Origin of the sequence: Mycobacterium sp. IS-1264 (assembly GCF_001954195.1) — a bacterium.
GTDB lineage: Bacteria > Actinomycetota > Actinomycetes > Mycobacteriales > Mycobacteriaceae > Mycobacterium.
Genome location: NZ_MBES01000020.1, coordinates 1 through 42,256, shown reverse-complemented (window position 1 = coordinate 42,256; position 42,256 = coordinate 1). Strand labels below are relative to the sequence as shown.

The window sequence follows — 42,256 nt, the reverse complement described above, 5'->3', positions numbered from 1 at the left end:
AAGTTCACCCCCACCGCGGCCACCGCCACCCGCACCTGCCCGGCGGCCAGCTCCACCCGTGCGCTCGGCTGCACCACTAGGTCCTCCAGCGTGCCGCCGCCACCGGCGGTCATCCGCCATGCGCCCTCCGGCAGCTGCAGCCCGGCGCCTGCGGCGGTCAGCCGGGGAGCATAGGCGACACCGGAGCGCACCACGAGTTGCGGTTCATCACAACCGATGACATCGCGCACGTCGATCGATCCGTCCGAATCCACCAACACGAACCGACCCGGATGCTCGGCCTGCGCGGAGCGCACCAGCCCCCACACCGCCGCGCCGGCGAGATCCGTGGTCGCCTCACCGGGCAGCCCCACGGCGCCCTGAGTGACGACCGCGAGAATCTTGGAACCATCCCCGGCCAGAGACGACTGCAGTACACGCAGCGCCTCATGGGTGGCCGCATACACCGAACCGACCACACCGTCGGCCGCCGGGCCCGGGCGCCACACCGTGACACCGTCGTCGCCAATCCCGTTGGACCCCAATGACACCGGTGGCCATGTCACCTCGAACAGTGCCCCGCCCGCCCGTCGGCCTTGCGCAGGCATCGCCAACTGCGCCACCGAGACCGGGCGAACTACCAGCTCGCGCACCGACAACACGGGCAGACCCGCGCCATCGGCCAGGTCCACCGACACCGCGGCCACGCCGACCGGTGCGATCCGCACCCGCGCGCGTGCCGCTCCCGCCGCGTACAAACACACTCCCTGCCAGGAAAACGGCAGCATCGTCTCGGCCTGTTCGCCGGCCACTCCCATCGCGTGCAGCGCCGCGTCCACCAACACCGGGTGGATCCCGAAGCCGCCGACGTCCACTCCGGTGGCCTCGGGGACTGCGACCTCGGCGAAGACTTCGCTGCCCCGCTGCCACATGGCCCGCAGACCCCGAAACGCCGGCCCGTACTCATAGCCCCGGTCCGCCAGTCGCTCGTACGCATCGACCACGTCAAGCGGCGTCGCCCCCACCGGCGGCCAGACCGACAGATCGGCCGCCGGCTGCACGGCTCCCGCGCTCAGCGTGCCCTCGGCGTGCAACACCCACTCCGAACCGGGCTGCGCCGCAAGCGAATACACCGACACGGTCCGACTGCCCGAGCTCGTCGCGGCGCCCACCACCACCTGGACGTGCACCCCTTCTGCCGGTTGCAACAGCAGCGGCGCCGACAGCGTCAGCTCCTCCACCACGGTGCAACCGACCTCATCGCCGGCGCGCAACGCTAACTCGATGAACCCGGCGCCCGGGAACAACGCCACCCCGGCCACCGCGTGATCGGCCAGCCACGGTTGGGCGGCCATCGAGAGCCGGCCGGTGAGCACCACGCCGCCCGAGTCCGGCCGGTGGACCACCGCGCCCAGCAAGCCGTGCTCGGCCCCCGCCAAACCCAGAGCGCCCATGTCGCCGGTGCCGGCGCCCATCTCCGGCAACCAAAACCGTTGCCGCTGAAAGGCGTACGTCGGCAACGGCACCTGACATCCGCCCGCAAAAGCCGCCCGCCAGTTCACGTCCACGCCCGCGACGTGAGCCTGACCGGCCGACAGCAAGAACCTGTCGAGCCCACCGTCCTCGCGGCCCAGCGAGGGAATGACGACGGCTTCGGGGGCATTCCGATCGGCCAGGGTTTCCTCGATGCCGGCGAGCAACACCGGATGGGGACTGGATTCGATGAAAGCCTGATGCCCGCTATCGCGCGCGGCGCGCACCGCACGTTCGAACTGCACCGTCTGCCGGATGCTGCGGTACCAGTACTCGGCGTTCAGGCCGGCGGTGTCCATTAGCTCGCCGGTGACCGTGGAGAAGAAGGCCACCGAGGACGAACGCGGCGCGATGCCGGTCAGCGCCTCGGCGAGCGGCTCACGGATCGCGTCCACCTGCGCGGAGTGCGAGGCATAGTCGACATCGATCCTGCGCGCTCGGACGCCGTTCGCCTCGCAGCGTGGCATCAGTTCCTCGAGTGCCGTCACCTCGCCGGAGACGACGACGGCCGAAACACCGTTGACGGCAGCAATATTGAGCCGGTCGCCCCATGGTTCCAGCAACTCGCGCGCTCGCGGCAGGGCACACGCCAGTGAGACCATGCCCCCGGAACCCGACAGCCGCACCAGCAGCCTGCTGCGCAGCGCCACGACCCGGGCGGCGTCCTCCAGTGACAACGCACCCGCGACATACGCCGCCGCGATCTCGCCCTGCGAGTGGCCGATCACCGCGTCCGGGCGGACGCCCACCGAGCGCCACAGTTCGGCCAGCGACACCATCACCGCCCACAGCACCGGCTGCACCACGTCGACCCGGTCCAGCCCGGGGGCGCCCGCCGCGCCCCGGATGACATCGATCAGGGACCATTCCACGTGTTCGCCGAGCGCCTTGTCGCATCGGTTCATGTGATCGGCGAAAACCTTTGACGTGTCGAGCAATTGGGCCCCCATGCCGACCCATTGCGAGCCTTGCCCCGGGAAAACGAAGACCGTCCTGTCCACCGCGCGGGCACGCCCCACCACGACATTCGCGCCGGGCTCGCCGGCCGCCAGCCCGGCCAATCCGGCCAGCAGCTGCTCGCGGTCACCGCCGACCATCACCGCGCGATGCTCGAACACCGAACGCGTCGAGACCAACGACCAGCCCACGTCGGCCGCGTCGAGATCGGCGCCGACGTGCGTCAACAGCCGCTGCGCCTGGGCGGTCAGCGCCTCGGCCGACCGCGCGGACAACACCCACGGCACCGCCGGCATGTCGTTATCACCCGAAGCGCCAACGCTTTCCAGCGCCGGCTGGTCCGACGGGGCCTGTTCCAAGATCACATGCGCATTGGTCCCGCTGATCCCGAACGACGACACCCCGGCCCGGCGCGGACCGTCCCCCGCCGGCCATGCCCGGGGTTCGGTCAACAGCGAGACGGCCCCCGCCGACCAATCCACATGCGGCGTGGGCACATCCACATGCAGCGTCCGCGGCATCAGCCCGTGGCGGATCGCCTGCACCATCTTGATCACCCCGGCCACGCCCGCGGCGGCCGAGGTGTGACCCATGTTCGATTTGATGGACCCCAGCCACAGCGGCCGATCCGCCGGCCGATTCTGTCCATAGGTAGCGAGCAGCGCCTGGGCCTCGATCGGGTCGCCCAGCGTGGTGCCGGTGCCGTGGCCCTCCATCAGATCCACGTCGGCCGTCGTCAACCGCGCGCTGGCGAGTGCGGCCCGCACCACCCGCTGCTGAGCCGGGCCATTCGGGGTCGCCAGGCCGTTGGACGCGCCGTCCTGGTTGACGGCCGAGCCCCGGACCACCGCGAGCACCGGGTGGCCCATCCGCCGCGCATCGGCCAACCGCTCCAACACCAGCGCCCCGACGCCCTCGGAGAAGGCGGTCCCGTCGGCCGCACCGGCATACGCCTTGCACCGTCCGTCGGCGGCCAGCGCGCGCTGTCGACTGAATTCGATGAACATCGCGGGAGTGGCCATGACCGTCACGCCGCCGACCAACGCCAGATCGCATTCGCCCGATCTCAGTGAGCGGGCCGCCAGGTGCAGGGCCACCAACGACGACGAACACGCGGTGTCCACCGACACCGCCGGGCCCTCCAAGCCCAGCGCGTAGGCGACCCGGCCCGAGGCGACGCTCAGCGTCGAGCCGCGCAGCCCGTATCGCTCGAGCTCTCCGGGGACCCGTCCCTGGCCGCCGTACGACCCGTGGAATATCCCGGCGAACACGCCCGTCGCCGACCCACGCAGCGCCAACGGGTCAATTCCGGCTCGCTCCAACGCTTCCCACGACACTTCCATCAACAAGCGTTGCTGCGGATCCATGGCGAGCGCCTCGCTGGGCGCGATACCGAAGAACGCGGCGTCGAAATCGGCGGCGTCCGCCAGGAATCCGCCGCACCGGGTGTACGACTTCCCGATCGCGTCGGGGTCGGGATCGAACAGGCCGCCCAGATCCCAGCCGCGATCGGACGGGAAGTCGGACACCACATCGCGGCCCTCGACGACCATCTGCCACAAGGCCTCCGGCGAATCCACGCCGCCCGGATACCGGCACGCCATCCCCACCACCGCGATCGGGTCGGTCGCCATGGCCAGGTACTCGCGGTTCTCCCGCTTCAGCCGCTCGTTTTCCTTGAGAGACTTGCGGAGGGCCTTGACGAGTTCGTCTTGACTGCTATTCATACGATCAGGCGATCGCGCATCAGTGCCAGCGCAACAACACAAGTTCAGAGCAGAATCCGGGACCCATCGCGAGCATCAGGCCCGGGCTGCCGCTGGGCGGCCGCTTGCCGATGGTGTCGCGCAGCACGTGCAGCACCGACGCCGAGCTCAGGTTGCCGATCTCACCGAGTGAGCGCCACGTCAGCTCCAGGGCTTCCGGCGGCAGCGACAGGGCGGCAGTGATCGCTTCGATGACCTTCGGGCCACCGGGGTGGCTGACGAAGGCGCCGATGTCGTCGGTGCTCAGGCCGTGGGCGGCTAGGAACTCCGTGACGTCCTTTTCGATGTATTGCTCGACGACCGCCGCGACATCCTTGGACAGCACCAGCTCGAATCCCGTCGTGCCGATGTCGTAGCCCATCGTGCGCAGCGAGTCGGGATAGAGGTGGCTGCGGGAATCGACCACTGTGGGCCCGGCGGCGCCGATCTGTTCGGCGCGACGCTCGCCGACCGCGACCACGGCTCCAGAACCGTCAGCAAACAACGCGCTGCCGACCATGCCGGCCAGCGACGGCTTGTATCCCGGGTAGGTCAGCGAGCAAAGCTCGACCGACACGAGCGCCGCGACCCCGTCCGGCGCGCCGCGCAGGTAGTCGTGCAGCCGGGCCACCCCCGCGGCCCCGGCGACGCAGCCCAGCCCGAACAGCGGCACCCGGCGCACGTCGTCGCGCAGCCCGAGCCGCCCGGCGATCCGGGCATCCAGCGACGGCACCGCCAGCCCGGTGACCGTCGTCGTGACGAGCACGTCGAGGTCTTGGGGTCGCAGCCCCGCCTCGTCCAGCGCCCCCACCAGCGCCTCACAGCCGAGGTCCACGGCGTTTTCGATGAAGATCCGGTTCGCCGTGCCGAAGTCTTTGAGCGTCGGGTACTTCTCCAGCGGCAGGACCAGGTGGCGGCTGTTGACCTTGGCACTGGTGTGCAGCTGCCGAACGATGTCCTCGTAACCCTCGAACTCCGGAATGCTGACGAAAAAGTCGGTGAGCTCGCGCTGGGAGTAGCGATATGGCGGCAACGCTCCGAACACGCCCGCGATGACGCTCATTGGACCCACCCCCTGGTCACGTACACCCGGGCACGACGGTTCACCCGGACTGCTTAGCTGATGGAAGCTTAGTCCGCTCGCAAATTAACGGCAAAGAAACGGGCAGTCTCGTTTCACCCCGTCAGCTGCTGTTGCAGCCGCTCTTTCAGCCGCTCGGAGCTGGCCAGGACCCCGTCGAGTTGGTCGGCGACCCGGGTCGGCGCGGTGCCTCCGCGGGCGTCGCGCGCCGAGACCGAGCCCTCGATCGTCAGCACCTCCCTGACCTGCGGTGTCAGGTCGGAGCTGATGGCGGCCAGCTCGTCGTCGGTCAGCTGCTCGAGCCCGACGCCGCGCTCCTCGGCCGCGCGCACGGCGGCGCCGGCGGCCTCGTGCGCGGACCGGAACGGAACTCCCTGGCGGACAAGCCATTCGGCGATATCGGTGGCCAGGGTGTAGCCCGCCGGGGCCAGCGCAGCCATCCGCTCGACGTTGAACGTCAGGCTGGCCACCAGGCCCGCCATCGCCGGCAGCAGCAGCTCCAGCTGGGCCACCGAGTCGAAGACCGGTTCCTTGTCTTCCTGCAGGTCACGGTTGTAGGCCAGCGGCTGGGCCTTCAGCGTCGCCAGCAGGCCGGCCACGTTGCCGATCAGCCGGCCCGACTTGCCGCGGGCCAGCTCGGCGATGTCCGGATTCTTCTTCTGCGGCATGATCGAGCTGCCGGTGGACCACGAATCGTGCAGGGTGACGTAGCCGAACTCCGTCGAGCTCCAGATGATGATGTCCTCGGCGAGCCGGGACAGGTCCACGCCGATCATCGCGAACACGAACGCGGCTTCCGCGGCGAAATCCCGGGCCGCGGTCGCGTCGACGGAGTTGTCCGCCGACGCGGCGAAGCCCAGGTCCGCGGCGATCGCGTCGGGGTCCAGCCCCAGCGACGTGCCAGCCAGCGCGCCGGCGCCGTACGGGGACACCGCGGCGCGCTTGTCGAAATCGACGATCCGGTCGACGTCGCGCAGCAAGGGATGCGCGTGTGCCAGGAGATGATGGGCCAGCAGGATCGGCTGGGCCGACTGCAGATGGGTCTTGCCGGGCATGATCGCCTTCGGGTGGGCGGCGGCCTGCGCGGCCAGCGCCGCGACGACGTCGAGCGCCCCGGCGGCGACCCGCCGCACCGCGTCGCGCAGCCACATCCGGAACAGCGTCGCCACCTGATCGTTGCGCGACCGGCCGGCGCGGAGCCGGCCGCCCAGGTCGGGCCCGACCCGGTCGATCAGGCCGCGCTCCAGGGCGGCGTGCACGTCCTCGTCGCTGACAAGCGGCGAGAAGCTGCCGTCGGCCACGTCCTCGGCCAGGCTGTCCAGCCCGGCCAGCAGCCCGTCGCGCTGCTCCTCGCTGAGCAGCCCGGCCCGGAACAGGACTATGGTGTGCGCGCGCGACGCCGTGATGTCGTAGGGCGCCAGCACCCAGTCGAAGTGGGTGGACTTGCTGAGAGCGGCCAGCGCCTCGGACGGACCGTCGGCGAACCGCCCACCCCACAGTGATCCCTCGCGAGTGCTCACCCGCCTCTCACCCCATCCGCGAGTGTGAATCTCACGACGCTTCGACGGCGTGTCCCGTCGCAGATTTCACACTCGCGGCCGAGAAAACTCACTGCAGGTCCCGGCGGGAGGCGATCTTCGACGACAACCCGTGCACGTAGACGAAGCCCTTCGCCGCCGACTGGTCGAAGCTGTCGCCCTCGTCGTAGGTGGCCAGGTTGAAGTCGTAGAGCGATTCGGCGCTGCGGCGGCCGTTGACCGCAATGTGCCCGCCGTGCAACACCATTCGCACCTCGCCGGACACGTGTTCCTGCGTCTTGGCGACGAAGCTCTCCAGCGCGACCTTGAGCGGTGAGTACCACAGCCCGTCGTACACCAGCTCGGCCCAGCGCTGGTCGGTATGCCGTTTGAAGCGACCGAGTTCGCGCTCGAGGGTGACGTGTTCGAGTTCGGTGTGCGCGGTGATGAGCACCATCGCGCCGGGTGCTTCGTAGATCTCGCGGCTCTTGATGCCGACCAGCCGGTCCTCGACGACGTCGAGGCGCCCCACGCCCTGCGCCCCGGCGCGGGTGTTGAGTTCCTCGATGGCCTGCAGCATCGAGACCGGCCTGCCGTCGATGGACACCGGCACGCCCCGCTCGAATCCGATGATCACCTCGTCGGGCGTGCTCCAGTTCAGGGTGGGGTCTTCGGTGTAGGCGTAGATGTCCTTGGTGGGTGCGTTCCACAGGTGCTCGAGAAACCCGGTCTCCACAGCGCGGCCCCACACGTTCTGGTCGATGGAGAACGGCGAGCGTTTGGTGACGCCGATCGGGATGGCGTTCTCCTCGGCGAACGCGATCGCCTTCTCCCGCGTCCACGCGTAGTCGCGCACCGGCGCCAGCACCTCCAAATCCGGTGCCAGCGAAGCGAATCCGACCTCGAACCGGACCTGGTCATTGCCCTTGCCGGTGCAGCCATGCGCGACGATGCCGCCGCCGTGCTCGCGCGCGGCCGCCACGAGGTGCTTGACGATCAACGGCCGGCTGATCGCGGACACCAGCGGGTAGCGGTCCATGTACAGCGCGTTGTTCAGCACCGTGGGCAGGCAATAGCCCTCGGCGAATTCGTCGCGGGCGTCGACGACGACCGCCTCGACGGCGCCGCAGTCCAGGGCCCGTTGGCGCACGACCTCCATGTCCTCGCCGCCCTGGCCCAGATCGATCGCCACCGCCACGACCTCACGGCCGGTCTCCTTGCCTATCCAGCTGATCGCCACCGAGGTGTCCAGACCGCCGGAATACGCCAGGATGACGCGTTCTGACATCAGTCAATCTCCTTTATTTGAGGCTCTCGAGGGTGGCGGCCAGCTCGGCGCCGGTCATCGGCTCTCGGGCGGCCACGAAGAGGGTGTCATCGCCGGCGATCGTGCCGACCACGTACGGTAGCGCCGCCCGGTCGATTGCGCTGGCCAAATAGTCGGCCGCACCGGGCGGGGTGCGCAGCACCGCCAGGTTCGCGCTGGAGTCGACGGACACCAGCAGCTCGCCCAGCAGCCGCGACAGCCGCGCGGTGCCGCCGGACACCCCGCGCACCGGGCTGCCGTCCTCGGGGACGACGTAGACCCCGACGCCGCCGTCCGCGCCGCGCAGCTTCACTGCGCCGAGCTCCTCGAGATCGCGCGACAGCGTGGCCTGGGTGACGTCGATGCCCTCGTCGGCCAGCCGCACCGCCAGTTCGCTCTGGCTGCTGATCGACGATGACGACAGGATCGCCACGATGCGGGCCTGCCGGCCGGCGCGGGTGGTTTCGGGGGTGGGCTTGCTGCGAGTCATTGCGACCGCTCCAGCAACCACACCAGCAGCGCCTTCTGGGCGTGCAGGCGGTTCTCGGCCTCGTCCCACACCGCGCTGCGCGGCCCGTCCATCACCTCGTCGGTGATCTCGTCGCCACGGTGGGCCGGAAGGCAGTGCAGCACAATGGCTTCCGAATCCGCCAGGCCGACGAGTTGCGGGTTGACCTGATAGGGCCAGAACGGGGTGCGGCGGTCCAGTCCGTCGTCCTCCTGACCCATCGACGTCCAGGTGTCGGTCACCAGGACGTCGGCTCCCGCCGCGGCGGCCTCGGCATCGGAGGTGACCAGCACCGACGCGCCGGTGGCCCGCGCGCGCTGCTCGGCGGCGGCCACGACGCTCGGGTCGGGCGCGAACCCGTCGGGCGCGGCGACCGTGACGTGGATGCCGGCGGTGACGGCGCCGAGCATCAGCGAATGGGCCATGTTGTTGGCGCCGTCTCCGAAGTAGGACAGCCGCAGCCCGTGCAGCGTCCCCTTGCGTTCGGCGATGGTCTGCAGGTCGGCGAGCACCTGGCAGGGATGGAACTCGTCCGACAGCGCGTTCACCACCGGCACGGTCGCGGTAGAGGCCATGGCGTCGAGCCGGTCCTGCCCGAACGTCCGCCACACGACGGCGTCGACATAGCGGGACAGGACGCGCGCGGTGTCCTCGAGCGTCTCGTCGCGGCCCAGCTGGGTGCTGCTTGTGTCGACGACGACCGCATGCCCGCCGAGCTGGGCGATGCCCACCTCGAACGAGAACCGGGTGCGGGTGGAGTTCTTGTCGAAGAGCACCGCGACGCCGCGCGGACCCTCCAGGGGGCGACGGGCGAACGGGTCCTTCTTCAGATCCGCGGCCAGCTGCAGCACCTCGGCCTGCTCGGCCGGTGCGAGGTCATCGTCGCGCAGGAAATGCCGAATCACGTTGCAGCCCCTGCGGTCTCGAGGATCCCCGGCAGGGCGGCGATAAATCCCTCGATCTGGGACTCGGTGATGATCAGCGGCGGCGCCAGCCGGATGACGTCGGGCGCGGCCGCATTGACCAGGAAGCCCGCACCGCGGGCTGCCGCCTCCGCGTCCTTGGCGCGCGGCGCGGACAGCACCACGCCCCACAGCAGGCCGCGGCCGCGCACGTGGTCGATCAGCGGATGGCCGAGCCTTTCGATGCCGTGACGGATCGTCTTGCCCAGCACCTCGGCGCGCCGGACGAGGTCGTCGGCGGCCAGGACGCGCAACACGGCCAGCGCCGCCGCGGTGCAGATCGGGTTGCCGCCGAACGTGCTGCCGTGCAGGCCCGGCGTCAGCAGCTCCGCCGCCGGCCCGACGGCCAGGCACGCGCCGATCGGCAGACCGCCGCCCAGCCCCTTGGCCAGCGTCACCACGTCGGGGGTGATGCCGTCATGCTGATGCGCGAAAAACGCGCCGGTGCGGCCCATTCCGGTCTGCACCTCGTCGAGGACCAGCAGGGCCCCGTGCCGCGCGGTGATGTCGCGGGCGGCGACGAGGTAGCCCTCCGGTGGGACGACGACGCCGCTCTCCCCCATGATCGGTTCGAGGAATACCGCGGCGGTGTCGTCGTCGACGGCCGCCGCCAGCGCGTCCACCGAGCCGTACGGGACGTGGGTGACCTCACCGGGCAGCGGCGCGAACGGAGCCTGCTTGCTGGGCTGACCGGTCAACGCCAGCGAACCCATCGTCCGGCCGTGGAAAGCCTCTTGTGCGGCAACGAGTTTCGTGCGTCCGGTGAGCCGGGACAGCTTGAACGCCATCTCGTTCGCCTCGGTCCCGGAGTTGCAGAAGAAAACCCGGGTCTGCGCGTCCGCGCCCAGCAGCCCGACCAGTTCTTCGGCCAGCGCGACGGCGGGTTCGGTGGCATACAGGTTGGACGTGTGGCCCAGCGTCGCGAGCTGATGCGTGACGGCCTCGATGATGGCGGGGTGGCGATGGCCGAGCACGTTGACTGCGATGCCGCCGAGCAGATCCAGGTAGGTCTTGCCGTCGACGTCGGTGACGACGGCGCCCTCCCCGCTGGCCAACGCGACCGGCGGGGTGCCGTAGTTGTGCATCATCACGGCTTCCCACCGCTGCCGTAGCTCGTCGGTGTGCGTCACGCGTTCCACCTGCGCCGCTCCTCCTCATCGCTGCGCTCTGCATCGTCGCCGGCGCGCACCACCTTGGTGCCGGTGCCCGCGTCGGTGAAAAGCTCCACCAGCACGCAGTGTTCGACCCGCCCGTCGATGACGTGTGCGCTGGGCACACCGGCGGTGACCGCGCGCAGGCACGCCTCGACCTTGGGGATCATGCCGGCCTCCAGCGTGGGTAGCAGTTGCGCCAGTGTGGCGGTGTCGATTTCGCTGACCAGCGAATCGCGGTCGGGCCAGCTGGTGTACAGGCCTTCGACATCGGTCAGCATCAACAGCTTTTCGGCTCCCAGGGCTTCGGCCAGCGCCGCCGCGGCGGTGTCGGCGTTGATGTTGTGCACCACGCCGTCGGCGTCGGGCGCGAGCGTCGACACCACCGGAATGCGGCGCGCCGCAATCAGATCCAGCACCGCCGCCGTGTTCACCTGATCGACGTCGCCCACCAGGCCGATGTCGGTGGCCACCCCATCGACGGTGACGCTGCGCCGCACGGCGGTGAACAGCTGCGCATCCTCGCCGGTGATGCCGACGGCGTAGGGCCCGTGTGCGTTGATCAGGTTGACCAGTTCGCGGCCGACCTGTCCGAACAGCACCATCCGCGCCACGTCGAGCACTTCCGGTGTGGTGACGCGGAATCCACCCTTGAAGTCGCCCTCGATGCCGAGGCGGCGCAGCATGGCGGTGATCTGTGGTCCACCGCCGTGCACGACCACGGGGTGGACGCCGCAGTTGCGCAGGAACGCCATGTCGGCGGCGAAGGCGTGCCGCAGCGTGTCATCGGTCATGGCGTTGCCGCCGTACTTGATCACGACGATCTTGCCGTGCAGCTGCTTGAGCCACGGCAGCGCCTCCGCGAGCACCTGCGCCTTGACCACGGTGGTCAACTCTTCGATCTTCATGGTCATGAGCTGTAGGCCGAATTCTCTTCGACGTAACCGTGCGAGAGGTCGGTGGTGCGGATGGCGGCCGAGGCGTCGCCGACGCGCAGGTCGACGGTGACGTCGATGTCGGCGCCCGACAGATCGACCTCACGCGCGCCGGGCGCGCCGACCCCGTCGACGCACACCGCGGAACCGTTGAACGACACGTTGATTCGATCCGGTTCGAGGGTGATCGGCGTCATGCCGACGGCCGCGAGCACCCGGCCCCAGTTGGGGTCCGAGCCGAACAGCGCAGTCTTGACCAGGCTGTCGCGGGCGACCGCCCGGGCGGCGGTCAGCGCGTCGTCGTCGGATGCCGCTCCGGTCACGGTCACGGTGATGCGCTTGGTGACGCCCTCGGCGTCGGCCTGCAGCTGTGCGCACAGGTCGTCGCAGACCCGCAGCACCGCCTCGTCGAGATCGGCCTGCGGCGGCGCGATCCCGCTGGCGCCCGACGCCAGCAGCAGCACGGTGTCGTTGGTGGAACAGCAGCCGTCGATGTCGAGTCGGTCGAACGTGCGGGCGGCGGCGCCGCGCAGCGCCGCGTCGAGCGCTGCCGCGTCGGCGACCGCGTCGGTGCTCAGCACGCACAGCATGGTGGCCAGCGACGGCGCGAGCATGCCCGCGCCTTTGGCCATCCCGCCCACCGTCCAGTTGTTCCGATGATGCAGCGCAACCTGTTTGGCCACGGTGTCGGTGGTCATGATGGCGTGCGCGGCGTCGTCCCCGCCGGTCAGCCCGCCCGCCATCTCGTGCACGATCTCGCGAACCCCGGCCAGCACCTTGTCCATTGGCAGCCGGTCGCCGATCAATCCGGTGGAGCAGACGCCGACCTCGATGGCCCCGGTCTCGGTTCCCCAGTCCGACAGCGCGGCGGCCACCGCCTCCGCGGTGGCGTGGGCGTCCTGGAAGCCGCCCGGCCCGGTGCAGGCGTTCGCCCCGCCGGAGTTGAGGATCACCGCGCGCAGCGCGCCGGTGGTCAGCACCTGCTGGGTCCAGAGCACCGGCGCGGCCTTGACCTGGTTGCGGGTGAACACCCCGGCGGCGGCGTAGTCGGGTCCTTCGTTGAACACCAGGGCGAGGTCACGAGCCCCCGACGCCTTGATCCCGGCGGCAATGCCGGCGGCCCGGAACCCGGCCGGGGCGGTCACGCCCTGCTCACGCAGCAGCCGCGTCTCAGCGGTCGTCGATGTCACGGCGCCACTCCGACCACCGAAAGGCCCTCGGCCTCGGGCCAACCCAGCGCCAGGTTCATCGACTGCACGGCGGCGCCGGCCGTGCCCTTGACCAGGTTGTCGATCGCGGCGATCGCGACGAACGTCTCGGCGGCCTCGTCCACCGCGACGGCGATGTGGGCGGCGTTGCTGCCGATGACCGACCCGGTGCGGGGCAACTGGCCGTCGGGCAGCAGATAGACGAAAGGCTCTGCGTCATAAGCCTTTTCGTAGGCAGCGCGCAGTTGTGACAGCGGGGCGCGGGTGCGTGCGGTGCAGGTGGCCAGGATGCCGCGTGACGTCGGGATGAGCACCGGTGTGAACGACACCGTGACGTCGCGCTCGGTGACGGCCCGCAGCCCCTGCGCGATCTCGGGCGTGTGCCGGTGGGCGCCGGCGATGTTGTAGGCCCGCGCCGACCCGATGACCTCGGAGCCGAGCAGGTCGGTCTTGGCCGCGCGACCGGCCCCCGAGGTGCCGCTGACGGCGACCACGGTGACGGCGGGTTCGACGAGGTCCTCGGCCACCGCGGGCAACAGCGCCAGTAGCGCCGCGGTCGGATAGCACCCCGGCACCGCGATGCGGCGGGCGCCGCGCAGCCGCTCCCGCGCCCCGGGCAGCTCGGGCAGCCCGTAGGGCCAGCTGCCGGCGTGCGGGGACCCATAGAACCGCTCCCAGGCGACGGCGTCACCGAGCCGGAAGTCCGCGCCGCAGTCGACGATCAGGGTGTCGGGGCCGAGCTGTTCGGCCAGCGCCGCCGAATGCCCGTGCGGAAGCGCCAGGAACACCACGTCATGACCGCTCAGGACGGCGAGCTCGGTGGGCTCGACCACCCGCTGCGCCAGCGGCGTCAGGTGCGGATGGTGCTCACCCAGCGCGCTGCCGGCGCTGGCGGCGGCGGTCACCGAACCGATCGCGAGCCGGCCGTCGGCGTAGGCGGGATGCCCGAGCAGCAGGCGGAGGATCTCGCCCCCCGCGTAGCCGCTGGCACCGGCAACCGCCACCTTGAGAACGTCGGCCATTTCGACCATTCTGCATGGTTATGCAGTAGTTTGCAAATCAATGCTACATGCGCAGTTCGGCACCGACGGCCTCAGCGGCACGCCGCACGGCGGCGCCACGGGCGGCGCTGGCGTCGTCCTCGGTCAGCGTGCGATCGGGCGCGCGGAAGCGCAGCGCGAACGTCAGCGACTTGCGATGCTCGCCGATCTGCGGGCCGGTGAACACGTCGAACAGCCGAATGTCCTCTAGCAGCTCGCCCGCCCCCTCGCGGACGGCATCCGCCACCGCCTGGGCCGGCACGTCGGCCGACACCACCAGGCTGACGTCCTGGAACACGGCCGGGAATGGCGACACCCTGGGCGCCGGCAACGCCTCGACGATCGGAATCGCATCGAGGTTCAGCTCGAGCGCGCAGGTACCCTTCGGCAGCCCCGAGCGCTCGATCACGGCGGGATGCAATTGGCCCGCATGACCGACGCGGGTCCCCCCGACCAGCACCTCGGCGCAGCGGCCCGGATGCCACGGCAGGCATTGGGCGGCCCGCAGGGTCACGTCAACTCCGCTGGCGCGCGCGATGATTCGCACCGCCTCCAACGCATCGGTGGCATCCGCGGCGCGCCCGGGGCCCCACGGGCCGCGTGGTTCACGCAGGCCGGCCAGCACGACTGCGACGTGCTGCGGTTGTCGGGGCAACGACGCGTCCAGCATCGCGATTTCGGCTTCGGTCGGGCGGCGGTCCACGGGGATGAGCTCGACACCGCGAGTCTGCTCGGTCGGCTGCACCACCTGGGCGATGGCGAACAGCGCGGCGTCGACGAGACCGCGGGACACGTTGCGCCCCAACGCTTCCAGTAGGCCGGGCAGTAGTGTGGTGGCCAGCTCCGGCCGATCCGCTTCCAGCGGGTTGAGCACACGGGTGGTGCTGCGCCGCGGGTCGTCGGCGGGCAGGCCCCAGAGGTCGAACACGCCGGCGGGCAGAAACGGTGTCGGCAGGACCTCGACGTAGCCGGACTGCGCCAGCGACCTACCGATGGCGCGGCGGCGCTTCTGCACCGCGGTGAGTCCCCGCCCCGCGGGGGCCGACGGCAGCACCGACGGGATGTCCTCGAGGCCCTCCAGCCGCAGCACCTCTTCCACCAGGTCGGCGGGCTGCACGAGATCGGGGCGCCAACTCGGCGGGGTCACCGTCAATATGCCGCCATCTTCGGCGACTTCTTCCACTACCAAGGCGCCGATCTGGGCCAGCCGCCGCGCGGTCGTGCCCGGGGCGTAGGCCAGGCCCGCGACGCGGTCCGGCAGGTCGACGGCGATCCGGATCGGCGGCAGGGACCAGTCGTCACGCGGCGGGTCACCACGCCAATCGGTCAGGGTCGGGGACACCGCTCCTCCGGTGATGTCGGCGAGCAGCGCGGCACAGCGGTCCAGCGCGGCCACCGAAATCGCCGGGTCCACCCCGCGCTCATAGCGACGGGCGGCCTCGCTGGGCAGGTGCAGCCGCCGCTGGGTGCGCGACACCGCGGCCGGGTCCCACACCGCGGCCTCCAGCAGCACGTCGGTGGAATCGGCGCGCACCTCGGTGCTGGCCGCACCCATGACTCCGCCGATCGCGGCCGTGGCGGAGTCGTCGACGATAAGGACGTCGGCCGGATCGAGTTTGCGCTCAACGTCATCGAGGGTGACGACGATCTCGCCGGGCCGGGCGAACCGCACGCCGAGGCCGCCGCTGATGCGGTTGCGGTCGTGGGCGTGCATGGGGTGGCCCAGTTCCAGCATCACGTAGTTGGTCACGTCGACGGCCGGGGAGGTCGCGCGGATGCCGGAGAGCAGCAGCCGGCGCTGCAGCCACCATGGCGACACCGCGGCGGGGTCGATGCCGGTGACCGGCCGCAGCGCGAAGCGGCGAACGCCGGTTTCGGCCTGCACCGTCAGCGGCCACGCCTCGCCCTCGACGGGCAGCGGCTTGACCTCCGCGGGGTCGACGAAGTCCAGGTCGTAGGCGCAGGCGATCTCACGGGCCAGGCCGCGCACCGACATGGCGTAGCCGCGGTCGGGGGTGATGGCCAGGTGGAAGACCACGTCGTCCAATCCGAGCACGCCGGTGGCGTCGGCCCCGGGTTCGGCCGTGCCGGGCGGGAGCACCAGGATTCCGGAATGGTCGGCGCCCAAACCGAGTTCGGCCGTCGAGCAGATCATTCCGTCGGAGTTGCGACCGTAGGTCTTGCGCGCGGTGATGGCGAACCCGCCGGGCAGCGTGGTACCGGGCAGCGCCACCACAACCAGGTCGCCGACCACGAAATTGGTTGCCCCACAAACGATATCGCGGGGTGCTCCCTCGCCGACGTCGACGAGACACGCCCGGATCGGTTTCTTGAACTCGGTGAGCTCCTCGATGCCGGTGACCCGTCCCACGGTCAGCGGCCCGTCGACCGGGCCGAGCGTGACGACTTCCTCGACCTCGTGGCCGATGCGCACCAGGGTCTGTTCGAGGTCGCTAGGGGCGACATCCCAGCCCGGGGCGCCCACGGCGACGACCTCGCGCAGCCAGCTGTACGGAAGGCGCATCAGGCACCGACCCCGAAGGGCAGCGAGAACCGGACGTCGCCCTCGACCATGTCGCGCATGTCGGGAATGCCGTTGCGGAACTGCAGCGTGCGTTCCAGGCCCATCCCGAACGCGAAGCCGGAGTAGACGTCGGGGTCAATCCCAGCAGCCCGCAACACGTTTGGATGCACCATGCCGCAGCCGCCCCACTCCACCCAGTCGGCGCCGCCCTTCCTGTCGGCGAACCAGACGTCGAACTCGGCGGACGGTTCGGTGAACGGGAAGAAGTGTGGCCGGAACCGGGTGCGCACCGAGGGGCCGAACTCCGCGCGCGCGAACGCGTCCAGCGTTCCCCGCAGGTGCGCCATCGTCAGGCCGCGGTCCACCGCCAACCCTTCGACCTGATGGAAGACGGGCGTATGGGTGGCGTCGAGTTCGTCGGTACGGAACGTGCGGCCGATCGAGACGATGTAGATCGGCAGGTCGCGCTCGAGCAGGATGCGGACCTGCACCGGCGAGGTATGCGTGCGCAGCAGCTGTCGCGAACCTTCCGGCGCGATATAGAAGGTGTCCTGTTCGCTGCGCGCGGGATGGTCGGGAGGAAAGTTGAGGGCGTCGAAGTTGAACTGCTCGGTCTCGACCTCCGGCCCCTCGACCAGCTCCCATCCCATCGCGATGAAGGTGTCGGCGACATGCTCGGCCAATATCGTGATCGGGTGCCGGGCGCCGGTCGGCTGTCGCGTCGACGGCAACGTGACGTCGATGCCCTCGGCGACCAGCACGGCCGCGTCGCGCTCGGCACGCAGGGTCGCCAGCCGTTCGTCGTAGCTGCGCTGGGCGTCGCCGCGGGCGGTGTTGACGCGCTTGCCGGCGTCCGCGCGCTGGTCCTTGGGCAAGGCGGCCAGCGCCTGTCGCGCCAGTGCCAGCGGCGAGCGGTCACCGAGGTGCTCGGTCTTGACGAGCGCCAGCGCCTCCAGGTCACCCGCCGCTGCGAAGGCCTGCCGGGCGGCATCGACCGCATCGGTCAACGCTTCCGGCGACAGATCGACGGGTTGATCGCCCACGCGGCGGCACTCTCCTTGCTGACGAGGCTGTTGCAGGGCTGGATGCGTCCAGCGCAAATGCCGATCATAGGGGATTCGATGCACGGCGCTCGGCGCGTGCTGGGAGATGCCGAGGGGCGCTTAGCCCGCCATGACCGGCTGCAGACCGGCCGGCGCATCGGCGGCCAGCGCGAGCGCGCCGCGCCGCGCGAAGAACTGCGCGACCGCGTAGGCCGCTGCGGCGGCCAGGACGCCGAACGACGACGCGGCGGCCATCGTCCCCCAGTGGTGCGCCAGCATGAGGAAGCCAAACCCTGAGGACGCCGCGAGCATCAGGACGCGTACCGGGGTCCACCGGATCGGTTGGCGGAACCGCGCGGACACCAGGACGCCCAGCACGACGGCGACGGTGTGCCCGGCGTCGGTGAAGTCACCACCCATGATCGCCGACGCCACGCCGGCCGCCACCCACCAGCCGACCCACGCCGCACGCCACCGCGACGGAATAACCGCGGTCATCGCGCCCAGCACCGCGAGGGCGCCGTAGCTCATGCCGACGTCGCTGGCGTGGGCGATGGAAATCGGCAGCCAGCCAAACTCGACCGACGCCGCGAGGGCGGCGGCCACCACCAACGTCGCGCCGATGTGGCCGACGAGGAACGCCATGAACAGACGGATGGTGCGCAAATGCAGTTCGGCCAGGGCGAGCAGGCACGTCAGGAACGGCAGCCAGAAGTAGAGCGGGCCGGCGTCGACGACCAGCGCGCTGCCCAGCAGCGTGCCCACATGGCCGTGCGCCAGGTTGTGCAGGTTGGTGCTAGCGCGCTGAACGAGCACGTCGTGCGCGTGCGGGCCGAGCGCCAGGATCGCGCAACTGATGGCGAGCAGAATCGCCACGTACCCAATGGTGAACCGGACCCGGGCCAGCCGGGAGAGGATGCCCCCAATCATCGGTGTCTATTATGCGGGCTAATTTGTTTCCGAAGTGTGATCGGAGGCTGTCAACTCCCTAAGAGTCCGCAGGCGATAGATCGCCAGGTCCGCGGGAACGCCGGCGGTTTTGGGCGCGAATACCGGTTTACGTGCACGTTTGGCGACGACGCCCATCGCGTCCAGCGCGGTTTGGGGTATCTGGTCGAGTGACGAACTCGACACCATGATTCCGCCCTTGGTGGCCCGTTCCATCACGCGGGCGGCGATGTTGACGTCGACGCCGAGCCAGTCGGCGGCCATCCGCTGCGGGCGTCCGGTGTGGATCCCGACCCGCATCCGCGGCGTGTAGCCGTCCACGTCGACGGTTCTCAGTTGCTCCTTGGCGGCGAGTACGGCCCGCACGGCGACGGTCGGATCGCCGAACACCGCCATCAGCCCGTCGCCCATCCGCTTGACGATGTGGCCTCCCGCGTCCAGCAGCGGCGGTTCGACCGCCCGCGCCACCTGCCGCAGCAGGGCCAGCGCCGCGTCGTCACCGGCGTGCAGCGACCACGTCGAAAAGCCGACCAGATCGGTGAACACCAGCGTCACTTCCGGGTTGGCCGGCCGTCGGGACACCGCCTCGGTCAGCGCCTGCCACACCTGCAGCACGCCGAGGCTGAGCTCACGCGACGCGGCGTCACGATCCCCCAGCAGCCGGTCGGCGGCGCGTGCCGCAGCCCGCGGCGCGCCCTCACCCGCGGTGGACAGCGGGTCGCCGAACTCGTGGTCGCCGGGCAACAGCCGTCGCGCTCGCCGGACGAACGCCACCACGCCGGGGCTGTGGTTGGTCGTGCGCAACCACTGCGCCGGAGAGCGAAGTTTCGAGTCGGGGGGCGCCGCCGTGGTCACCGATTCAGAGTCCGTTTCCAGGGGCTCACCCGGGACCGGATCGCCAGGTGCGCGCTCCACTTGGCCAGGGTAAGTAGTTCCGGCTGACGCAGGCAATGACACTCGCTGGCGTTGTGTCACATCTCGCATCGAAGCCCCTGCTTGACACTGGATTACCGGCCGGCCACGCCGGCATCGAAAGTCGGTAACACCCGGCCGCGCCGCGGGCCGAAATCATAGACAACGCGCGTTGTCAAAGTTATCGTGAGCGCAGGTAGTACTAGGAGGCCGTGATGACTGCCGCGTCGACTGCATCCGCTGATCCGCTCGGACCAGATTCCCTTACCTGGAAGTACTTTGGCGATTTGCGCACCGGGATGATGGGCATCTGGATCGGGGCGATTCAGAACATGTATCCGGAACTCGGCGCGGGGGTCGAGGAGCATTCGATCCTGCTGCGCGAGCCGCTGCAGCGCGTGACCCGGTCGGTGTACCCCATCATGGGCGTCGTCTACGACGGCGAGCGGGCCGCGCAGACCGGTGAGCAGATCAAGCGCTACCACGACACCATCAAGGGGACCGACACCGCGGGGCGCCGCTACCACGCCCTGAACCCCGAGACCTTCTACTGGGCGCACGCCACGTTCTTCATGCTCGTCATCAAGGTGGCCGAGTATTTCTGCGGGGGCTTGACCGAGGCGGAGAAACGGCAGCTGTTCGACGAGCATGTGCGGTGGTACCGGATGTACGGGATGAGCATGCGGCCGGTGCCGAAATCCTGGGAGGAATTCCAGGAGTACTGGGACCGGGTGTGCCGCGAGGAGCTGGAAATCAACCAGGCGACGCTGGACATCTTCCAGATTCGGATCCCCAAGCCCAAGTTCATCCTGATGCCGACGCCGATCTGGGACCAACTTTTCAGGCCGTTGGTGGCCGGTCAGCGCTGGATCGCGGCGGGTCTGTTCGAGCCCGCGGTGCGCGAGAAGGCGGGAATGCGCTGGACGCCGGGCGACGAGGTGTTGTTGCGCGTCTTCGGCAAGATGGTCGAGCTGGCCTTCCTGGCCGTCCCCGACGAGATCCGCCTGCACCCGCGCGCGCTGGCCGCATACCGGCGCGCCCAGGGGCGGATTCCGGGCGACGCTCCGTTGGTCGAGGCACCGAAATTCGTGGCGCCGCCGCGTGATCGCCGCGGGCTGCCGATGCACTACTTTCCGCCGCGCAAGTCGCTGATGGAGCGCGCCGGGTCGCTGGTGCACACCACGCTGTCGCTGGCCGGCATGCGCCCGGCTAGGGGCCGCGGAAAGGCAGCGTAGGGGCGACACCGCCCGGAGCCTCCCACATCGCCGAACGTGAACTGAGGGCGAGATTTTGGCCGATTTCTCGCCGTGGGTCCACGCTCGGCGTGCGGGCTGGACCTACGCCAGGGCCCGCGCGCTCTGGTAGAGACAGATCGCCGCGGCCGCGGCCACATTCAGGCTCTCCGCGCCACCGGACATCGGGATGCGCACGCGGCGATCCGCCCGGCCGGCGATTTCGGTTGGCAAGCCGTGTGATTCGGGCCCGAACAGCCAGGCCGTCGGACTGCTGAGCAGTTCCCCGGCCTCGTCGAGGCGGGTCTCGCCGTCGACCGTGGCGGCCAGCAGCTGCAGCCCCGCCGCGCGCAGCGCGGTGAGGACGGCATGGACGTCGGGCTCGGCGACGACCGGAATCGAGAAAATGCTGCCGGCGGACGCGCGCAAGCACTTGCCGTTGTAGGGGTCGACGCTGTGCCCGCCCAGGATCACGGCCGCGACGCCCATGGCGTCGGCGATGCGGATGACCGTGCCCGCATTGCCCGGCTCGCCGATCTCGACGGCGACGGCGACCAGCCGGGGCGCGTCGGCCAGCACGTCCTCGAGCCCGATGGCCGGGACGTCGCACACCGCCACCACCCCCGCGGGAGTAACGGTGTCGGACAAGGCTTTTGCGGCACGTTCGGTCACCAGGTGGACGGGCGCCTGTTGCTTGGCGAGCAGCGCCTCATGGCGCCGCGCCGCCGACTCGGTGACAAAGACGTCCCGGACCAGGCCGCGCGCCGACGCGGCCTCGACCAGGTTGGGGCCCTCGGCGAGGAACCGTCCCGAGCGCCGGCGCGTGACGTGCCGATGCAGTTTGACCGCCGCCGCCACCCTGGCCGAGCGTTCGGTCAACACCGAAGTTAGGCAGCCTCTCCCGAGGGGGCGTTGACGTCCTCGGGCAATGCCGCCCGGGCGACGTCGACGAGCGCGGTGAACGCCGCCGGGTCGGCGATCGCGATATCGGCGAGGTTCTTGCGGTCCACTTCGACACCCGCGGCCTTGAGACCCTGGATCAGCCGGTTGTAGGTGATGTCGTTGGCGCGCGCGGCGGCGTTGATCCGCGAGATCCACAATTTGCGGAATTCGCCCTTGCGCGCGCGACGGTCGCGGTAGGCGTAGTTCAGCGAATGCAGCTGCTGCTCTTTGGCCTTGCGGTAGAGCCGGGATCGCTGGCCGCGATAGCCCTTCGAGGCCTTCAGAACGCTGCGCCTCTTCTTGTGGGCATTGACCGCCCGCTTCACGCGTGCCATGGATATTCCTACTCTCGTTCAGACGTAAATGGTCAGGGTCAGCCGTTCAACAAGGCGTTGATGCGCTTAGTGTCGTTGGCTGAAACCGTGGTGCGGCCGTCCAGCCGCCGGGTCCGCTTGGTGGGCTTGTGCTCGAGCAGATGCCGGCGATTGGCTTTCTGCCGGACGATCTTTCCGGTCCCGGTGCGCCGGAACCGCTTCGAAGCCCCGCTGTGGGTCTTGGCCTTGGGCATATTTCCTCTGGTCTTAGTTGGTTCTAGTTCTGCTGTTCTGCGGTATTCGGATCGGCCGCTGGCGCGGCCTCATGTCCTTCGGGGTGACGCGCCCTGGCGCGAGTCTTCGCGCCGCGGTGCGGTGCCAGCACCATCGTCATGTTGCGGCCGTCCTGCTTGGCCGACGTCTCGACGAAGCCGTAGTCGGCGACGTCCGCGCCCAGCCGCTGCAGCAATCGGTAGCCCAGCTCGGGCCGCGACTGCTCGCGTCCGCGGAACATGATGGTGACCTTTACCTTCGATCCCGCTTCCAGGAAGCGGACTACGTGGCCCTTTTTGGTCTCGTAGTCGTGATCGTCGATCTTGGGTCGAAGCTTTTGTTCTTTGACGACGGTCTGCTGCTGGTTCCGGCGGGATTCGCGCGCCTTCTGCGCCGCCTCGTACTTGTACTTGCCGTAGTCCATGATCTTGCAGACCGGAGGTCTGGCGTTCGGGGCGACTTCGACAAGGTCGAGATCGGCGTCTGCGGCGACGCGCAGTGCGTCTTCGATACGCACGATGCCTACCTGCTCCCCCCCTGGGCCAATCAATCGGACTTCAGGTACGCGAATGCGCTCGTTGACGCGGGTCTCAGTGCTGATGGGGCCTCCCTTGTTGGGCTTCTGGTCTTCCAATCACGACCAGTGCCTGGGCCCGTCCGAAGTCAGCGGTGGAAACACCACACCACCAGCAAAAAGGCCCTGCACAAGCAGGGCCCAATGCCGACCGATCGCGGCTTGAACCTTGGGTCAAGCCGCCCGCGCCACGCGCGGAGCAGGCATTATGCAATGCCCGTGACCGGACCGTGTCGCCGTGACCGAGACGCAAAGCTTCTCGTGGCTAGCGGTGGGAGTGGGACTCCACTTAACTGTCCTGGCTTTCGCCGGGATGGTCGCGACGGACAGTCTAGCAGCCAAGCGCCGCCTGCCAGCACTCGCGAGTCCGGCAACGCGGCCGACAAACTCTTTCGCATCCTCTTTCGCATCGCGCGGCATTTCACGGGTTAAGGGCATATCCTCGCGGTCTGTGACACTCGCTTCTGCTGGCTCGGGGCCTCGGTCGGGCAGCCGGTCGCGCTCCCGGTATCACTGGGTACCGGCGGCGGCTGGCTGGACCGTTGGCGTCATCGCCACCCTGTCATTGGTGGGCAGCGTGTCGCCACTGTTCCGCTGGCTGATCAAGGTCCCGCGCGAATTCATCAACGACTACCTGTTCAACTTCCCGGACACCAGCCTCGCGTGGTCGTTCGTGCTGGCGTTGCTGGCGGCGGCCCTGACCGCGCGCAAACGCATCGCCTGGCTGCTGCTGCTCGGCCAGATGATCCTCGCCGCGTTCTGGAATGCCGCCGACATCGCCGCGGGCGACAACACCGCCGCCGAAACCTTCGGCGAGAACCTCGGGTTCGCCGTGCACGTCGTCGCGGTCGTCCTGCTGGTTTTGGGCTATCGGGAGTTCTGGGCCAAGGTCCGCAAGGCCGCGCTGTTCAAGGCGGCCGCGGTATTGGTCGTAGGCGACGTCATCGGCATCCTGCTGTCCTGGGGTCTCGTCGAGCTGTTCCCCGGATCGCTTGCGCGGCAAGACCGCCTGCCCTACGTGGCCAACCGGGTGGTCGGCTTCGCGCTCGCGGACCCCACCCTGTTCACCGGCAGGCCGCACGTGCTGATGAACGCGATCTTCGGGTTGTTCGGCGCGCTCGCGTTGATCGCCGCGACGATCGTGCTATTCCAGTCCCAGCGCGCCGACAACGCGCTGACCGGTGAGGACGAGTCGGCCATCCGCGGCCTGCTGGAGCTGTGGGGCAAGAACGACTCCCTGGGTTACTTCGCGACCCGTCGGGACAAGTCGGTGGTGTTCGCGCACAGCGGCCGCGCTGCCATCACCTATCGCGTCGAAATCGGCGTCTGCCTTGCCAGCGGCGACCCGGTGGGGGATCCGCGCGCCTGGCGGCAGGCCGTGGATGCGTGGCTGGGTCTGTGCCAGACCTACGGCTGGGCTCCCGGCGTCATGGGCGCCAGTTCGCAAGGCGCGCAGGTGTATCGGGAGGCCGGCCTCAACGCGCTCGAGCTCGGCGACGAGGCGATTCTGCGGACCGCCGAATTCAAACTGTCCGGCCCGGAGATGCGCGGCGTCCGGCAGGCCGTGACGCGCGCACGCAGGGCCGGGCTGACGCTGCGCATCCGGCGGCATCGCGACATCTCCCCCGAGGAGATGGCCGAGACCATCTCGCGCGCGGACTCCTGGCGCGACACCCAAACCGAGCGAGGCTTTTCCATGGCGCTGGGCCGGCTGGGTGATCCGGCCGACGGGGACTGCCTTCTGGTCGAGGCTCTCGACCCCCATGGCCACGTGGTCGCCATGCTGTCGCTGGTCCCCTGGGGAACCACGGGCGCCTCCCTCGATTTGATGCGCCGTTCCCCGCAGTCCCCCAACGGCACCATCGAGCTGATGGTCAGCGATCTGGCCCTCAACGCTGAAACCCTTGGTATCTCCCGCATTTCGCTGAACTTTGCGATGTTCCGGTCGGCGTTCGAGCAAGGTGCCCAACTCGGTGCCGGTCCGATTGCCCGGTTGTGGCGCGGGCTGTTGATCTTCTTCTCGCGCTGGTGGCAACTGGAGACCCTGTACCGCTCGAACATGAAGTACCAACCCGAATGGGTGCCCCGCTATGCCTGTTACGAAGACGCCCGGTTGATCCCACGGGTGGGCGTCGCGTCGGTGATCGCCGAGGGTTTCCTGGTGCTGCCGTTCCGGCGGCGCGACAAGCTGCACACCGGACACCACCCCGCGGTACCCGCCCGGCTGGCGGAATCGGGGCTCCTGCACCACGACGGGTCGGCTCCGGATGTCAGCGGGCTCAGGAGCGACGAGGGCATCGACGAAGACGAGGACGAGTTCAGGTCCCGCCTGCCCGAGCAGGTGCGGGTGCGCCTGACCAAGCTGAAGACGCTGCGCCGCACCGGCATTGACGCCTACCCTGTCGGCTCCCCACCAACTCACACCGTCGCGCAGGCGCTGGACGCCAACGACCAGGACGCCGTCTCGGTGTCCGGCCGGATATTGCGGATCCGCGATTTCGGCGGTGTCCTGTTCGCCCAGTTGCGTGACTGGTCGGGCGAAATGCAAGTGCTGCTGGACAATTCACGTCTGGAGTGCGGCCGCACCGCGGATTTCCACGCGGCCATCGATCTGGGCGACCTGGTCGAGATGGCCGGCCACATGGGGTTCTCGAAGAACGGGACGCGCTCGCTGATCGTGCGCGACTGGCGGATGATCGGTAAGTGCCTGCGGCCGTTGCCGAACAAATGGAAGGGGCTGACCGACCCCGAGGCGCGGGTGCGGACCCGCTACGTCGACCTGGCCGTCAATACCGAATCGCGTGGCCTGATCACCGCCCGGAGCAGCGTGCTGCGTTCGGTCCGGGAGACGCTGTTCGCCAAGGGGTTCATCGAAGTCGAAACCCCAATCCTGCAGCAGATCCACGGCGGAGCCACGGCCCGGCCGTTCGTCACGCACATCAACACCTACGACATGGACCTGTTCTTGCGCATCGCGCCGGAGCTCTACCTGAAGCGGTTGTGCGTCGGCGGCGTGGAGCGAGTGTTCGAACTGGGCCGGGCCTTCCGCAATGAGGGGGTGGACTTCAGCCACAACCCCGAGTTCACCCTGCTGGAGGCCTACCAGGCGCACGCCGACTACCTGACGTGGATCGACGGATGCCGCGAACTCATCCAGAACGCGGCCCAGGCCGCCAACGGCGAGCAGACCGTGTTGCGGCCCCGCACGGACCCCGGGCCCGACGCGGCCGACGTTGAGCCCGTCGACATTTCGGGCGTGTGGCCGGTGAAAACCGTCCACGACGCGGTGTCCGAAGCCCTGGGCGAACGCGTCGACCCCGACACCTCGCTGAGCGCGCTGCGCAAGCTGGCCGATGCCGCGCACATTCCCTACCGGGCGCAGTGGGACGCCGGCGCGGTGGTGCTGGAGCTCTACGAGCACCTCGTCGAGGACCGGACCGAGCGACCGACGTTCTACATCGACTTTCCGACGTCCGTGTCGCCGCTGACCCGCCCGCACCGCAGTCGGCGCGGCGTCGCCGAGCGGTGGGACCTGGTGGCGTGGGGTGTCGAGCTGGGCACCGCCTACAGCGAGCTCACCGATCCGGTGGAACAGCGGCGCCGCCTGCACGAGCAGTCACTGTTGGCCGCCGGCGGCGACCCCGAGGCGATGGAGCTCGACGAGGACTTCCTGCAAGCGATGGAATACGCGATGCCGCCGACCGGCGGGCTCGGGATGGGGATCGATCGCCTCGTGATGCTCATAACCGGCCGCAGTATTCGCGAGACCCTGCCATTTCCGCTGGCCAAGCCCCACTAGTGGGGCCGCCGACACCCGGCGTGCGCACGGCGAACATTCGGTGAATATGTTCCGGGGAGGTTAACGATCCCTCACAATGGATCCGTGACCGCGTCGACGCCCCATGCCATGGCGCAGTTGCTCGCAACCAGCCACACCTCGCTGATGCATGGCTGGCTTCCCCTGACGATCCAGCTGACCGCGGGAGTCGTGCTGGCGTTGGCCATCGGCTGGCGCTCGCGGCGCTGGCGAACGGTGTGGCTGCCGGCGGTCGGCTTGGCCGGCGGCGTCACGGCCTACGCGACGCACTGGTACATCGTCGACCGGGGCCTCTCCGACGAACCCGCGCCCGCGGCGCTGTGGCTCTGGATCGCGTTGACGGGCACGGCCGCAGCGGTGCTGATCCTGGGCTGGCGCACTGCGCACTACTGGCGGCGCGGCGCAGCATTTGTGGCCGTGCCCCTGTGCCTGCTCAGCGCGGCGCTGGTGCTCAACCTGTGGGTCGGCTACTTCCCCACCGTGCAGTCCGCGTGGAGCCAGCTCACCTCCGGCCCGCTGCCCGATCAAACCGACAAGGCCACGGTCGCGGCGATGGCGAGCAAGGGAAACCGGCCCGCGCACGGGAGCGTGGTCCCGGTCGTGATCCCGTCCGACGCCTCACATTTCAAGCACCGCGGGGAACTCGTCTATCTGCCGCCCGAGTGGTTCACCAGTAACCCCCCGCCGCAGCTGCCGACCGTCATGATGATCGGAGGGCAGTTCAACACGCCCGCGGACTGGACGCGCGCCGGCAACGCGATCAAGACGATCGACGACTTCGCGGCCACCCATCACGGCAAGGCCCCGGTGCTGGTGTTCGTGGACTCCGGAGGCGCCTTCAACAACGACACCGAATGCGTCAACGGGGTTCGTGGTAATGCGGCCGATCATCTGACCAAAGACGTTGTGCCGTACATGGTCTCGAACTTCGGCGTCAGCCCCGCGCGGTCCAACTGGGGCATCGTGGGCTGGTCCATGGGCGGAACCTGCGCCGTGGATCTGACCGTCATGCACCCCGAGATGTTCAGCGCCTTCGTCGATGTCGCGGGTGACTTCTTCCCGAATGCGGGGACCAAGGCGCAGACCATCGCCCGGCTGTTCGGCGGAAACGCGACCGCATGGGCGGCGTTCGACCCGACCACCGTGATCACCCGGCACGGCCACTACACGGACGTGGCCGGATGGTTCGCGGTCTCCTCGGACGCTCCGCCGGCGCCGCGGCGCAACTTCGCGATGGCGGATGCCGGCTCGATACGTCTGGCCGGCCGCGATGCCGCCGCCAACCCGAGCAACCAGACGGCGGCCGCGTATTCGCTGTGCGCGCTCGGCCGTGACCACGGCATCGACTGTGCCGTCCTGCCCCAGCCGGGCAAGCACGACTGGCCGTTCGCGGACCGGGTCTTCGCGTCCGCACTGCCGTGGTTGGCCGGCCAGCTGGGCACCCCCGACGTCCCGCGGATTGCGTTGCCCGGCACCACCCCGCCCTCCGTCCATACCGGCCCGGTGGTCCCCGTCGAGCGTCCCGCCACCGCAATGAAGTAGCGGCCGGTGTCTGCGGTCGAGCGCGCACGTCGCGCACTCTTTGCGCGGCACTGCAATCCGTGGAGTGCGTGGACGCGCTGGGCGACGACACCGTTGACGCTGGTGCCGGCGTGGACGCGGCGCTGGAGCCACGCCGTGGTGCTGGCTGTGTGGCTGGCGGTCAATCCGTTCGTCTTCGGCAAGCCCGCGCACCAGCACGCCTGGTCGACGAGGGCGATGCTGGGCGAGGAGCTGTGGATCAGCCGTCGGCCCCGCGACGCGGCGATGGTCGTCAGCGCGCTCTCCTCCGCGGCCGCGCTCGGCGCCCTGATCTCGGCTCGCCGGCGCCGGCTGGTCCCGGCCGCCCTCGCGACCGCCGTGCAGATGGCGCTGACGCTGGTGTACTGGGAGCAGATGGTGCGCTATTTCGATCGCCAGCACGCGGCCGAAGTAACCTCTGAGGCATGCCCGACGAACCAGTGACTCCCGCGGAGCCCGACCCCGGGTACGACGATGCGGGCGTGCCGACCTTCGAATACGTCCGCGAGAAGATCGAGACGCGCTACGGCACCTCGCAGGGCGCCGCGGAACTGGCCGCGGAAACTCCAGAGGGCCGCGACGTCGAGGAGCAATACGACGAGCGTCAGCGCGCCGCGGCCGAGCGGCTGGCGCAGATCCGCGAGTCGATGCACCCCGATGAGTGACGCCGTGCCGGCCTCGCGGGTGGGCACGCAGTTCGGGCCCTACCGCCTCATGCGATTGCTGGGCCGCGGCGGAATGGGCGAAGTCTACGAAGCCCACGACACCGCGAAAGACCGCACCGTCGCGCTCAAACTCATGTCCCAGGAATTCAACTCGGACAACGTATTTCGACGGCGCATGCAGCGCGAGGCCCATACCGCCGGACGCCTCCAAGAACCCCACATCGTGCCCATCCACGACTACGGCGAAATCGACGGTCAGCTGTTCATCGACATGCGCTTCATCGAAGGCACGGACCTCGGTGGTGTGCTTCGCCGCGAAGGGGCGCTATCGCCGCCCCGCGCGGTAGCGATCGTCAGCCAGGTCGCGGCGGCGCTGGATGCCGCACACCGCGCCGGGGTTGTCCACCGCGACATCAAACCCGAAAACATCCTCATCACCGGCGACGACTTCGCCTATCTGGTCGACTTCGGCATCGCGGCCGCGGCCACCGACCAGCATCACCTCACCCAAACCGGAACCGCGGTGGGCAGCTGGAGCTACATGGCACCCGAGCGCTTCGGCGACGACGACGTCACCTACCGATCCGACATCTACGCGCTGGCCTGCGTGCTGTTCGAATGCCTCACGGGCACACGGCCGTATCGAACCCAGAACCTCACCACCCTGATGGGTGCGCATCTCATGCAACCCATCCCCCGGCCCAGCCAGCAACGGCAGGGCATCCCGGCCGCCTTCGACGACGTGATCGCCCGGGGAATGGCCAAACATCCCATGCACCGCTATTCCAGCGCCGGGGATCTGGCGCGCGCCGCCCAGCAAGCGCTCAGCGTTCCGGACCGCGAGCGTGCCGTCACCATGCTCGCGCACACCCAGCAGTTCGCCCCGGCGCCCAGCGGACCGATCCCATGGGCACCGCCACCACTGCCGCACCCCGCACCGGTGCGGCGCAGACCCTGGCTGATCCTGGCCGCTGTGCTAACCGTCGTCGCCGCCGTTGCCGCCACCGGAATTTGGCTGGGACTGGCCAACACCGACGGCGGGCAGGCCGGCAGCCCAGTCACGACCACCAGCAGTCCGGTCACCGCGACCACGGTGACCGCATCAACCTCCGCGGTCCCGACGGTCGCTGCCGCGCAACTGGATTCGATCCTGCTCAGCCCCGACCAAATCAACGGTGTCGTCGGCACCACGGGCATCGTCGTCAGCCGCACGACGAGGGATATGAAGGACCCAGGCCCCGAGGACACCCTGTCGGACGAACAGTGTCGCGGGCCGCTCATCGGTTACCAGACCCGGGTTTATAAGAGCAGTGGATACACCGCGATGGTGGCCCAGTTGATGGAGAAGCCGAACAGCAACCCCGGCTATGCGGTGGTCCAAGGCGCCGTGATATTCGCCTCCACGGACCAGGCAAACGGTTTTGTGACGGGTCAGGTGGACCAGTGGCGAAACTGCGCCGGGAAATCCGTGACTCAAGTCAACAACGGCCATACGTCCGAGTGGACATTCCGCCAACTCAGCGGAAATCCGCCCAATATCGCCCTGCAGCACAGTTTGGCCGGCAGCCCCGTGGTGTGCCAGCACGTCCTCGACGCCGTGTCCAACGTTGTCCTCGACATCAACGTCTGCGCACCCGGAACCATCAATCAGGCCAGGCTGATCGCCAACGAAATGGCGGCCAAGATACCGAAATAGCGGCATGCGAAAATTCACTGTCGAGGAGCGGCGGAACCGCCTGGCGCGCAGGCACTTTCTGTCGCCAACGGATCCGCAGCCCATAACGCGGATCATCGCCGGGCTCGTCGCGTTGCACGCGACCGACCCCGCGACTCCATACCTGTCGCTGTGGGCCCGATCCCCCGGCTTCGCCACCGCCGACCTCGATGTGGAGCTGTACGAGAAGCGCTCCGCGCTAAGGCATCTGGCGATGCGCCGCACACTGTGGTTGGTGAACAGCGACGACCTGGCCATGATCCAGTCCGCGGCCAGCGACCGGGTCGCCGACAACGAACGCCGCCGGCTGGCCGCCGACGTCCACAAGGCCGGCCTGGCCGCGGACGGGGACCGCTGGCTCGAGCGGGCCTGCGCCGCGGTGTTGCGCCACCTGAACGACAACGGGCCGGCCAGCAGCACCGAGCTGCGTGCCGCGCTGCCCGAGCTGACCGGAACATATGATCCGGCGCCCGGAAAACGGTGGGGCGGAGCCGTTCCCATTGCCCCGCGGGTCCTCACCGTGCTCTCGGCGCGTGGCGACATTGTGCGCGGACCCAACGACGGAGCCTGGACCACGTCGCGGCCGCGGTGGGTCCACGCGTCCCAGTGGCTCGGGGCGCGCGACGAATCGGTGGACGCCCAGGCCGAACTCATCCGGCGTTGGTTGCGCACCTTCGGCCCGGCCACCGCCGCCGACATCAAATGGTGGCTCGGCACCACGCTGACCGCGGTTCGAAAGGCGTTGGGCGACATCGGTGCCGTGCACGTCGACCTGCACGGCGGCCCCGGCTACGCGCTCCCGGACGACCTCGAACCGGAACCGGACGTGGGGCCGTGGTGCGCGTTGTTGCCCGGCCTGGACGCCACCGCGATGGGCTGGTTCGAAAGGGATTGGTACCTCGGCCCGCATCGCGGTCAGGTTTTCGACCGCAACGGCAACGCGGGTCCCACCGCGTGGTGGAACGGACGCATCGTCGGCGGCTGGAATCAGGACGACGGCGCCCGGGTGCGGCTGCAGCTCCTCGAGGACCCGGGCCAGCGCGCCCGCCGTGCCCTGCAGCGACGGGCCGACGAACTCACGTCGTGGCTGGACGGCGTGCGGATCAGCCCGCGCTTTCCGTCCCCGCTGTCCAAATCGGCGGGCCGCGAAACCTAAACGCTGACTTTGCGCCGCCGCCGCGATGCACTCGCGGGCGCACGCCCCCGGCCGACGACCTCGGCGAGAAACTTCCCGGTGTAACTTTCGGGCACCGCGGCGATGTCCTCCGGTGTGCCCTCGGCGACGATGGTTCCGCCCTCGGCGCCGCCCTCCGGACCCATGTCCACGATCCAGTCGGATGTCTTGATCACATCGAGGTTGTGCTCGATGACGATCACCGTATTGCCTTTGTCGACAAGCCCGTTGATCACGTTGAGCAGCTTGCGGATGTCGTCGAAATGCAGGCCGGTGGTCGGCTCGTCGAGGATGTAGATGGTGCGCCCGGTCGAACGCTTCTGCAATTCCGCGGCCAGCTTGACCCGCTGTGCCTCGCCGCCGGACAGCGTCGGCGCGGGCTGGCCGAGCCGCACATAGCCCAGGCCGACGTCGACCAGCGTGCGCAGATAGCGGTGAATGCCGGTGATCGGCTCGAAGAACTCCGCCGCTTCCTCGATCGACATGTCCAGCACTTCGGAGATGGTCTTGCCCTTGTAGTGCACCTCAAGGGTTTCCCGGTTGTACCGGGCGCCGTGGCAGACCTCGCACGGCACGTACACGTCGGGCAGGAAGTTCATCTCGATCTTGATGGTGCCGTCGCCCGTGCACGCCTCGCAGCGACCGCCCTTGACGTTGAACGAGAATCGGCCGGGCTGATAGCCGCGGACCTTCGCCTCGGTGGTGGCCGCGAACAGGGTGCGGATCTTGTCGAAGACCCCGGTGTAGGTGGCCGGGTTGGACCGGGGCGTGCGCCCGATCGGCGACTGGTCCACCCGGACCAGCTTGTCCAGCCGGTCCAGACCGGTGACGCGGGTGTGCCGGCCCGGGACCTGCCGCGCGCCGTTGAGCCGGTTGGCCAGCACCGCCGCCAGGATGTCGTTGACGAGAGTCGACTTGCCCGAACCGGATACGCCGGTCACCGAGGTCAGCACGCCGAGCGGGAACGACACGTCGATGTCGCGCAGGTTGTGCTCCCGGGCGCCGACGACGGTGAGCTGACGCCGCCGGTCGACGGGACGCCGGATCGCCGGCATCTCGATGCTTTCCTTGCCCGACAGGTAGGCACCGGTGATCGACGCCTTGTTGGCCAGCAGCTCGCCGTAGGTGCCGCTGTGCACGATCTGGCCGCCGTGCTCGCCGGCGCCCGGGCCGATGTCGACCACCCAGTCGGCATGCGCGATGGTGTCCTCGTCATGCTCGACGACGATCAGCGTGTTCCCGAGATCCCTTAGGCGCGTTAGTGTTTCGATGAGACGACGATTGTCGCGCTGATGCAGCCCGATGGACGGCTCATCGAGCACGTAGAGCACACCCACCAGACCGGAGCCGATCTGGGTGGCCAGCCGGATGCGTTGGGCCTCCCCGCCGGACAGCGTCGCCGCGGCGCGCGACAGGGAGAGGTACTCGAGCCCCACGTCGAGCAGAAAGCCCAGCCGCGACTGGATTTCCTTGAGCACCTGCCCGGCGATCGCCTGCTCGCGGTGACCGAGGGTGAGGCGCTGAAGAAAGTCCGCGCAGTCCGAGATGGACAGTTCACAGACCTCGGCGATGGACTTCACACCGCGGTCCCCCGCGGCCAGCGTCACCGCCAGGATCTCGGGCTTGAGCCGGGTGCCCTCGCACTCCGGGCAGGGCACGTCGCGCATGAAGCCCTCGTAGCGCTCCTTCATCTGCTCGGACTCGGTCTGGGCCATCTTGCGCTGCAGGAACGCGAGCACGCCTTCGAAATCGGCGTAGTACGAGCGGGTGCGGCCGTACCGGTTGCGGTAGCGCACATGCACCTGGTGGTCGGAGCCCTCCAGGATGGCCTTGCGGGCCTTCGCCGGCAGCTTGCGCCACGGTGTGTCGACGTCGAATCCCAGCTCCTCGCCGAGCCCGGCCATCATCCGGGTGAAGTATTCGGCGGTGTGGCCGTTCGACCACGGCGCCACCGCGCCCTCGGCCAGGGTGCGATCCGGGTCGGGGACCACCAGGTCGGGGTCGACCTCCTTGCGGATGCCCAGGCCGACGCACTCCGGGCAGGCGCCGTAGGGCGAGTTGAACGAGAACGACCGCGGTTCCAGGTCGTCGACCGCGAGCGGATGCCCGTTGGGGCAGGCCAGCTTCTCCGAGAACCGCTGCTCGCGCGGATGCCCGTGCTCGTCGTGATCGTCGGGGAACTCCAGCACCACGATGCCGTCGGCCAGGTTCAGCGCGGTTTCCACCGAGTCGGTGAGCCGCTGCTTGGCGGTGGCCTTGACCGTGAGGCGGTCGACCACCACCTCGATGTCGTGCTTCTCCTGCTTCTTCAGCTTCGGCGGATCGGTCAGGGGATGCACCACGCCGTCGACCCGGACCCGGCTGTAGCCCTGCGCGTTGAGCTTGTCGAAGAGGTCGGCGAACTCGCCCTTGCGGGTGCGCACCACCGGGGCGAGCACCAGGAAGCGGGTGCCCTCCGGCATCGCCAGCACCTGGTCGACGATTTGCTGCGGCGTCTGCCGCGCGATTCGGTGGCCGCAGATGGGGCAGTGCGGTGTGCCCGCGCGCGCGTACAGCAGCCGCAGGTAGTCGTAGACCTCGGTGATAGTCCCGACCGTCGACCGCGGGTTGCGGTTGGTCGACTTCTGGTCGATGGACACCGCCGGGGAGAGGCCCTCGATGAAGTCGACGTCCGGTTTGTCCATCTGGCCGAGGAATTGGCGCGCGTAGGCCGACAACGACTCGACGTAGCGGCGCTGCCCCTCGGCGAAAATCGTGTCGAACGCCAACGACGATTTGCCCGACCCGGATAGCCCGGTGAACACGATCAGCGAGTCGCGCGGCAGGTCGAGGTCGACGCCGCGCAGGTTGTGCTCACGGGCGCCCTTGACGATCAGGCGGTCAGCCACACTGTCCCTCTCGATGGAGCTCTTGCCAGTGCTTAAAGCGGTGAACGCGCACGGCGCATTCCATGCTATGTGCCCGCGCCGACAAGTTTCGATTGACCAGTAACGTGGCGCACATGACTGCCGTGGATGACAACTACACCGGACACGTCGACCCTGGTACTGCGGCCCGCCGGACCCTACCCGGCGCCACGATTCTAAAGGCGTCGGTGGGACCGATGGACAACAACGCCTATCTGGTGACGTGTGCGGCGACCGGAGAAACCCTGCTGATCGACGCTGCCAACGACGCCGAGGTGCTGACGGACCTGATCCGCCGTTACGCCCCGACGGTCTCGCTGATCGTGACCAGCCATCAGCACTTCGATCACTGGCAGGCGCTCGAGGCTGTCGCCGCGGCCACCGGCGCGCCGACCGCGGCCAACGAGATCGACGCCGAAGCGCTGCCGGTCAAACCGGACCGTTTGCTGTCGGGCGGCGACACCGTGCGGATCGGCGAGCTCAGCTTCGACGTCATCCACCTGCGCGGGCACACGCCCGGTTCGATCGCGCTGGCCCTCGACGGGCCCGCGACGGGCGGGGTTACCCAGTTGTTCACCGGCGATTGCCTGTTCCCCGGCGGCGTCGGCAAGACCTGGCAGCCCGGGGACTTCACCCAGTTGCTCGACGACGTCACGACCCGGGTGTTCGACGTGTACGACGACTCCACCGTCATCTACCCGGGACACGGCGACGACACCGTGCTGGGCGCCGAACGCCCCCACCTCGCCGAGTGGCGCGAGCGGGGCTGGTAGACCGAACGGTTACGACGTGGTGTGCACGATCAACACGTCGACCTTGGCCCGACGTGAGACGTTGGCCGGCACCGATCCCAGCAGGCGGCCCGCGATGGTGCTCAGACCGACGTTGCCGACTACCAGCAGATCGGCCTTTTCGTCCTCGGCTAGCTTGACCAGCGCGTCCACCGGGGCACCGACGATCGGCTTTTCCTCGACGTTCTTGGCGCCGGCCTTGTGCGCCCGCTCCTTGGCGTCGTGCAGGATCGCGTAGATCGGGGCGGTGCCCGACACCTTGTAGCTTTCGTCCTTCAGAATGTCGGCGGCCCGGCCGTCCTCATGCTGGGGTAGATACGCCGACGCGATGATCAACTTGGCGCCGTCCCCGGCGATGGTGGCTGCTCTGTCCACAGCACGCATCGACGAGTCCGAGCCGTCGGTCCCGACCACCACAGTCCGATAGGCGCTCATTTACCCTCCCAGTGTCGGTTGCTACGCCAACCCCAGACAGTATCGCGTTGCCGGAGAAAGATGCGTCAGATTACCCACACACTGGTGGCGTGGCGCAACCCGCAAATTATCCCGCCACGCTGCGGCAACGTGCAATTTTGCGGCCATAATGCCCGCGCTGCGGCGTGCGGGGGGCGGAAAGCATTGCATCGCAGACCTTCTCGCGAAATGCGGGTCACGGGCGCCGGTGACCTGCGCGTACGCGGCCTCGCCTGACTTACAGTGACAAGCATCATGTCGATGCCCACCCTCGAGCAGCCCACGCCGGGCGTCGTTGACAAGTCCGCGGCCGCCGGCGGGCCCGGCCGGCTGCTCGACCCGTGGCTGGTAGGCGTCCTGGCCGCCGTCATCAGCGCCGCCTGGGCCTCCCGCCCTTCGCTCTGGTTCGACGAGGGGGCGACGATATCGGCGGCGGCCAGCCGAACCTTGCCCGAGCTGTGGAAACTGCTGGGCCACATCGACGCCGTGCACGGCCTGTATTACCTGCTGATGCACGGCTGGTTCGCGATATTTCCGCCGACCGAATTCTGGTCGCGGGTGCCCAGCGCCCTGGCGATCGGGGCTGCGGCCGCGGGCGTCACGGTGTTCAGCAAGCAATTCGTCCCGGGGCGTGCGACGGCACTTTGCGCCGGCGCCGTCTTCGCCATCTTGCCGCGCACCACGTGGGCGGGCATCGAGGCGCGCCCGTACGCCATGGCGGCCGCCGCCGCGGTGTGGCTGACGGTGTTGTTCGTCGTCGTGGTCCGGCGCAACACGCCGCGGTTGTGGCTGTGCTACGCGCTGGCGCTGATGCTGTCGATCCTGCTGAGCCTCAACCTGATCCTGTTGGTTCTCGTGTACGCCGCGATGCTTCCGCTCCTGGTGCCGAAGCGATCCCGTAAGTCTCCAGTCATGTGGTGGGCGGTCAGCTCGGCCGTCGCCGTCGGCGTCATGACGCCGTTCCTCGTGTTCGCCCATGGCCAGGTTTATCAGGTCAACTGGATCTTTCCGGTCAGCTGGCACTATGCGTTCGACATCGTCCTGCGGCAGTACTTCGACCACAGCGTTCCGTTCGCGATTCTCACGGCGGTGCTCATAGGCGCGGCGGTCGTGGCCCGGCTGACCGGCGCGCGGCGTCCGGCAAGCGACCTGCGCGTACTGCTGCTTATCTGCGCGGCATGGATCGTCCTACCCACCGCGCTCGTCGTCGTCTACTCGGCCGTCATCGAACCGATCTACTTTCCCCGCTACCTGATCCTCACCACGCCCGCAGTGGCCATGGTCATGGCCGTCTGCATCGTCACGCTCGCGCGCAAACCGGGGCCGATCGCTGCGGTGGTCCTGGCGTTCGCCGCGGCCGCGCTGCCGAATTATTTGTTCATCCAGCGCTGGCCGTATGCCAAGGAGGGCTGGGACTACAGCCAGGTGGCCGACCTGATCCAATCCCACGCCGCGCCTGGGGACTGCCTGCTGGTCGACAACACGGTGCCCTGGCGGCCCGGTCCTATCCGCGCGGTGCTGGCCACCCGGCCCGCGGCCTTCCGGTCGGTGATCGACGTCGGGCGCGGCGCGTACGGCCCCAAGGTCGGTTGGCTGTGGGACGGCCACGTCGCGGTGTGGCTGACGACAGCCAAGATCAACAAGTGCTCCACCATCTGGACCATCACCAATAAGGACAAGTCGCTGCCCGATCACCAGGTCGGAGAACCGTTGCCCCCGGGGGTGTTCGGCCGCGCCCCGGCGTATCGGTTCCCGAGCTACCTCGGCTTCCACATCGTCGAGCGTTGGCAATTCCACTACTCGCAGGTGGTCAAGTCGACGCGGTGAGGGCGCGGCGACCGCCGCGGACCGCCGCGTAGGACGCCGCGACACCGGCGCCGGTCAAGGCGGTGAAAACGGCGAACAGCCAACGGGCTTCCATCACGTCGCCGCCCTGGACCGTGTTGACCACCACGCCGGCCAGGCCGGCGCCGAATGCCGCGGAGACGAGCTGCACGGTGTTGATCGCCGCGGCCGCCGCCCCGCCTTCGGCCGGGTCGTTGACGGAATCCATTGCGCGCACCGACAAGTGGGGCCACGCCATGCCGATTCCGATCCCGGCCACCAGCAGGGCCAGCGTCCAGAGCGACACGACCCCGCCGGATGCGTTGTCGCGCTGGGTGAATGCGCCCAGTGCCAGACCCGAGGCCACCACCACCGGCGCGACCGCGATAACCCGATCGATCGCCCGGGGGCTTTCCAGCGATGCGCTGACGATTTCGCTGAACGTCCAGCCGACGGCGAGCGCAGCGCCCAGGAACCCGGCCGCCACGGGGCTCAGATGCGCCAACCGCTGACCGAACAGCGGCACGTAGGTGTCCACCATGGCGCCGAGCATCAGCGCACCCATGGCCAGATAGATCCACTTCAAGGGTCCGGGACCAAATACGCTGGGCGGCAAGACTTTTGCGGGCATCCGCCAGTCGACGAGCACGAACAGTCCGACCAGCACGATGGCGACGGCGAGCAGCCCGCCGGTCGCGACGACGTCGTGCGGGATTTGGGCGACGCTGATCGCCAACGCGGCGGCCCCGATCAGCACCAGCGACCACACCGGCACCCTCAAGACCGCCGCGGCACCGCTCGAGGCGCCCCGACCCGCGGGCAACGCGACCGGCACCAGCAACGCCATCAAGGCGGTCACAATCGCCATCGCGACGAAAGCCCAACGCCACAAACCGAATTGGGCGAACAGCCCACCCGTCGCGGGCCCCACCACCGTGGCGACACCCCACATGGCCGACACCAGCGCAGAGGCCCGGGTCCACAGGGCGCGCGGCAACGCGGTGTTGATGACCGCATAGCCGAGGCCGGCCAGCAAGCCCCCGGCCACGCCTTGCAGGGCGCGTCCCGCGATCAGGATTTCCATGCTGGGCGCCACGCCACAGGCCAGGCTGGAGACGGCGAACACGGCCAGCCCCATCAGATACGACCTGCGCGGCCCGTAGCGCAGCAGCATCGGACCGACCATGGTCGCCGCGACTATCGACCCGACCAGGTACAGGGTCATCACCCAGGCGTAAAGGCGGCTGCCGCCGATTTCGGCGACCGTATTGGGAAGCAGGCTGATGGTCAGAAACTCGTTGGTGGCATACAGCGCTACCCCACCGGCCAGCACGACGGACGTCCCCAGGTAGCGGGCGCCCAGCAGCTCGCGCCAGCTACCGGTGGTGGTGGCGGTGTGCGTCACTTGAGCCCGGCGGCGTCCATCCCGCGCAGTTCCTTTTTGAGGTCCGCGATCTCGTCGCGGAACCGCGCGGCCAGCTCGAACTGCAGGTCACGGGCGGCCGCCATCATCTGCGCGGTGAGGTCCTTGATCAGGTCGGCCAGCTCCGCGCGCGGCATGTTGGTCGTGTCGCGGCCCTCAAACACCCCGGCGCTGACCACCCGGCCCGGCTCGCCCTGCGCCCGCCGCCCGCGTGAGACGCTGCGCCCGGACCCGATTTCGACGGTCTCCGTGTCGTCGGCTTCGGAGTAGACCCGGTCGAGGATGTCGGCGATCTTCTTGCGCAGCGGCTTCGGGTCGATGCCGTTGGCCTCGTTGTAGGCGACCTGCTTGGCGCGGCGCCGTTCCGTCTCGTCGATGGCCTCGCGCATCGAATCGGTGACGGTGTCGGCGTAGAGGTGCACTTCGCCGGACACGTTTCGCGCGGCGCGGCCGATGGTCTGGATCAGGCTGCGCGTCGAGCGCAGGAAGCCCTCCTTGTCGGCGTCGAGGATCGCCACCAGCGACACCTCGGGCAGGTCGAGTCCCTCCCGCAGCAGGTTGATGCCGACCAGGACGTCGTAGTCGCCGAGCCGCAGCTGGCGCAGCAGTTCCACCCGGCGCAGCGTGTCGACCTCGGAATGCAGATACCGCACCCGGATGCCCATCTCCAACAGGTAGTCGGTCAGGTCTTCGGCCATCTTCTTGGTCAACGTGGTCACCAGCACCCGCTCGTCGAGCGCGGTGCGCTTGCGGATTTCGCCGATGAGATCGTCGATCTGACCTTTCGTCGGCTTGACCGTGACCTTGGGGTCGACGAGCCCGGTGGGCCGGATCACCTGCTCGACGAACTCGCCCTGCGTCTGGCTCAGCTCGTACGGGCCGGGGGTGGCCGACAGGTACACCGTCTGCCCGATGCGGTCGGCGAACTCCTCCCAGGTCAGCGGGCGGTTGTCGCAGGCCGACGGCAGCCGGAACCCGTACTCGACCAGGTTGCGCTTACGGGACATGTCGCCCTCGTACATGCCGCCGATCTGCGGCACGGTGACGTGCGACTCGTCGATGACGAGCAGGAAGTCCTCCGGGAAGTAGTCGAGCAGCGTCGCCGGCGGCGAGCCCGGCCCGCGGCCGTCGATGTGCCGCGAGTAGTTCTCGATACCCGAGCAGAACCCGACCTGGCGCATCATCTCGATGTCGTAGTTGGTCCGCATCCGCAGCCGCTGAGCCTCCAGCAGCTTGCCCTGGCCTTCGAGTTCGGCGAGACGCTCCGCCAGCTCCTCCTCGATCGTCGAGATCGCGTGCGCCATCCGTTCCGGCCCGGCCACATAGTGGGTGGCCGGGAAGATCCGCAGCGAGTCGACCTTGCGGACCACGTCGCCGGTCAGCGGGTGCAGGTAGTACAGCTCCTCGATCTCGTCGCCGAAGAATTCGATGCGCAGCGCCAGCTCTTCGTAGGACGGGATGATCTCCACGGTGTCGCCGCGTACCCGGAACGAGCCGCGGGTGAAGGACAGGTCGTTTCGCGTGTACTGCACGTCGACGAGCAGCCGCAGCAGCGCGTCGCGGGGGACCTCGGTGCCGACGCGGAGCTCGACGGATCGGTCCAGGTAGGACTGCGGTGTGCCCAGACCGTAGATGCAGGACACCGACGCCACCACCACCACGTCGCGGCGCGATAGCAACGACGACGTCGCGGAGTGCCGCAACCGCTCCACGTCGTCGTTGATCGAGCTGTCCTTCTCGATGTAGGTGTCGGTCTGCGCGATGTACGCCTCCGGCTGGTAGTAGTCGTAGTACGACACGAAGTACTCGACTGCGTTGTGCGGCAACATCTCTCGCAGCTCGTTGGCCAACTGCGCGGCCAGCGTCTTGTTGGGCGCCATCACCAGGGTGGGCCGCTGCAGCCGCTCGATGAGCCAGGCGGTGGTGGCCGACTTGCCGGTGCCGGTGGCGCCGAGCAGCACGACGTCGCGCTCCCCCGCCTTGATGCGCCGCTCCAGCTCGTCGATGGCGGCCGGCTGGTCGCCGGCCGGCGCGTGCGGGCTGACGACCTCGAAGCGGCCACCGACGCGCATGACCTCCTCGACGGCGCGGTATTCCGAATGCGCGACGACCGGATGCTCAGTGGCGAAAGCCATGCCACCAGGGTAGAGCCAGCCACCGACAAGCGTGCCGGTCCTCGCCTAGCCCGCCGGCCGGGTCCACGTCCGGCTGACCGGGTCGCATTGGAGCAGGTAGCCGTCGTTCGAGGTCGAGGTGGCGAACACCGAGGTGCCCGGGCGGTCGCACGAGCTGCCCGAGGCGTGCACACCCGTCGTGATGGGGGCCTTGGCCCAGGCGGTGCCTTCGCAGACCACCTGCTCGTTGTTGGTCGGGTCGTAGGCGAGCTTGTCGACGTCGGTGCACGACCCGCCGAGGACGGGCGGTACCGGGTTGGCCGGCGCGGTCGAGGTGTCGAGGACCTGCGTCGGATCGGCCAGCGGCACGCCCACGGGCGCGTCACCGACGCGGGTGGCCACCACCGGTATCCGCACCACGGCCCCTTGCGCGCCACACTCGTTGCTCATCACGGTCTGGGTTTCCGTGCCGCGCAGCGTGCCGTCGGCCTGCGGCGCGAGCGACCACGCAACCGTCTCCTGCTGGGTGGCCCCGACAAGGCCGTCCGGCGGGACGCAGTGCAACCGCACCTGCTGCGGAGCGCCCTGCCAGTATCCGGCGACGAAACGCAGGGTGTCGGTCCGGCCTCCGCCGGCGGTGTTCGCCACCTGGTGGTCGGCGTCGTCCAACAGGGTCCCGGTGGCGGCGCAGCCGTTCGTCGTGCACGCGGAGCGGAAAGCCCACCAGTCGGAGTCGGCCGTGTCCTGACGGATCGCGACACCATTGCCCGTCCGCTTGCTCTGGTCGTAGGTCAGTTTGTAGGTGCCGCTGAATGTGGGACCGCCGGGTCCCGTGGGGGCGGGGGGGGGGGCCGGCGGCGACGGTCTCGAGGCAAGCGCGGGGTTGCCCGGCGCGGGTTCCGGCTGGAAGGAGTACAGGACCGACCAGGTCGCCGCCACGGCGACCAGCACCGCGCACACCAGCGCGGTCGCCCATCGGGTCCTCGACGAGTATCGGTGGCTCATCGCCGCGACGAGCGCCGGGGCGCCGCGCCGCCGGTGCGTGGCTATCCGAGCCGTGGCGGCGTTGTCCAACCGCTCGCTGACGGCGGCCGCGAAGTCCCGACACCGATCGAACCTGTCTTCGCGGCG

31 protein-coding genes and 1 pseudogene are annotated in these 42,256 nt (G+C 69.0%); 9 read left to right on the top strand and 23 right to left on the bottom strand.

Annotation, left to right across the window (positions count from 1 at the left end; all coding sequences use genetic code 11):
- The 14 genes from A5744_RS04795 to A5744_RS04730 form a co-directional block, all read right to left on the bottom strand.
- Positions 1 to 4,196, bottom strand: a 4,196-nt coding sequence (locus tag A5744_RS04795) for a type I polyketide synthase (RefSeq protein ID WP_076058875.1), incomplete at its 3' end; no start/stop codon positions are given.
- Positions 4,197 to 4,215: 19 nt separating this feature from the next.
- The gene (locus A5744_RS04790; protein ID WP_076058873.1) at positions 4,216 to 5,277 is read right to left on the bottom strand and encodes a type III polyketide synthase; all 1,062 of its coding nucleotides are present in this window, start codon (positions 5,275 to 5,277) and stop codon (positions 4,216 to 4,218) included.
- Positions 5,278 to 5,390: 113 nt separating this feature from the next.
- Positions 5,391 to 6,815: an argininosuccinate lyase gene (argH, locus tag A5744_RS04785; RefSeq protein ID WP_076058871.1), complete on the bottom strand. Its 1,425-nt coding sequence runs from the start codon at positions 6,813 to 6,815 to the stop codon at positions 5,391 to 5,393.
- 88 nt (positions 6,816 to 6,903) lie between these two features.
- A complete protein-coding gene (locus A5744_RS04780; RefSeq protein ID WP_076058870.1) occupies positions 6,904 to 8,100 on the bottom strand; it encodes an argininosuccinate synthase in 1,197 nt (398 codons plus the stop codon).
- Positions 8,101 to 8,113: 13 nt separating this feature from the next.
- Positions 8,114 to 8,608, bottom strand: a complete 495-nt coding sequence (locus A5744_RS04775) for an arginine repressor (RefSeq protein ID WP_076058868.1) — start codon at positions 8,606 to 8,608, stop codon at positions 8,114 to 8,116.
- Positions 8,605 to 9,531, bottom strand: coding sequence for an ornithine carbamoyltransferase (gene argF / locus A5744_RS04770; protein ID WP_076058866.1), 927 nt, complete (start codon positions 9,529 to 9,531; stop codon positions 8,605 to 8,607). Before argF ends, A5744_RS04775 begins: the two co-directional genes overlap by 4 nt.
- Positions 9,528 to 10,676, bottom strand: a complete 1,149-nt coding sequence (locus A5744_RS04765) for an acetylornithine transaminase (protein ID WP_240562966.1) — start codon at positions 10,674 to 10,676, stop codon at positions 9,528 to 9,530. The genes argF and A5744_RS04765 overlap by 4 nt, the downstream gene beginning before the upstream one ends.
- Positions 10,677 to 10,714: 38 nt before the next feature.
- Positions 10,715 to 11,647, bottom strand: a complete 933-nt coding sequence (gene argB, locus A5744_RS04760) for an acetylglutamate kinase (RefSeq protein WP_205866287.1) — start codon at positions 11,645 to 11,647, stop codon at positions 10,715 to 10,717.
- Positions 11,648 to 11,649: 2 nt separating this feature from the next.
- The gene (gene argJ / locus A5744_RS04755) at positions 11,650 to 12,864 is read right to left on the bottom strand and encodes a bifunctional glutamate N-acetyltransferase/amino-acid acetyltransferase ArgJ (RefSeq protein WP_076058863.1); all 1,215 of its coding nucleotides are present in this window, start codon (positions 12,862 to 12,864) and stop codon (positions 11,650 to 11,652) included.
- Entirely contained in the window at positions 12,861 to 13,913 is a 1,053-nt protein-coding gene (gene argC / locus A5744_RS04750) for an N-acetyl-gamma-glutamyl-phosphate reductase (protein ID WP_170874428.1), read from the bottom strand. Before argC ends, argJ begins: the two co-directional genes overlap by 4 nt.
- A 34-nt stretch (positions 13,914 to 13,947) precedes the next feature.
- Positions 13,948 to 16,446 carry a phenylalanine--tRNA ligase subunit beta gene (gene pheT, locus A5744_RS04745; RefSeq protein ID WP_076058861.1) on the bottom strand — a complete coding sequence of 833 codons (2,499 nt, stop codon included), beginning with the start codon at positions 16,444 to 16,446 and terminating at the stop codon, positions 13,948 to 13,950.
- Positions 16,446 to 17,489 carry a phenylalanine--tRNA ligase subunit alpha gene (gene pheS, locus A5744_RS04740; protein ID WP_076058859.1) on the bottom strand — a complete coding sequence of 348 codons (1,044 nt, stop codon included), beginning with the start codon at positions 17,487 to 17,489 and terminating at the stop codon, positions 16,446 to 16,448. The genes pheT and pheS overlap by 1 nt, the downstream gene beginning before the upstream one ends.
- A 120-nt stretch (positions 17,490 to 17,609) precedes the next feature.
- A complete protein-coding gene (locus A5744_RS04735; protein WP_076058858.1) occupies positions 17,610 to 18,419 on the bottom strand; it encodes a rhomboid-like protein in 810 nt (269 codons plus the stop codon).
- A gap of 18 nt (positions 18,420 to 18,437) precedes the next feature.
- Entirely contained in the window at positions 18,438 to 19,352 is a 915-nt protein-coding gene (locus tag A5744_RS04730; protein WP_083679200.1) for an adenylate/guanylate cyclase domain-containing protein, read from the bottom strand.
- A gap of 212 nt (positions 19,353 to 19,564) precedes the next feature.
- On the opposite strand from A5744_RS04730, the gene A5744_RS04725 reads away from it, so the two are divergent.
- Entirely contained in the window at positions 19,565 to 20,584 is a 1,020-nt protein-coding gene (locus A5744_RS04725; protein WP_076058856.1) for an oxygenase MpaB family protein, read from the top strand.
- 102 nt (positions 20,585 to 20,686) lie between these two features.
- Here the strand turns inward: A5744_RS04725 and A5744_RS04720 are convergent, their stop codons facing one another.
- The 4 genes from A5744_RS04720 to infC are packed head-to-tail and all read right to left on the bottom strand — an operon-like array spanning position 20,687 to position 22,711.
- Positions 20,687 to 21,463 carry an RNA methyltransferase gene (locus A5744_RS04720; RefSeq protein ID WP_076058854.1) on the bottom strand — a complete coding sequence of 259 codons (777 nt, stop codon included), beginning with the start codon at positions 21,461 to 21,463 and terminating at the stop codon, positions 20,687 to 20,689.
- 5 nt (positions 21,464 to 21,468) lie between these two features.
- Positions 21,469 to 21,858: a 50S ribosomal protein L20 gene (gene rplT, locus A5744_RS04715; RefSeq protein WP_076058852.1), complete on the bottom strand. Its 390-nt coding sequence runs from the start codon at positions 21,856 to 21,858 to the stop codon at positions 21,469 to 21,471.
- Between the two features lie 38 nt (positions 21,859 to 21,896).
- Positions 21,897 to 22,091: a 50S ribosomal protein L35 gene (gene rpmI, locus A5744_RS04710; RefSeq protein ID WP_076058850.1), complete on the bottom strand. Its 195-nt coding sequence runs from the start codon at positions 22,089 to 22,091 to the stop codon at positions 21,897 to 21,899.
- 23 nt (positions 22,092 to 22,114) lie between these two features.
- On the bottom strand, positions 22,115 to 22,711 hold the full coding sequence (gene infC / locus A5744_RS04705; RefSeq protein WP_076058878.1) for a translation initiation factor IF-3: 597 nt from the start codon (positions 22,709 to 22,711) through the stop codon (positions 22,115 to 22,117).
- Between the two features lie 424 nt (positions 22,712 to 23,135).
- Between infC and lysX the strand changes: the two genes are divergently transcribed.
- The 6 genes from lysX to A5744_RS04675 all read left to right on the top strand — a co-directional run bounded on the left by lysX (position 23,136) and on the right by A5744_RS04675 (position 31,596).
- The gene (lysX, locus tag A5744_RS04700; protein WP_083679199.1) at positions 23,136 to 26,483 is read left to right on the top strand and encodes a bifunctional lysylphosphatidylglycerol synthetase/lysine--tRNA ligase LysX; all 3,348 of its coding nucleotides are present in this window, start codon (positions 23,136 to 23,138) and stop codon (positions 26,481 to 26,483) included.
- Positions 26,484 to 26,591: 108 nt separating this feature from the next.
- Positions 26,592 to 28,043, top strand: coding sequence for an alpha/beta hydrolase-fold protein (locus tag A5744_RS04695; protein WP_205866286.1), 1,452 nt, complete (start codon positions 26,592 to 26,594; stop codon positions 28,041 to 28,043).
- A gap of 6 nt (positions 28,044 to 28,049) precedes the next feature.
- Positions 28,050 to 28,505, top strand: coding sequence for a DUF6653 family protein (locus tag A5744_RS04690; RefSeq protein ID WP_076058849.1), 456 nt, complete (start codon positions 28,050 to 28,052; stop codon positions 28,503 to 28,505).
- Complete coding sequence (locus tag A5744_RS04685; RefSeq protein ID WP_076058847.1) at positions 28,487 to 28,726, top strand: hypothetical protein; 240 nt, start codon at positions 28,487 to 28,489, stop codon at positions 28,724 to 28,726. Before A5744_RS04690 ends, A5744_RS04685 begins: the two co-directional genes overlap by 19 nt.
- Entirely contained in the window at positions 28,719 to 30,422 is a 1,704-nt protein-coding gene (locus tag A5744_RS04680) for a serine/threonine-protein kinase PknH/PknJ (RefSeq protein WP_076058845.1), read from the top strand. The genes A5744_RS04685 and A5744_RS04680 overlap by 8 nt, the downstream gene beginning before the upstream one ends.
- Positions 30,423 to 30,426: 4 nt before the next feature.
- Positions 30,427 to 31,596, top strand: coding sequence for a winged helix DNA-binding domain-containing protein (locus tag A5744_RS04675; protein ID WP_076058844.1), 1,170 nt, complete (start codon positions 30,427 to 30,429; stop codon positions 31,594 to 31,596).
- On the opposite strand, the gene uvrA is transcribed toward A5744_RS04675, so the two are convergent.
- Positions 31,593 to 34,502 (bottom strand): excinuclease ABC subunit UvrA, encoded by a 2,910-nt coding sequence (gene uvrA, locus A5744_RS04670; RefSeq protein ID WP_076058842.1) that lies wholly within the window; start codon positions 34,500 to 34,502, stop codon positions 31,593 to 31,595. The genes A5744_RS04675 and uvrA overlap by 4 nt on opposite strands.
- A 113-nt stretch (positions 34,503 to 34,615) precedes the next feature.
- Here uvrA and A5744_RS04665 point away from each other — a divergent pair, with 113 nt between their 5' ends.
- Positions 34,616 to 35,293 (top strand): MBL fold metallo-hydrolase, encoded by a 678-nt coding sequence (locus A5744_RS04665; RefSeq protein WP_076058840.1) that lies wholly within the window; start codon positions 34,616 to 34,618, stop codon positions 35,291 to 35,293.
- A 9-nt stretch (positions 35,294 to 35,302) separates the two neighbouring features.
- Here the strand turns inward: A5744_RS04665 and A5744_RS04660 are convergent, their stop codons facing one another.
- Positions 35,303 to 35,746 (bottom strand): universal stress protein, encoded by a 444-nt coding sequence (locus A5744_RS04660; protein WP_076058838.1) that lies wholly within the window; start codon positions 35,744 to 35,746, stop codon positions 35,303 to 35,305.
- A 273-nt stretch (positions 35,747 to 36,019) separates the two neighbouring features.
- On the opposite strand from A5744_RS04660, the gene A5744_RS04655 reads away from it, so the two are divergent.
- Positions 36,020 to 37,591, top strand: coding sequence for a hypothetical protein (locus tag A5744_RS04655; RefSeq protein ID WP_083679198.1), 1,572 nt, complete (start codon positions 36,020 to 36,022; stop codon positions 37,589 to 37,591).
- Here the strand turns inward: A5744_RS04655 and A5744_RS04650 are convergent.
- The 3 genes and pseudogenes from A5744_RS04650 to A5744_RS04640 all read right to left on the bottom strand — a co-directional run.
- Complete coding sequence (locus tag A5744_RS04650; RefSeq protein ID WP_076058835.1) at positions 37,575 to 38,993, bottom strand: MFS transporter; 1,419 nt, start codon at positions 38,991 to 38,993, stop codon at positions 37,575 to 37,577. The genes A5744_RS04655 and A5744_RS04650 overlap by 17 nt on opposite strands.
- Positions 38,990 to 41,146 (bottom strand): excinuclease ABC subunit UvrB, encoded by a 2,157-nt coding sequence (gene uvrB / locus A5744_RS04645; RefSeq protein ID WP_076058833.1) that lies wholly within the window; start codon positions 41,144 to 41,146, stop codon positions 38,990 to 38,992. The genes A5744_RS04650 and uvrB overlap by 4 nt, the downstream gene beginning before the upstream one ends.
- 45 nt (positions 41,147 to 41,191) lie before the next feature.
- Positions 41,192 to 42,256, bottom strand: a pseudogene (locus A5744_RS04640) (serine/threonine protein kinase); the annotation flags it as partial.

Bases quoted from the DNA above. Each gene is read 5' to 3' on its own strand.
- A5744_RS04790 (WP_076058873.1), bottom strand. From the start codon at position 5,277: ATGAGCGTCATCGCGGGCGTGTTCGGAGCGTTGCCGCCATATCGCTAC.
- A5744_RS04780 (WP_076058870.1), bottom strand. From the start codon at position 8,100: ATGTCAGAACGCGTCATCCTGGCGTATTCCGGCGGTCTGGACACCTCG.
- A5744_RS04775 (WP_076058868.1), bottom strand. From the start codon at position 8,608: ATGACTCGCAGCAAGCCCACCCCCGAAACCACCCGCGCCGGCCGGCAG.
- A5744_RS04765 (WP_240562966.1), bottom strand. From the start codon at position 10,676: ATGATGCACAACTACGGCACCCCGCCGGTCGCGTTGGCCAGCGGGGAG.
- argB (WP_205866287.1), bottom strand. From the start codon at position 11,647: ATGAAGATCGAAGAGTTGACCACCGTGGTCAAGGCGCAGGTGCTCGCG.
- argC (WP_170874428.1), bottom strand. From the start codon at position 13,913: ATGGTCGAAATGGCCGACGTTCTCAAGGTGGCGGTTGCCGGTGCCAGC.
- pheT (WP_076058861.1), bottom strand. From the start codon at position 16,446: ATGCGCCTTCCGTACAGCTGGCTGCGCGAGGTCGTCGCCGTGGGCGCC.
- A5744_RS04735 (WP_076058858.1), bottom strand. From the start codon at position 18,419: ATGATTGGGGGCATCCTCTCCCGGCTGGCCCGGGTCCGGTTCACCATT.
- A5744_RS04725 (WP_076058856.1), top strand. From the start codon at position 19,565: ATGACTGCCGCGTCGACTGCATCCGCTGATCCGCTCGGACCAGATTCC.
- rplT (WP_076058852.1), bottom strand. From the start codon at position 21,858: ATGGCACGCGTGAAGCGGGCGGTCAATGCCCACAAGAAGAGGCGCAGC.
- rpmI (WP_076058850.1), bottom strand. From the start codon at position 22,091: ATGCCCAAGGCCAAGACCCACAGCGGGGCTTCGAAGCGGTTCCGGCGC.
- A5744_RS04695 (WP_205866286.1), top strand. From the start codon at position 26,592: ATGGCGCAGTTGCTCGCAACCAGCCACACCTCGCTGATGCATGGCTGG.
- A5744_RS04685 (WP_076058847.1), top strand. From the start codon at position 28,487: ATGCCCGACGAACCAGTGACTCCCGCGGAGCCCGACCCCGGGTACGAC.
- A5744_RS04680 (WP_076058845.1), top strand. From the start codon at position 28,719: ATGAGTGACGCCGTGCCGGCCTCGCGGGTGGGCACGCAGTTCGGGCCC.
- A5744_RS04675 (WP_076058844.1), top strand. From the start codon at position 30,427: ATGCGAAAATTCACTGTCGAGGAGCGGCGGAACCGCCTGGCGCGCAGG.
- A5744_RS04665 (WP_076058840.1), top strand. From the start codon at position 34,616: ATGACTGCCGTGGATGACAACTACACCGGACACGTCGACCCTGGTACT.
- A5744_RS04660 (WP_076058838.1), bottom strand. From the start codon at position 35,746: ATGAGCGCCTATCGGACTGTGGTGGTCGGGACCGACGGCTCGGACTCG.
- A5744_RS04655 (WP_083679198.1), top strand. From the start codon at position 36,020: ATGTCGATGCCCACCCTCGAGCAGCCCACGCCGGGCGTCGTTGACAAG.
- uvrB (WP_076058833.1), bottom strand. From the start codon at position 41,146: ATGGCTTTCGCCACTGAGCATCCGGTCGTCGCGCATTCGGAATACCGC.